We start from the raw sequence: 57,671 nt of genomic DNA on the forward strand, positions 1-57,671 counted from the left end.
GCGCTCGACCCGAACTATGCTCATGCTCACGCCTGGAAGGCATGCGTACTGGGCCAGACCTGGGTTCATGATTGGTGCGCCGATCGCGATGCTACTCTCCAGCACGTGGCCGCGGAGTTGGAGACCACGCTGGGGCTCGATGACAATGACAGCGATGTGCACCGGATTCTCGCTGCGCTGAACCTGACGCGCGACGATCATGACAAGGCCGCGTATCATCAGGAGCGGGCGCTCGCGCTCAACCCAAATAGCGACCTCGTTGTGGTGCAGCAGGGCGAGCTTCTGACCTGGCTGGGGCGGCCGGAGGAGGGCATCGACTGGATCAAGAAGGCGATGCGTCTCAATCCGTACCACCCGGAGCGCTTCTGGAGCCATCTCGGGCGTGCCTGCTATTGCGCCGAGAAATATGCCGAAGCTGCTGGGGCCTTCTCCCGGATCACTCGGCCTGACTACACGCATCATGCCTTCCTTGCAGCTACGTTCGCGCAGATGGGCAACACGGTCGCGGCCGCCGCGCACGCGGCAGAGGTGCTCAAGCGCGAGCCGAAGTTCTCCGTGGCCCTCTCCCTCGCCACCCAGCACTACAAGCGCGAAGTCGACCGCCAGCGCCACGAGGCTGGCCTCCTCAAGGCAGGCCTGCCGGCCTGACCTGCCGCGGAGCGGAAACGCGCCTGGAAAACGACATGCAAGCGCTGGGAATGTGGTGAGGCGCTAATTCAGAGCCAAATCTTACGTCGTCGCGGCGTTCGCCGAGACCATAACCACCGAAGTTCAAGAAAATCCGTGGAGCCGTCTTCAAATCTCGCCAGCGGTTCTGGGTCCGCGCGTTTGCGAGGGCGGCGCTAATATTGTCGAAGCGATTTGCGATTTCGACGAAGCGCTCAGCGCAGCGCGGCGGTGCGCATCACGAAGGATGTGGTCGCCAGCGTCGCGGTTGCCGACCCGGTAAAGCGCTCGCAGACCATTCCCATCTGCGGATCGTCCGCGAAGCTCATCATGATCGCTGCTTGCGGCTTGACGAAATGCGCGCGCATCAGCGTCATGTCGGAATCGCCCAAGACGGTGGCGGACATCGACGTGCTCGCGCTCGGCGCCAGGATCATCATCCGCATCCAAACATCGTTGCTCCTGGCAGCCGCGATCCGCGTCGACATCGCGACCACGCTGCCTCGATCCTGCGGTCCCTTGGGGACCACCGTATCGATCGTGCTGGCCGCCGCCGGATTGCGCGGGGCGGATGCCGGCCGGATGCTGCGGGGGTTAGGTGCGCTGGCCGCAATGACATTCGAGCGGTCAACCTGGGTGGAGGCTGCCGGCGCGTAGGCCAGCGCCTGCAACGCGTTCGAAACACTTGCGGTCGATTGCGGATCGGCAGAGGCGAGTGCCCGGCGGGCGTTGAGGGCAGCGACCTGCGCCGGCGTTGCCTGCTTCGGCGTGGTGGCGGCGTCGTCCCAAAAGCCGCGGGCATTGATGATATCGGCCGGTGTTTGCGGTTTCGCATCGGCCTTTTCAGCCGATGTCGAGGATACCTGCTTCGATTTTGCGGGCGGGACGATCTGTGCGTCGGCCGAGGCCAGCTGGAAGGTCGCGGCCGCCGGCTTTGCACGCGGCATCGGCACGGGGTCTGCGGATCTGGCGGGAACGGCGGCGGCCGTCACACCGACCGGAGCGGTCTTTTCGCTTGCAGCGGGAGCGGTGGCGCCCTCGTCATCCTCTTCGTTCGATTTGCCTTTGAACAAGGCAGCCAACAGGTTCGGCAGGCTCTTGGTCGGGGCGTAATCGCCATTGCCGCGTTTTTCGATGTCGGCGCGGGCAAGCTCATATCCCTTCAGCGGATTGCCGTCGGAGGGAATATGCACGGTGCGTCCGTCGGGGAATACGCGGGCCAGCTGATCGTGGGTCATTCGCGGCCAGTGCCGAACGCTGCCCGTATCGAGATGGACGAAAGGCGATCCCGAACTCGGATAGAACCCGACGCCGCCGCGCTGCAGGCGAAGCCCGGCAGAGCGGATTTGCTCAAGCTGCACGTCCGGAATGAAAAAATCCATGGCGTGGCCGCGCATGTGCTGGCTGAAGCGGGCTACGCCCGAAGAACGGCGGCGGAGCATGGAATTGGTAGCGGGGGAACGATAGGAGGAAATGACATGGATCGGCTTCTTGGCGTCAACGTCGCGGTAGACTTCCCAGAGGATGTCGAACAGATGACGATCCATCGTGGTCTGTTCCTGGCTGCGCCAGTCGCGGAGAAAGTGATTGAGCTGCTTCAGCGCCGCTTCGTCATAGCGCCCGTCACGCTTGAAGGTGACGGTGAGATCTTCATCCGAATGGGTGTGGTGGAAGGAGAGGGTGCGGGTTTCGTTCAGCGCGGTCGCATCGTGGACTGATCGGGCTCCCATCAGGAGCAACAAGCATGTCAGGCCGAGATGATATCCGGCCCTTGGTAACGACAGCGTTTTGAATTGGCGCGCGAAACCAGTCAGCACAAATGAGCCCACCCAAAGGACGACCGATCAACGAACTCTTCCGCTACCCCATGCGGCGAAAGAGAGTAAACGCAGCCTTAACGCGGGTGGGTTAATCGAGATTTAAGTCCCACCCCCCAAGTCAGCTTTTAGCTAACCTCCCGAGTGTGGCGAAAACTAGCCCACTGGTTAACCCGGTGGACAATGGTTAATCGCACGGCCTCGCCGAATCGGCGAGACCTCTGATTTTGCTTCGGGATTTTATCGCAGACCGCTGAAGATGGCGAACATCAGCGGGTGATCACCCCCCGCGGCTGCGGTGGCAGCCGGCGGCCCGGAATCGGGGCGGGAGGAATCGGCGGTCCGAACAGGCGTTCGAAGAACGAGGGTCCCGAAGAATAGCTGGAATAGGTGTTGTCGCTGGCAAAGTTGACGCCAGCCGGCAGAGGGCCGGTCGGACGGGCGTAGCTCGGCTGGGAATGTGCGACCACGTTTTCCAGATCCTTTCTGGAGTTGCGCAGCAACGCCAGCACGGTGGCGTCGCGGCCATAAAGGTCTTTGCGCAGTTGCAGCTTGCCGGCGTCGTCCACAAAGGCCGTTTGGTAGGTAATGTTGACCGGGATCGGCGTCGGGAATTTGATATCGATTTCGCTGCGGCCGTACATGCTGCGGATCTTTTCCGGGGTGTAGTGCTCGTTCGGCAACGTGATGTTGAGCAGCGTCGCGGCGTATTGATCGGGATTCTGCACCCGCATGCAGCCGTGGCTGAACGCGCGTTCTTCCCTGGCGAACAAATGCTTGTCCGGGGTGTCGTGCTGATACACCAGGAACTTGTTCGGGAAATTGAAGCGGATGCGGCCGAGCGCGTTGGCTTCGCCAGGCGGCTGCGAAATGCGGATGCTGCCGTCGCGGGCACGCTCGAGCCTCAGTCCCATGCGATCCAGGACCGTCGGATCCTGCTGCAGCGCCGGCAGATATTCATTGTAGATGATCGACGGCGGCACGTTCCAGGTCGGATTGACCGTGATGAACTTCATCGTCTCCGTCAAAAGCGGAGTCGCATGAATCCCGGGCTTTCCGGTGACCACCTTAGTGGTCCAGACCGGCGCGCCGTTCTGCATCACCCTGAGCGTAAAGTCGGGGATGTTGAGAATGACATAGGCGTTCCCGAGCGACGGTGCGCCGAGCTGGCGCGGCAGCCAGCGCAAACGCTCCATGTTGACGATCACGGTGTCGATCTGGCGGTCGCGCTTGGGGCTGTTCAAGGCTTTCACGGTGCGGTCGTCCAGAATGCCGGTGGGCTTGAGTTCGGCGCCCTCCTGGAATTTACGCACGGCCTCGGCGACTTTGGCGTCGTAGCGGGAGTCGTTGGCGTTCTCAGTGATGCCGAACTTGGCGCGCAGTTGCGGCACGCGCGCATCTTCCATCTCGACCGCCGGCTGCTTCTTGCGAGCCGGCGTGAATTTAAGCGCCGGCCCTTCCGCGATCTGAATGACCGGTCCATTGCCCTGGCCACGCAATTCGGCAAGCTTCGCCTTCAGGTCGCGATAGAGCTTATGCGGCGGGTTGTAGCCGTCAAGCGCGGCCGAGGCATCCTTGGCGCTCGTGACATTCGCCAGCACTTCGGTGGGATCGGTCGGATGCTCGGGATACTGGATGTCGCCGCTGACCTGCGACCAGTGCATCCGGCCGCTCTGCGCCTGGCGCGCGTAATCAAGCATGCTGGCGGTCAGTTTCAACTCGGCTTCGGCAAGGGAATCCGGCGTAGTCGCCGCGGCGAAATCCGGCAGCGGATAATCCGACGCGTTCAAACCTTCGGATGCGGCATCCTTAAGACGTGCGATGACGCCTTTGCCGCTCGCGCTCAAAGTGCCGCCTTGGGTCCATACCGGCGCAAATTCACGCGCGGTGTAGAATTTTTCTACCGCCGTTCGTTCGGCCTTGCGGTCGAAATAGCGCAACGACTTCGCGGCAAGCGTTTCGCGCAGTTTGTCTGCGACCGGCTGATCCGCCGCCGGGACATTGCTTGCAGCCTTGGTCGGTTCCTTGGCGGGCTCGGCAGCCGGCGTCGCGGTCGCCGCGGCCGGAGGCGGCGCGGCTGTGGTGGTCGCGCTGTCGTTTTTGCCGGCGTCGTTCTGGGTGGTTTCCGCAGCCGGAGTGGTGACGACCTCGGATGGTTTACTCTCCGGCGCATTCTCCGTCGTCTTCGGCTCCGTTGGATTTGGCGCGTCGCCCTTGGCCGCGTCTGGCACCGAGGCGGTCGTCTCCAGTTTGAAATCGTTGATGGTTGGAGGCGGGACGTTTGCAGGCTGCGGGCGCGGGATCGCCGCGTCGATCGCGAGTTCCGCGGCGCTGTTACGGGCCGGATCGGCTTGCGCCAGTGCTGAAGTCGCAGACACCGTGAGGAAGGTCGCCGCGATGCTCATCAGCACGCGGTCAAAGCCAGCACGGTTCTTCAAACGGTCACGCATCGTCACACCCCTTGGGCGAAGCTGCCCCGGCATGGCACAGCTTTAGAATCGTCCGTCACAGCTTTCGCTAAAGCGCCGGCCTTATCCGTTATTAAGCGCATTAAACGTCATTGGTTCGGGTCTGGATGCGCTTTCTTTAGAGTTGTCACGCCTGCACGCAACGATTCATACGCAGACGATACACGCGCCCCACTCGTGCAGCCAGCACCACGCGGGGCAACTCACGACAACCTGACTGCAAAAAAAACTCCTTTGCAACGGATTGCGCGCTTTTGCCACGCCGTTTTCCCTTTGTCTGTCACCGGCAAGCAACGGTTCAAATGTTCCGGATTGGCTGATCCCTTAAGCCTCCCCGTTGCAGACACCGCGGCGCCACAATCGATCGCGCGATCGGTCTCAGTTTGCCTGATCCACGCCGCCGGCCGCCGGACCGTCGGCAGCAGCTTCATCGAGCTTGCGATAGAGCGTCGAGCGGCCGATTTTCAATCGCCGCGCGACCTCTGACATCTGTCCGCGATAATGGGAAATCGCGAAGCGGATAATCTCGGTCTCCATCTCCTCGAGCGGCCGCACTTCGCCGGCGCTGGTCAGCATCGCCAGCGTTCCGCCTGACGGCAGCGGCACGATAGGTATCTCAATACCTGGAATCATGGCCGGTGGGGTCGATTGAAACGCGGGGCCAACCACTAGCGGCTCGCTGTGCTCGCCGTGCGCTTCTGAATTGGCCGATGACTGCCCGGCGGCCTGCGGAAAATCTGCAAGGGTGAGTTGATCGCTGTCGCTCATGACCACCGCGCGATACATGGCGTTCTCGAGCTGGCGGATATTGCCGGGCCATTCCAGCTGCGACAGTTGCGCCATCGCCTCGCCGCTGATGCCGGTAATCGGGCGATTTTCTTCGGCGCAGAATCTCGCCAGAAAATGCCGCAGCAGATGCGGGATGTCTTCCCGGCGCAGGCGCAACGGAGGGATCGTCAGCGGCAGCACGTGCAGGCGATAGAACAGGTCCTCGCGAAATTGCCCGTTCTTGACGTGGTCCAGCAGCTTGCGATTGGTCGCGGAAATGATGCGGACATCGACTTTCACCGGCTTGCGCCCGCCGACCGCCTCCACGGCGCCTTCCTGCAGCGCGCGAAGCAGTTTCACCTGGGCTGCCAGCGGCAATTCGCCGACTTCGTCGAGGAACAGGGTGCCGCCGGAAGCTTCGACGAATTTGCCGGTGTGACGTTCGGTGGCGCCGGTAAAGGCGCCCTTCTCGTGGCCGAACAGGATCGACTCCACGAGATTGTCGGGGATCGCGCCGCAATTGACGGCAACGAACGGCTTCGATTTGCGTTCGCCGCTGCCGTGAATGGCGCGCGCGAACAATTCCTTGCCGACGCCGGATTCGCCTTCGATCAGCACCGGGATTGTGGAGGCGGCGGCCTTTTGCGCGGTGCGCAGCACGCCGGCCATGGTCTCGCTGCGCGTGATGATGTCGGCAAAGGTCAACCGGCCTTCACGGCTGTGCTTGATGCGCTGCAGTTCACCTTTCAAAGCGCTGGCATTGAGCGCATTGCGAAGCGACACCTGCAGCCGCTCCATGCCGACCGGCTTCACCACGAAATCCTGCGCGCCGGCGCGCATCGCGGATACCACATTGTCGATGCCGCCGTGGGCGGTCTGCACGATGACGGGGACGTTGAGCCCTGCTTCGCGGATTTTTGCTAGCACGCCCATGCCGTCAAGGCCGGGCATCACAAGATCGAGCACCACGGCATCGATCGCCGGTGCGTCCGGCGCGGTCAGCATGGCAATGGCGGCATCGCCTGAATCGACGACGAGAGCCTCATAGCCGCATTTCTGCACCATGTTTTCGACCAGGCGGCGCTGCACCGCGTCGTCATCGACAATCAAAATGCTGGCAGCCATGGCGTTCCCCGCGCGTTACAAACATCTGTCTCGAATCGGGGCACTCTCGCCGATGCCGATTAACGCCCTCTTAAACGTTGACGTTCGGCCATATCTCCAGCGCGCCGCGGTAGCACATGTCGACCGCCACATAGAGGATGATCACAAGGCCGACATAGGCGATCCAGCGATGCTTTTGCAGCAAGCTCGCGATGAAGTTAGCGGCGAAGCCCATCAGGGCAATGGATAGGCCCAAACCGAATATCAGGATAAGCGGATGTTCGCGAGCGGCACCCGCGACGGCCAGTACGTTGTCGAGTGACATCGACACGTCGGCGATCATAATCTGCCATACGGCCTGGCCGAGCGTCTTGCGAGGCCCGCAGGTCGTGCCGTCCAACGCCTCTTCAGCATCTTTGTGATGTGCGTGCGATGTGCGCAACTCCCGCCACATCTTCCAGCATACCCAGAGCAGGAGAATGCCGCCGGCCAGCAGCAGTCCGATGATCTGCAACAGTTGCACCGTGATGCTGGCGAAACCGATCCGCAGGATGGTGGCGGCCAAGATGCCGACCAGAATCGCCTTGTTGCGCTGGCTCTTGGGCAAACCGGCGGCTGCTAGTCCGATGACGATCGCGTTGTCGCCGGCAAGCACCAGATCGATCATCACGACCTGGAAAAACGCTGTTAGTTCCGGGGAAAACATCTTGGGCCCTCCGTTATACGTCCAGTCCGACATCACAGTTCGCTTGAACTGCCAGAGGGGCCCGGGCTTGGACGTGCATGCTTAGAAACGACGCAGTAAAATTGCCGAATATCGATCCGGTTAGTCGGGTTGATCTGAAAGGGTGATAAGCCTGACCATCTGGTCCGGCTCGATCAGAATGGAGATGGCGACGCCGACAAAAGTCAGGACCCCGGCGATGTCGAGCCACACCGTGCGGGTCTGATTGCGTCGGCAAAGCAGCGCGAATCCGGCCGTCGCCGCGCCAAACGTAAACAGCAGCGTCGCGATCGCGGGCGCCAACGCATCGATAGACAATACGGCGCGCAATCCCAAGGTCACGATCAGCGCCCCTAGCAGGACGCCGGCAAACAATTCCTTGGTCCGATCAGTCGATCCCTGACCGTGCTTCCGAATAATCGGGCTGCGGTCTGTGAAGGCCATTGCTTTCTCTCATCGCCGCGTTGAAGCTCACGGAACCACAAAATGTGGCGCGGAAAGTCACGTTGTCTATCAATTCATACTAGATAGTTTAGTAATCATGAAACGTGGAAAATATCAAGAGGCTTTCGCCGAAAAGCTTCAGCGCAAGGTTGCGCCCGAAGCCCGGCAACTGCGCAAGCAGGCGGGGGATTGGCTGAAGCAGCGCAGGGCGGATGCCGGCCTGTCACAGGTCGACCTCGCCGCACGGCTCGGTCTCAAATATTACACGTTCATCTCGCAGGTTGAGAACGGGTTTAGCCGGGTTCCAACTGAAACCATGGCCGCGTGGGCCACCGCACTGGGTCTTGAACCCGCGGCGTTCGCTAAGCATCTTTTGTTGTACTATGAGCCGGAATTGTACCGGCTGCTATTCGGAACAGAAAAATGAGTGTGGTTGCGTTCGAGCGCGAACACAGCGCAGGTTTATGGGGCGAATCGGAGCTCAACACCATCGTGGCGGCACTGAACGTCGCGCTGGCGTCGGGCAACGGCCGGGAATGGGAAACCGGCATGACGGAAAGAGGCGATCCGCAGCTGTATCTGCTGGGTCCGCTTCCGGATCAGGTCTGCGAGTTGTGCGTGTCGCGGATCGGCGGGCGTTACATCCTGGAGGACGGGTCGGGCCGGCTATTGTTCGAGCATCGAAGCCTCGCCCTTGTCGCGCTGCACGCGAAAGCCGCAGTCCGATCCACGCGTTGGCCGCTTGTCGCGCGGGTGTTGCTGTTGTGGTGTACGGTTCGGCAGATAATTCACGACGAGGTCGAACCCGTGTTCGCCGAGAGCGAAGAGCTGCTTATCGAACTGGCACCGCAGCTTGTAGCTTTCGCCTGATCGCCACGCCAATTTGCACACCAATTTGAAAGTGTTCATGACGACCAGATCTGCGATCTCCCGCGCCAACCAGACATCCCGCAAACCTGCATCGAGCAGGGGAGCCGCCACCCGCAAGGCGAACCGCAAATCATCCGGCAAATCGCGATCAGCCAAATTACCGGAGTGGAATTTGGCCGACCTCTATTCCGGTATCGGCGCGCCGGAAGTCGCGCGCGACCTGGAAAAAATGGACGCGGAATGCGTCGCGTTTGAGACGGACTACAAGGGCAAGCTCGCGGAACAAACCGCAAGGCAGGAAGGCGGCAAGTGGCTCGCCGAGGCGGTGAGGCGATACGAGGCGATCGACGATCTCGCCGGGCGTCTCGCCTCGTATGCCGGTTTGGTTCATGCCGGCGACAGCGTCGATCCCGCGATCTCCAAATTCTACGGCGACGTGTCCGAGCGGCTGACGAATGCCTCGGTGCATCTGTTGTTCTTCGCGCTGGAACTCAACCGCATCGACGATGCCGTGATCGAACGCGCGATGCAGGCGCCCGAACTTGCCCACTACCGCCCGTGGATCGAAGATCTCCGCAAGGACAAGCCGTATCAACTGGAGGATCGCGTCGAGCAGCTGTTTCATGAAAAATCCCAGAGCGGCTATGCCGCCTGGAATAGGCTGTTCGACCAAACCATCTCGGGCCTGCGCTTCAAGATCGGTGGCCGCGAACTCGCGATCGAGCCGACGCTGAGCCTGCTGCAGGATCGCGCGCCGGCAAGGCGCAAGGCGGCGGGACAGGCGCTGGCAAAGACTTTTAAGGCCAACGAGCGGACCTTCGCGCTGATCACCAATACGCTCGCCAAGGACAAGGAGATTTCCGATCGCTGGCGCGGCTTCCAGGACGTTGCGGATTCGCGGCATTTGAATAACCGCGTCGAGCGCGAGGTCGTCGATGCGCTGGTGGGCTCGGTTCGCGCAGCTTATCCGCAGTTGTCGCATCGCTATTACGCGTTAAAGGCTGGCTGGTTCAAAAAGAAGAAACTTGCCCATTGGGATCGCAATGCGCCGCTGCCGTTTGCCGCCACCGGCAGCATCGCCTGGCCGGACGCCAGGAACATGGTGCTGACCGCCTACCGCGGATTCTCGCCAGAGATGGCTGATATAGCCGAGCGTTTTTTCACCGATCGCTGGATCGACGCGCCGGTGCGACCCGGAAAAGCGCCGGGTGCCTTCTCGCATCCCACCACGCCCTCGGCGCACCCTTACGTGCTGATGAACTATCAGGGCAAGCCGCGCGACGTGATGACGCTCGCGCATGAACTCGGCCACGGCGTGCACCAGGTGCTGGCGGCGAAGAACGGCGCGCTGATGGCGCCGACGCCGCTGACCCTCGCCGAGACCGCCAGCGTGTTCGGCGAGATGCTGACCTTCAAGCGGCTGCTGGCGCAGACCAAAAGTGCCAAGCAGCGCCAGGCCCTGCTCGCCGGCAAGGTCGAGGATATGATCAATACCGTGGTGCGGCAGATCGCGTTCTATTCGTTCGAGCGCGCCATTCATACGGAGCGGCGCAACGGCGAATTGACCGCGGAGCGTATCGGCGAAATCTGGCTCAGCGTGCAAGGCGAGAGTCTTGGGCCCGCGATCGACATCAGGCCGGGTTATGAGAATTTCTGGATGTACATCCCGCATTTCATCCATTCGCCGTTCTACGTCTACGCTTACGCGTTCGGCGATTGCCTGGTGAACTCGCTCTACGCGGTCTACGAAAATGCCCAGGCAGGTTTTGCTGAGCGCTATCTGACAATGCTCGCGGCCGGCGGCACCAAGCATTATTCCGAACTGCTCAAGCCGTTTGGCCTCGATGCCAAGGATCCGAAATTCTGGAACGGCGGGCTGTCCGTGATCGCAGGCATGATCGACGAGCTGGAGGGAATGTCCTGACCGGGGCGGGGCCAAACCCTGCGCAGGCCACAGCCCTGATCCTTCCCTCGCGGTTGGCGAGGTCAGCGACGAGAGCCGGACGCGCTGGATCAGGGATAATTGGCCCGAGCCCCGCAAGTTAAGGATACGGCCACCGGACAAGCCGTCCGCCGCCGTTGCCCTCCAAACGGGATTGCGGTAATTGCACGCAAAGTACCGAACACTGACGGGGAAGACCGATGGCAGAGCATAGCGAAGTGGCCTACACGACCGCGGACGGCAACGATTATGCGGCCCATGAGCAGACCTATGAAGGCTTCATCATGCTGGTGAAATACGGCACCGGCGCCGTCATCCTTATCCTTGCCCTGATGGCGATTTTCCTGACCTGACCCCGCGCGGTCGCGCCGCCCCTCGGCGGCGCAACCGAGAAAATTGCACCCATTCCGGTCGCAAAAGCGGTATCCATCCTTGCGAATTAAGCGCTAATTCTCGCGCGCGTGCATTTCGCGCCGCCGGAGGCCCCATGAAGATTGCCGTCGCCAAGGAAATCGATCCGTCCGAGCCGCGGGTCGCGGCTTCGCCGGACACGGTGAAAAAGTTCAAGGCGCTGGGCGTCGATATTGCCGTCGAGCCGGGCGCGGGCATCAAGTCGGGCCTGCCGGATTCGGAATTCACCGCGGCCGGCGCCAGCGTCAGCGCGGACGCGCTGAAAGACGCCGACATTATCATCAAGGTGAAGCGGCCCGAGGCGAGCGAGCTTGCAAATTACAAGCGCGGCGCACTGGTCATCGCCATCATGGACCCCTACGGCAACGACGCCGCGCTAAAGGCGATGGCGGACGCGGGGGTGTCGGCATTTGCGATGGAATTGATGCCGCGTATTACCCGCGCCCAGGCGATGGACGTGCTGTCGAGCCAGGCCAATCTCGCCGGCTACCGGGCGGTGATTGAGGCGGCGGAAGCCTTCGGCCGCGCCTTTCCGATGATGATGACCGCGGCGGGCACCGTGCCGGCCGCAAAAGTGTTCGTGATGGGCGTCGGCGTTGCCGGCCTGCAGGCGATCGCCACCGCGCGGCGGCTCGGCGCCGTCGTCACCGCGACCGACGTGCGGCCTGCGGTAAAGGAACAGGTCGAAAGTCTTGGCGCTAAATTCCTCGCGGTCGAGGATGAAGAGTTCAAGCAGGCTGAAACCGCCGGCGGCTACGCCAAGGAAATGTCGAAAGAGTATCAGGCCAAGCAGGCGGCGCTGACCGCCGAGCACATCAAGAAGCAGGACATCATCATCACGACGGCGCTGATCCCGGGCCGGCCCGCGCCGCGCCTTGTCACCTCGGAGATGGTGAAGTCGATGAAGCCCGGCTCGGTGCTGGTCGACCTTGCGGTCGAGCGCGGCGGCAATGTCGAGGGCGTAAAGAGCGGCGAAACCGTGGACCTGGATGGCGTGAAGATCGTCGGCGTTCCCAATCTTGCCGGACGCGTCGCGGCGTCGGCGTCGAGCCTCTATGCGCGCAACCTGTTTTCCTTCATCGAGACGCTGGTCGACAAATCGACCAAGGCGTTGGCGGTGAAGTGGGACGACGAATTGGTCAAGGCCACCGCGCTGACCAGGGACGGCGCCGTCATTCATCCGAATTTCCAGCCGAAGAGCGCGTGAATGATGATGCGCGAACAATTCTTTCGCCGTTCCGGGCGCTCGCGTCAGCGGGCGAACCCGGAATCTCCATTGCAAACCAATCCCCGGGATTTCGGGTCCGGCGCGCCGCGCCGTCCCGGAATGACGGGCTAACAGGAGAGCCGCCATGGATCATATCGCACAGGCCGTCGATCCCTTCGTCTTTCGGCTGTCGATTTTCGTGCTCGCCGTGTTCGTCGGCTATTTCGTGGTGTGGTCGGTGACGCCCGCGCTGCATACGCCGCTGATGTCGGTGACCAATGCGATCTCCTCGGTGATCGTGGTCGGTGCGCTGCTCGCGGTCGGCGTCGCAATGGTCGGCAGCGGCGGGGTATGGGCGCGCGGCTTCGGCTTCGTCGCGCTGGTTTTCGCGTCCGTGAATATTTTCGGCGGCTTCCTGGTCACCCAGCGCATGCTCGCGATGTACAAGAAGAGAATCAAGTGAGCGGCGGGGCAATGTCTGGTCGCGCATTGTTGTCGTTCGTCATGGCCGGGCTTGACCCGGCCATCCACGAATTTCCTGAGCAAGTAAAGCAAGACGTGGATGCCCGGCATCGCAGACAAGTCTACGTAGTCTGCGCAAAGCAGACTACTATGGCCGGGCATGACGAAGTTGCTGGGGGAGCGCGCCAATCATGAACGCCAATCTCGCCGCACTGCTGTATCTCGTCGCCGGCGTCCTGTTCATTCTGTCGCTGCGCGGCCTGTCGAGTCCGGCGTCATCGCGTCAGGGCAATTTCCTAGGCATGACCGGCATGGCGATCGCGGTCGCGACCACGCTGGCCGCGCATCCGCCGGCCGACGGCATCGGCTGGGTGCTGGTGGTGCTCGGCGTCGCCATCGGCGGCTCGATCGGCGCGGTGATCGCCCGTCGGGTGCCGATGACGTCGATGCCCGAGCTGGTCGCGGCGTTTCACTCGTTGGTCGGCATGGCCGCGGTATTGGTCGCGGCCGGAGCGTTCTACGCGCCGGAGGCCTTCGACATCGGCACACCCGGCCACATCCACGGCGTGAGCCTGGTTGAAATGTCGCTCGGCGTCGCGATCGGCGCGCTGACATTTACGGGCTCGGTGATCGCGTTCCTGAAACTGTCGGGGCGCATGAGCGGCGCGCCGATCATCCTGCCGGCACGCCACATCATCAACATTGCGCTCGGCGTAGCACTGGTGGTGTTCATCGTCAGGCTCGTGATGTTCGGCAGCGCGCTCGACTTCTGGCTGATCACCATCATTGCGCTGGCGCTCGGTGCGCTCCTGATCATTCCGATCGGCGGCGCCGATATGCCGGTCGTGATCTCGATGCTGAATTCCTATTCGGGCTGGGCCGCCGCCGGCATCGGCTTCACGCTCGGCAATTCGGCGCTGATCATCACCGGCGCGCTGGTGGGTTCATCCGGCGCGATCCTGTCCTACATCATGTGCCACGCGATGAACCGCTCCTTCATCTCGGTCATCCTCGGCGGCTTCGGCGGCGAGACCGCGGCCGTGGGCGGAGCGGCGGCCGAAGCGCGTCCGGTAAAACTCGGCTCCGCTGATGACGCCGCCTTCATCATGAAGAACGCGCAGAAGGTCATCATCGTGCCCGGCTACGGCATGGCGGTGGCGCAGGCGCAGCACGCGTTGCGCGAGATGGCGGACAATCTCAAGAAAGAGGGCGTCGAGGTGAAATACGCCATTCACCCCGTCGCCGGCCGCATGCCCGGCCACATGAACGTGCTGCTGGCCGAAGCCAACGTGCCCTATGACGAGGTGTTCGAACTCGAGGACATCAATTCCGAATTCGCCCAGGCCGACGTTGCCTTCGTGATCGGCGCCAACGACGTCACCAATCCCGCCGCCGAGGACGATTCCAAATCGCCGATCTACGGCATGCCGGTGCTGCAGGTCTGGAAGGCCGGCACCGTGATGTTCATCAAGCGCTCGCTCGCCTCCGGCTACGCCGGCATCGACAATCCGCTGTTCTATCGCGACAACACCATGATGCTGCTCGGCGACGCCAAGAAGATGACCGAGAACATCGTCAAGGGGATGTGAAGCTATTTGCGAGACATCATGGCCCTCCTGAAATGGCTCGTCGTTCTCGTATCGATCGGCTATCTCGTTGGTCTTGTCGTGCTGTTCTTCGTGCAGCGGACGTTCATCTTTCCGATACCGCAAACGACACGCACCGCCCCTGAGGCTGCCGGCTTTCCGGAAGCTGAAGAGCACATTCTGACCACGGCGGATGGCGAGAAGGTCATCGTCTGGCACGTCCCGGCAAAGCCGGGCCACGCCGTCGTGATTTACTTTCCCGGCAACGGGGATTTTCTGGCCGGGCGCGTGAGCCGCCTGCGAGCCATCACCTCAGACGGCACCGGGCTCGTCGCCTTGTCATATCGAGGCTATGCCGGCTCCAGTGGAAAGCCGAGCGAGCAGGGACTGCTCCAAGATGCTGCCGCGGCCTATGCCTTCACAACCGCGCGATACAGCGCCGACCGTATTGTCGTCTGGGGCTTTTCCCTGGGCAGTGGTGTCGCGGTGGCGTTGGCGGCCGACCATCCGGTCGGAAGACTCATCCTGGAAGCGCCCTACACGTCGATCGCGGATATTGCCGCCACCGTTTTTCGATTCGTGCCGGTACGCTGGCTGGTGAGGGATCAGTTTCATTCCGACGAGCGTATTGTGCGCGTCACCGCTCCGCTTCTGATCATTCATGGCGCACGCGATTCCGTCATTCCGTTAGGTTTTGGCGAGCGATTGTTTGCGCTCGCCCGCGAGCCGAAACAATTCGTGCGGTTTCCCGAGGGCGGCCACGACGATCTCGATCATCATGGTGCGATGGAAACGGCTCGACATTTCATCGGGGCGTCGAAAGGTTGACGAAAAGGGCTGCAGGCTCTGCGCATGCTCTGGCTCCATGACATCTGTCGTGCGCGCGAGGTCTGGCGTTAGCACCTTGGATTTTCGTCATGCTGTCACATGAGTCGCCGGCTGCGACCATGCTCGACGACGCGGCAATGACGTGGCCATTTGCGCCGAGCTTGTTCGGCTATCTGCTGTGGCCTGTTGTGATTTTGGTACCCCTGTTTCTACTGCTTACCTTCCTCCCCATTGCTCCTGTTCTCAGCTTGCATTGAGGTGTTGCACATTCTCTTATGTTCGTGTCCTCTTGTTCGTCTCCCGAGAGCTTAGCTCAAAAGTCATGCAGCAGAATCAGGCTTTATTGAGCGCATACGGCCCTATGCCGCGATCGGCGTGGATTTTCCCTGCGCTGGCCGTTTTGTTTTTTGCCGCCGCGACTGCTCTCGGTATCACGTTCAAGCCATCGGCCTCGGGGCTTGTATTCGCGGTCCTGCTGCTGGTCATCCTGTTCGGCACGGTTTTCGCAGCCGTGCATCACGCCGAAACCATCGCACAGAGGATCGGCGAGCCCTACGGCACGCTGCTGCTTACCCTGGCGGTCACCATCATTGAGGTTGCGCTGATCGCGACCATCATGCTCGGCGACAAGGCCGTGCCGACGCTGGCGCGCGATACTGTGTTCGCGGTGGTGATGATCGTTTGCAACGGCCTCGTCGGCGCCTGTATTCTCCTCGGCGGCCTGCGCTATCGCGAGCAAGACTTCCAGATCTCGGGAGCCAATCTCTATCTGTCGGTGCTGGTCGTGCTCGCGACCATTACGCTGATACTGCCGAATTACACGCTGACGACGCCGGGACCGCTATATTCGACCGCGCAACTCATCTTTGTCAGCCTGGTCACGATCATTCTTTACAGCGTGTTTCTCTATACCCAGACGATTCGGCATCGCGACTATTTTGTCAGCGGAGCTGACGGTTCCGATCACGCTGCGCAGATCTCGAATCGTACGTTGATGCTCAGCATCGGATTGCTGATGGTCTCGCTGTTGGCCGTGGTACTGCTGGCGAAAAAGTTCTCGCTCGTGGTCGACGCCGGTGCGGCGCTGATCGGCGCACCTTCGGCTTTCGCCGGCATTGTTGTCGCGCTGTTGATCTTGCTGCCGGAAAGCGTCGCCGCCATTGCCGCCGCGCGCAACAACGATTTGCAGAAAAGCATCAACCTGGCGCTAGGCTCGTCACTCGCCACCATCGGACTGACCGTTCCGGCCGTCGCGGTGGCGGCTTATGCCCTGGACAAGACCCTGGTTCTCGGTCTCGACCAGCGGGAAATGGTGCTGCTGGCGATGACGCTGCTTTTGAGTATGCTGACGTTCGGCACCGGCCGGACCAATATGCTGTTCGGGTTGATTCACGCGCTGGTGTTTGCGGTATTCATTTTCATGGTGCTTGTGCCGTGACATCTATCGTGACATCTATGGAGAACGAGCGACGATGATCAGCGCCAAGTCAGATGTTCAGGTCGATACGCCGGAAGTCCGCGTCACCGAGTGGCGGCTGGCGCCGGGCAGCGCCACCGGTCATCACATTCACGAGATGGATTACGTCATCGTTCCCGTGACCTCGGGCGAAATGACTATCGTGGCGCCCAATGGAGAACGCTCCAAGGCGCAGCTTGGCCTCGGCAAATCCTATTTCCGCAAGGCCGGGGTCGAGCATGACGTGCTCAACGAAACCACAGCCGAAATCGTGTTCCTGGAAGTCGAGCTGAAACGGCCGATCTGATCGAGGTTCCGCGACCCTGAAAGCCACGTCACGCTGTTGGTGCGTGCCGGTTGAAACCGCCAAGACCTGAACGGCGCTGCCGTCGGCCGAATTGCCATCGATCTGTCGCACTTGATCCCTTAATGCGCCTCAAAGTTCCCGCATCAAAATGGCGCGGGGAGTGTCGGCATGCTGAAGAAATACATTTCGAAATTTACGATGGACATATTGCCGTCGGTGGCCGCGACCATCATCGGGGCCTATATCGTCAATCATTACATCGTCGCCAAGCCGGCAGCCAATGCTCCGGCCACTGCGGCGATATCGTCGGATGACCTGAAAAAGCCCGACACCAAGAGCGATGCGAATCCGCCCGAGACTGTCGCCAACGCCCCCGAGGCCGGCGTCAAGGCGAAGGGCATCTCTGAAAGGGCCATTCTCGAGAAATCGGCGGCCGAAAAGCCTGCTGAGAAACCGGCTGCCAACAAGCCGATTGCCGACAAGCCGGCCGAGACCGCGAGCGTCCCCGTGGAAACGCGGCGGCATCAGGCTGCGCCGCGCGAAAAGCCGGTCGCCAAAGCTGTTGCGGCGCCGGTGCAGCCTGCAGCGTCGGCCACTGCGCCGGCTGCCGCCGCGCCAACTACCGTCCCGCCGGTCGAGGCTGCAAGCCCGCCGGAAGAGCGTCGCGACGCCAACGATCTCGCGCGCGCGGCCATCGAGCGCCTGCGCGGCGCGAACGACGGCTCGCCCCGTGCCCAGGAAGCCGCGCGTATCCCGGAAGCGCCTCGCGTCCCGGACCAGCCTCGCGTCGTGTCAGCCCCGCCCGTGCCGGCGCCATCGGCTCGGCCGCTTCCGCCCCCGATCATGGTTTCAACGCCCGCGACTGAGAACTTGGATTCTTCTGCCGGGTCATCACAGATGAGGCCGCCTTACGCAGGCGCCGCGCGGATCGACGACCCACGTCGCCCGACGCCGCCAGCCGATATCCCGGCAGCCGCGCCGTCGCGGCCGCTCGATCTGCATGCCGAGGCGGCGGAGCCGACGTCAACGCGTGAGCACACAACGGTCGCCGATGACATGCTGTCGGCCGCGAAATCGGTGTTTCACGCAGTATTGCCGAAATAGCTCCGTACCCTTAGCTCAGGACCTTCAGCACGTATCGCTCGCCTTGCCGCCGACGCGCGCAAGGCCGCTTCGCGCGCCTTCATCCTTGGGCGGAGGTTGCCGGACAATGCTCTGCTCGAAACAACTCTGCCCGAAACAACAACGCGGACCCAAGGGCCCGCGTCATCGGATTCAGATAGGCAAGATCTTGATCAGCGCGGTCCACGTGGACCGGCGCCAGGACCGCCACGGCCACCGGGACCACCACGTTCTGCGCCAGGGCCGGCGCCGAACACCGGCTTCGGCTTCATCGGCAGCAGGCCTTCGCGTTGCAGCTTCTTGCGGGCCAGCTTGCGTGCGCGGCGCACGGCTTCGGCCTTTTCGCGGGCCTTCTTCTCGGAGGGCTTTTCATAATGGCCGCGGAGCTTCATCTCGCGGAAGATACCCTCGCGCTGCATCTTCTTCTTCAGCGCCTTGAGGGCTTGATCGACGTTGTTATCGCGGACGAGAACCTGCACGCGGCATCCTCTTTCAATTAATCGGATTGGAATTCTGGTAAAGCAAAGGGCTAGCGAAAACGCCGAGCCCTTAAACCTTGAACGGGCGGATGTATCAGACAAAGGCGGGAATGTCCACCAGCGGGAACGCAATTCGTATCACCAAATCGGGTGTTTTGGTCGCGATCACGAGGTTTTTTGCGGCGTTGCTCCGACCTGCGTCACATGTCCCATCTTCCGGCCCGGCCGCGCCGGACCCTTGCCGTAAAGATGCACGGTCGCGCCCGGGACGGTCAGCCATTGCTCGTAACTGTTGATATCGTCCCCGATCAGGTTGGTCATGGTGACCGGGCCATGACGAACCGGTTTGCCGAGCGGCCAGCCGGCAATGGCGCGGATGTGCTGCTCGAACTGCGAGATCGACGCGCCGTCGAGCGTCCAGTGCCCGGAATTGTGCACCCGTGGCGCGATCTCATTGACCAACAATGTCGGTCCGCCGTCGCCGGCCAAAACAAACATCTCGACGGCGAGCACGCCGACATAATCGAGTGCGTTGGCGATCGTTTCCGCGATGGTGCGCGCCTGTGCAGCGAGCGCTTCCGAGATCGCCGCCGGCGCGCGCGAGGTCTTCAGGATGTGGTCGCGATGTTCGTTTTCGGTGACGTCAAAGCATTCGACATGACCGTCGGCGCTGCGCGCGGCGATCATTGAGACCTCGCAGTCGAAAGGAACGAAGGCCTCGAGGATGGCGGATTTGGTGCCGAGGTCTTCCCAGATCAGTTCCACGTCGTCGCCGTCGCGGATGATCGCCTGGCCCTTGCCGTCATAGCCGAAGCGCCGGGTCTTGATCACGGCGGGCAGGCCGATGCGCGAGATCGCGGCACGCAGCGCCGCGGCCGACGAGACATCGGCGTAATCGGCAGTGCCGATGCCCAACCGTTTGACGAAGTTCTTCTCGGCTAACCGATCCTGCGTGGTTTCGAGGATTTTGCGGTCGGGCAGCACCGGACGGCGCGCTCCGAGGATCATCGCGGCGGCGGCAGGTATATTCTCGAATTCGTAAGTGATGACGTCGACGTCGTTGGCGAACAACTCCAGCGCCTCGACGTCGGCATATTCCGCACAGGTCGCATTCAGCACGACATCGAATGCCGGTGAGTCCGGGTCCGGTGAAAACACCTGGCATCGCAAGCCGAGCCGCGCCGCTGCCATCGCCAGCATCCGGCCCAACTGTCCGCCGCCAAGAATTCCGATGGTGTCGCCGGGCTTCAGCTTCACCTGCTTTTTGGCCGTCACGCAGATTCCTCCGGGCGCTCGCCGATAGCCTCGGTCTGCTTCTTGCGCCAGGCCGCAAGCCTGCCGGCTAGCTCCGGGTCGTTGAGCGCGAGCACGCTTGCTGCAAGCAGCGCGGCGTTGATGGCGCCGGGCTTGCCGATGGCCAGCGTCCCGACCGGGACCCCCGCGGGCATCTGCACGATGGAATAAAGCGAATCGACGCCGGACAGCGCCTTGGATTCCATGGGAACGCCGAATACCGGAAGTTCCGTCAGCGAGGCGGTCATCCCCGGCAGATGTGCCGCGCCGCCGGCGCCCGCGATAATGATCCTGAAACCGGCGGACTTGGCGGCCTTGGCAAAGGCGAACAACCGGTCGGGGGTGCGGTGCGCGGAGACGATGTGTTTCTCGCAGGCAATGCCGAGCGCGGCGAGCGTTTCGGCGGCATGGCGCATGGTGTCCCAGTCCGACTGGCTTCCCATGATGATGGCGACGGGGACGGTCATACGGTTAATTCTTTTCGGGAATCCAAAAGCATAGGCCGCAAGTATAAGATCGGCCCGGGCTTCGGCAAGGCGTGGCAAGGGGTCTGGAATGGACTATCCTTTCTTGGTGAATCCCGGCAAGCCTCCTGCTCAGGAATGCCCATGAAAAAGAAAGCCAGGGCGACCGCCCCGAGGGGCGCGAAACGCCGCAAAACCGTCATGGCGGAGCGCAATCCGGTGCCGCAGCGGGCCACGCCTGCCACCCGGCCTCGCCCGTCAGTCGCGCCCAATGAAGCCAGACTGACAATTCGCCGGCTCAGGGCCCAACTGGCGGAGGCGCTGGCGCGAATAGAAGAACTGCAGGCGTCAGCCGATACCGACTTCCTGCTGGATATTCCGAACCGGCGCGGCTTTGAGCGAGAACTCCATCGCTCGGTCGCCTACATCAAACGCTACCATGCGAGCGGCGCGCTGATCGTGCTCGACGTCGATCGCCTAAAGCCGATCAACGACGCCTTCGGGCACGCCGCGGGCGATCAGGTGCTGAAGGCTGTGGTGGCGGCGCTTTCGCGCCAGATACGTTCATCCGACGTGATCGGGCGGCTGGGCGGCGATGAATTCGCGGTGTTATTGTGGAACCTGAGCGAAACCGATGCCAGGGCCAAGGCGGCGTCGCTGGAAGAAGCCGTCGATGGCTTAAAGTTCGTATTCCGCGGCCGCACCGTCACAGCGGGCGCATCCGCCGGCGTCGCTATTCTCGGTCCCCACGCGGAAGCCGGTCGAGCACTGGAGGAAGCCGATAGCGCGATGTATGTGCGCAAGGCGCAACGGCGGCATGCGGCGGATGGGAGCTAAGGTTTCGGATCGGTAGAACCGTAGAGGTGGCAAAGCGACAGCGTGCCCACCAATCCGAAGCGGATTTGACCGGTGGTGGCACGGCGCGAGAAGCGGCGTTGCGCACCCTGCCATCACTGATGCTTACAACCCGCTCAGATCATCCGGTACGTTGCCGAATTTCTTAAGCAATTGAGCGTCGCCGAATTCGCCGATCATGGGATCGCCGGTGCGACTGAAGGCGACCGCACCGATGCTGCCGGCGGCCCTCGACAAGACTTCCGCGCGTCGTAACGCACCCGAGGAACTCTGGCATTCCTCCGCTGCGCCCGCGACCGGCGAGCCGGTATCATCCTGCAGAAACGGTAGCGCGACGTAATAGGTGACATCGGCCATGGTGTCGCTCCGGGTTTGATCGATCAGGCGGCGTCGCTGTTGGCTCGCGGTCGTCGTTCCGGAGCGCAGCCGTTCGAGCCAGCTGCCTGCAGCTCCTGCAACTCAATTTCCAGATACTCGTTGGCCATGATGAGCGCCTTGATCGTGCTGCGCATGTTTCCGTCGCACATCGCGATCGCTTGGTCGCAGGCCCGCTCGTACCGATTGGGATCAGATAGCCAAGACTGGCCGGATGAGGACTGGCCGGACGAAGACTGGCCGGACGAAGACTGGCCGGATGAAGATCGGTCGGACGAAGATCGGTCGGACATGGCGAAGCTCCGGATATGACCAGAAGGTTGAGTAATGTTCCTATTTTGTTCTTATGGAGTCAAGAGGCGTCGGTCGATGAACCGGGCGGTCGTCGCCGATTTGCACAGCACCGCACAACGAAAGGTCAGCACAGGCTACCGAGGCTGAACCAAAGGCGGTCCGAAGGCCGGGCACGGAACGAAAACAATTTCGGGAGCTTAATGCCTATTCTCAGGGAGTACGATGCATGGGTCTTGCTGAGTCCAAAAGACCCGTGGTGCTGATCGTCGAGGATGAATTTCTGTTGAGAATGGACGCGGTCGATATGATCGCCGCCGCTGGGTTCGAGGTGGTGGAAGCAGCCAACGCGGACGAAGCCATAGAAATTCTGGAAGCTCGTCGGGACATCACCGTGGTTTTCACCGATATCCAGATGCCGGGCTCGATGGACGGATTGAAGCTCGCACGGGCGGTCAGCGGACGCTGGCCACCGATCAAGATTATCGCGACCTCCGGCCAAGCCGAATTGAGAGAAACGGATTTGCCCGAGGGCGGACGGTTTTTGCCGAAGCCCTACAGTCCGCTACAGATTGCAGGCGTATTGCATGAGTTGATCAATGGCCGGTGAACCCTGTGTCATTTCGCAGCGCAACGGGCCGTCATTCCGGCGCGCGGATGACGCGCGGATGAAATGAGCGAACCTGGAATCTCGAAATTCACCGACGTGCAATTGCCTATCTGAGGTTTACGTCGGAGCCTCTCGTCGGGCCGCGCTTTGGCCCGACCTGGTGGAGCGCCGGACGACAAACTACGCAATAATATCCGGCGTGATCTGGTCTTCGATGAAGGCGATGCGGTCGCGCAACTGCAGCTTGCGCTTCTTTAGCCGTTGCAGCCGCAACAAATCTGGCGCGGGCGATTGATGCAGCGCATCGATCGCAGCGTCGAGATCGCGGTGCTCCTGCTGCAGCCGTGCGAGCTCGGTTTCGAGTTCGCGCTCATCTTCGTCGGTCATGGTGTACGTTAACTGAAAAACGCGGACGAGATCGCGAAAGATTGGGAAACCAGTGGGAACCAATATCGTGCCTGCCGATCCCGTCTGCAAGCTCGTCCCGATCCTTACTCACGATTTCCTTACAGCTGATTGCGCTTTTCAATACCCATCGACAGATTCGGCGGCTCGTGTACACTCACTTGTCCGGATCAAATCTGAGGTCTGATCCCCCCGAGGAGGCTCCATATGGCAATTCAGGCGCATCTCGTTGAACTGGAACGAAAACATAAGACTCTCGAAAACGAACTGCACGAAGCGCTCGTGCACCTTTCAACAGACGACCTGCAAATTGTTGAGTTGAAGCGCCGGAAGTTGATGGTTAAGGACGAGATCGAGCGGTTGAAGCATACCGCCGCCGAGATGGTGCACTAGCCAGCTCGTCCGACCCCGCAAAAATACTGCCTTCATTCTGAGGTGCGCGCTGCGCGCCTCGAAGCATGCTCACACCCGCCATTCGAGACTTGCCGAAATTGGTCGGCACCTCCAGCGATGAGTGCAATTGCGCTGACGCGGGTGGTGATGACGTTGCGACGCGAAAAGCTCACGCCGCTGCAAGTTCGGCGACATGATCGGCAAGCGCCAGGGACGATGTCAGCCCTGGCGATTCTATTCCGAACAAATTGATCAGCCCGTCGACGCCATGATCACGCGGTCCCTGGACCAGGAAATCCTGTACGGCGACCGCCGGCGGTACGATCTTCGGCCGAATTCCCGAATAGCTGGGCATCAGCGCGCCGTCTGGTAGCGTCGGCCAGTATCGCCGGATGGCCGGATAAAACCTCTCCGCCCGCGCCGGATCGACCGCGTAGTCGATGGCATCGACCCATTCCACGTCGGGACCGAATCGGGCCTGTCCCGCCATGTCGAGGGTAAGGTGCACGCCCAGCCCGCCGGGCTCGGGCACCGGATAGATCAGGCGCGAGAATGGCGCCCGCGCGCTGCAACTGAAATAATTTCCCTTGGCGAGATAGGCCCGCGGTATCAACTCGATCGGCATGCCATCGATACCGCGCGCGACCGCTGGCGCACCAAGCCCCGCGGCGTTGACGAGAAGCCTGCATTCGAGGCTCATCGGCGCAGTGCCGCCGACGTCGAGTACGATTCCATCAGCGGCGGCCTTGGCGCGCAGCAACGGCGTATGAAAAGCAAAGGCCGCGCCGGCAATTTCGGCGTCGCCGCGCAGCGCCAGCATAAAGGCGTGGCTGTCGATGATCCCTGTGGAGGGCGAGAGCAGGGCGGCGTCGCAGTTCAGCGCCGGCTCCAACGCGCGCGCCACGTCGCCAGAGAGGGTTTCCAGGTCGAGCACGCCGTTGGCTTCGGCATGAGCCCTGATCGACTGCAGTTTTGCGGTTTCCTTCGGCGTGGTTGCGACGATCAGCTTGCCGCAATTGCGATGCGGGATGCCGTGGTCGCTGCAATATTCATACAGCGCACGCTTGCCGCTGACGCACATCCGCGCCATCAGGCTTCCCGCGGGATAATAGATGCCGGCGTGGATCACTTCGCTGTTGCGCGACGAGGTGACCGTGCCGATACCCTCGGCCGCCTCCAGGACGATGACCTCGCGGCCGGCCTGCGCCAGCCGCCGCGCAACCGCAAGGCCGATCACCCCCGCACCGATGACGACGCACTCGACTTTGTCCATTCGCGGGTTCAGATCCGGGATTGAGGGTTGTTCGATCCGGCGCGCACAACCAAGAGTTGGCCCTCCCTCGTCCCAGGGTCGCTTGGCGTCCTCTATCACTCTGTTGAGGATGACCTTTTCAATGAAGGCGTCAAATTTCTTCCGCGTGATTTCCAGACCGGATTCGCGTTAGTGACGCATTAAGCATGTCAGGGCAATTGCGGTTATTTAAGTCGCATTTTTGGATTGCATGGGTACGTGTTTACCCGATCCAAACCCGCGAAGCCAGACACTCCGCCGCAGAAATCCGCGGGTGAGCGATGGCTGACAAGAATTGGCAGGCGGGCGGCAAGAATCTGATTTCTGCGCGGGCCGTCGTTTGCCTGATCGCCACCATTGCGCTGTTCGGCGCCGCCGCCTGGGGCGTGTCCAATAACTTTGCGCCCACGAGCTCTGTCGGCGGAGCCGACCCCCATATGGTCTGGGAAATACTGATCGGCGGCATTGTTGTCAGCTCTTTTCTCGCCGCCGTGGCGCTGTGGGTCCACTCGGCATTGCGCCGGGTCAAGCGCTTGCAGTTGCATAGAATTGCATTCGTCCGTTCCGCCCTGAACATCCTCAGCCACGGCGTGGTGATGACGGATCAGCGGAAGCGGGTGGTGTTCTGCAACGCCCGTTATCTCGAGATCTACGGCTTGGCGCGTTCGGATATTCCTCGAAACATGACCGGACCGGAATTGCTGGAGATGCGGCGCAAACGCGGCTTGCTCGACGTCAGCGTCGAGGACTTCTACGCTCAAGCTGGCGCTCCGGAAGGCCTGATTACCGAACTGCCGGGCGGGCGTTCGATTCTGGTCAAAAGTTTTGCGCTGCCAAACGGCGGCTCGGTGGCAACGCATGAAGATTGCAGCGAGCAGCGCAAGCTTTCCAGAGAGCTCGCGTCCACCAAGCATTTTCTGGAATCGGTGCTCGAGAATGTGCCGGTATGCGTGGCCGCCAAGAGCATCGAGGATGGCCGCTACATTTTTGCCAACCGCGCCTTCGAACGCTTCTCGCGCTTCTCCCGCGCCAATATTCTTGGCAGGCGTGCCGACGAGCTATTCAAGGCCGATACCGCGGCAAGGATCGAAGCGGCGGATCAGGCCGCGCTCAAGTCGCCCGAGGGCCAGTTCCGCAACGAATTCGCGGTCGAGCGCGGTTCGGAAAAGCGGGTTCTCGCCTCGAATCGCGTGATCGCGCGCGACGAAAAGAACCAGCCGCAATTCCTGATCGCGCTGTTCGACGACGTCACCGACCGCAAATCGCTTTCCCATGAGCTGGAAAACACCAAGAAATTTCTTGAACTGGTGGTCGACAACATTCCGGTTTCGCTGATCGTCGAGCGGGTCAGCGATGGACGATACCTTCTCGCCAATCGCAGCGCCGAGACCATCCTCAACCGCCGGCGCGAGGACGCCACAGGGCTAACGGCTGCGGATATTTTCAATCCGAGAGAAGCCAAGCTGATCATTGCGCGAGACGAGGCGGCGATCAAAAAGCGCGGCCTGCTCACCGAGGAACACCCGATCAGCACGAAGGACGGCTTGCGCCTGTTCCTGACGCGCCGCATGACGGTGCTCGACGACGCCGGCGAGCCGCAATATCTGATCAAGACCCACGAGGACGTTACCGACCGCCGCCAGACCGAATCGCGCATGGCCCATATGGCGTATCATGACGGTTTGACGGACCTGCCGAACCGTGCGGCGTTCCTGCAGGCGCTCGCGCAGATGATCGAGGCCTGCGAAGGCACCAGTGAGGAGTTTGCGGTGCTGTCCCTCGACCTCGATGGTCTGAAGGAAGTCAACGACGTGTTCGGCCACGCGACCGGCGACAAATTGCTGATCGAAGTGGCGCGCCGCATCCAGGCCTCGGCGCGCGGCGGCGTGGTCGCCCGGCTCAGCGGCGACGAGTTCGGACTGATCATCGATGGAAAGCAACCGGGCGCCGGCACCGCGCTGGCAGAGCAGCTTGCCGAAGTGCTGGCGAACGAGTTCCAGATTGACGGCAAATCGGTTCGCACCGGGGTAACCACCGGCATCTCGATATTCCCGCACAATGGCGCTGACGCCGCGTCGCTGCTTGCCAATGCCGGCGCGGCGTTGTTCCGCGCCAAGGCAAAATCGCGCGGCTCGATCAGCGTCTATGAACCGGAGATGGACCAGCAGATCCGCGACCGCCGCGTGCTGCACCAGGAACTTTCGCTCGCGATCAGGAACGGCGAACTCTCGCTGTACTATCAGCCGCAAGCGGCGTCGCGCCGTACCCTCCCCGGCATCGAAGTCATCGGGTTCGAGGCCTTGGCGCGATGGCTCCATCCGGTGCGCGGCTTCGTGCCCCCCGGCGATTTCATTCCGCTCGCGGAAGAAAGCGGGCTGATCGTCGAAATGGGCGAATGGATTCTGCGCGAAGCCTGCCGGGAGGCCGCGTCGTGGCCGATGCCGCTGCAGATCGCGGTCAATCTGTCGCCGGCGCAGTTCATGCACGGCGATCTGGTCGGCCTCGTGCATTCCATACTTCTCGAGACCGGCCTCGCGCCCGGCCGGCTCGAGCTGGAAATCACCGAGGGCGTGCTGATCGAGGATTTCGAGCGCGGCCTGGCGCTCTTGCGGCGGCTGAAGGCGCTTGGCGTGCGCATTTCCATGGATGACTTCGGCAGTGGTTATTCGTCGCTGAGCTATCTTCAGGCGTTTCCGTTCGACAAGATCAAGATCGACCGCGCTTTCGTCATCAATCTCGGACGCAACCCGCAATCGGCGGCGATCGTTCGGGCGGTGATCGGTCTTTGCCACGGCTTGGACATGTCGATCGTCGCCGAGGGCGTGGAAACCCAGGAGCAGCTCGCTTTCCTTTCGGACGAGGGCTGCGACGCGGTGCAGGGCTATCTTATCGGCAAGCCCCTGCCGATCGGACAGTACGCCGCGCTGGTCGGCCGCGGTGGCAATACGATGGAGCCTGCCCGCAAGACCGGCTAAGTCTCCGTGCATGGCGGACTACGATCTCGCGATCATCGGCGGCGGACTAAACGGCGTTAGCCTTGCGCGCGACGCCGCCGGTCGCGGCCTGCGGGTAATCCTGCTGGAGCAGGGCGACCTCGGCGCAGGCGCATCGCAGGCTTCGCCGCGGCTGATCCACGGTGATCTTTCGGTGCTGGAGCGGAGAGCCTTTCTGCGCGTCCGCGCGGCTTTGGCCGAACGCGATATCTGGCTGCGGATCGCACCGCATCTGGTGCGCCCGATGCGCTTCGTGATCCCTGCCCATTCCGACGAGCGTCCGTCGTGGTTGCTGCGCTCGGGGCTGTTGCTCTACGACCGGCTTGCCTCGCGCACGCATCTGCCGGCCTCGGCAACGATCGACGTCACGCATCATCCGATCGGCAACGCACTGAAGCGGCCATTCGGCACCGCGTTTGAATACTCCGACTGCGTGGTCGACGATTCGCGGCTGGTGATCCTCAACGCCGTCGACGCCGCAGAGCGCGGCGCGTCGATTCGCACCGGCGCGCGGTGCGTCCGCGCCGACCGGCTCGACACCTGGCGGCTGTCGGCAATCGATCGCGGCCACCGGCAGGTGATCACGGCGAGGGCGTTGGCCAACGCCACCGGCGCCTGGACGGCGTCGGTGGCGGAAACCGTATTGCGGATGCCGCCGCCAAACCTCGCCACCGTGCAGATGAGCCAGATTGTCGTGCGGCGTCTGTTCGATACCGACAGCGTCTACGTTTTCCAGAACAGCGATCGGCGGCTGATTTTCGCCAGTCCGTATGAGCGCGATTTCACCCTGATCGGCACCGTGGGGCACGCGTTCAAAGGAGATCCCGCCATCGTGTCGATGCAGGCTGCCGACGTCGCCTATCTCTGCGACGCGGCGAACCGGTATTTTCGCGAACGCATTGAACCGGTCGATGTCGTCAGGACGGTTTCCGGCGCCAACGCGGTGATGGACCCGCAAGGCAGGCGCGCCGCGCGGGATGGCGTGGCGACGTTCGATGCCGGGCGCGGCAAGGCGCCGCTGCTGACGATGTTCGGTGGCGATGTCACGACGTCGCGGCGGCGCGCGGAGTGGGCCGTCTCCAGGCTTACGCCTTTCTATCCGATGTCGGCGCGCTGGACCGCGAAGGCGCCGCTGCCGGGCGGCGATTTTGCGTGGTCGCGGTTCGACGCGCAGCTCGATGTCGTGCGTGAGCGCTGGCGGTTTCTGACCGAGGCTCAGGCCCAGCGTCTGGTCGCGGCCTATGGCTCGCGCATCGAGGCTGTCCTCGGCGACGCAAAAAGCCGAACCGATCTCGGTCCGGCGTTCGGGCCGGAACTGACCGGCGCTGAGGTGCGCTATCTCATGGCCAGGGAATGGGCGCGTTTCCCGGATGACATTCTCTGGCGCCGCTCGAAACTAGGTCTGACCATGCCCCCGCAGGATCGCGACGCGCTGGCAGCGTTCATGGCGACGGCTCCTTGAGTGCCGATAATATTGTGGCCGCGCCCCGCGCCCACGGTTGAGCCGATGCCGATCCGCCGCTAGCGTGCAGCCACGATTGGGCCGGCGAGGAACATGGCTGAGGAATTATCGAAACCCGAACCGCAGGCGGTTTCGGCCGACCTTCCGCTCTTGCGTATCGACGCGGTGGTGAAAACGTTCGGCGGCTTCAGGGCGGTGGATCGGCTGTCACTCGACATCGGGGCGGGTGAGTTTTTTGCCCTGCTCGGTCCGAGCGGCTGCGGCAAGACCACGCTGTTGCGGATGCTCGCCGGTTTCGAGACGCTGGACGAGGGCCGCATCCTGCTGAATGGGACAGACATAGGCCCGGTGCTGCCGCACCAGCGTCCGGTGAACATGATGTTTCAGAATTATGCGCTGTTTCCCCATCTCACCGTGCGGGACAACATCGCGTTTGGATTAAGGCGCGCGCGTATGCCGCGCTCCCAGATCGATACGCGCGTGGCTGAGATGATAGCGCTGGTCAAGCTCGAGGGCCTCGAGACGCGAAAGCCCGATCAGCTCTCCGGCGGTCAGAAACAGCGCGTGGCGTTGGCGCGCTCGCTGGCGCGCCGGCCGAAAGTGTTGCTGCTCGACGAGCCCCTGGCCGCGCTCGACAAGAAGCTGCGCGAAAGCACGCAACTTGAATTGATGGAGGTGCAGCGGCGCCTCGGCATGACCTTCATCATCGTCACCCACGATCAGGAAGAGGCGATGACGGTAGCCGACCGGATCGGCGTGATGGCTGCTGGCCGGCTCGAACAGGTCGCGACGCCGCGCGAACTCTACGAGGCGCCGGGTTCGCGCTGGATCGCCGAATTCGTCGGCGACATCAACCTGTTCGAGGGTCAAGTTGCGTCACGCGAAGCCAATCGCCTGGCGGTTTCGACAAACGCCGGAATGCTTTTGGCCGCGCAGCCGCGCCAGCCGATCACGAACACCATCGTCGCCGTCGCGATCCGCCCGGAAAAAGTAAAACTGTCGCGGCGCGGCCCGATGCCGGATCCGCTCAATGCGCAGGCGGTCAACCGGCTGGAAGGTGTCGTGACCGATGTCGGCTATCTCGGCGGTCTCACGACCTACAAGCTGAAGCTCGACAGCGGCGCGGTCTTGCGCTCGTCGATGGCGAACACGGCGCGCATCGATATCGACGCCTACAGCGCCGGCCAGCGGGTGGTGGCGTGGTTCACGCCCGACGATTGTGTGGTGCTGGAGCAATGAGCGCGCGCCGCATCTTCACTGGTCCGGCGCGCCTTGCCGCGATCGCGCCCTATCTCTGGATGGTGTTGTTTTTCCTGGTGCCGTTCGGCTTCGTGCTGAAAATCAGCCTGTCGCAGACCGCGATCGCACAGCCGCCCTATCTGCCGGTATTCGATCCGACCCAGGGGTTTGAGGCGATCAAGGCGGCGTTTGCGGCGCTGTCGCTGGATAATTTCAAGCTGCTGGTCTCCGATCATCTCTATGTTCTGTCGTATTTGCGCAGCCTCGTCGTCGCGGTGGTTTCGACCTCGATCCTCCTGCTCATCGGCTATCCCATCGCCTACGGCATGGCGCGGCTGCCGCAGCGCTGGCAGAGCGTGGCAATGATGCTGGTAATCGTTCCGTTCTGGACCTCGTTTCTGATCCGCATCTATGCCTGGATCAACATCCTGCAGCACGACGGCTTGCTCAACCAAATCCTGCTCGCGCTGCATCTGGTATCGGCGCCCGTGGTGTGGCTGTCGACCGACAGCGCGATGTATATCGGCCTCGTCTATTCCTATCTGCCGTTCATGATTCTGCCGCTCTATGCGACGCTTGCCAAAATGGATCCTTCGTTGCTGGAGGCCGCCAATGATCTCGGCGCTTCGCCGCTCAGGGCGTTCTGGCTGCTGACGTTTCCGCTGTCGCTGCCGGGCGTCGGCGCGGGGGTCTTGTTGTGCTTCATTCCCATCGTCGGCGAGTTCGTGATCCCCGATCTTTTGGCCGGCTCCCATTCGCTGATGATCGGTCAGATCCTGTGGCTGGAATTCTTCACCAACAAGGACTGGCCGGTGGCCTCCGCTGCCGCGGTCGCGCTCTTGATCCTGCTGGTGCCGCCGCTCCTGCTCTATGACCGGCTGCAGCGCCGCCAATTGGAGGGCGCACGCTGATGGCGCGCACGGTGAACCGGATCACGCGTTTCAACATATCGGCGCTGGCGCTCGGGCTCGCGTTTCTGTACCTGCCGATCGTGATTCTCGTGATCTATTCGTTCAACGCCTCGCGGCTGGTCACGGTGTGGGGCGGCTGGTCGCTGCGCTGGTACACCGAATTTTTCAATGACCGCGCCATGCTGGAGGCGGCCTGGATGAGCTTGCGCGTCGCGGCGGCCTCGGCCACGATCGCGACGCTGCTCGGCACGCTCGCCGCGGTCGCGCTTTCGCGCGGCGACCGCTTCAAGGGCCGCACGCTGTTTTCCGGCATGCTCTATGCGCCGCTGGTGATGCCCGAGATCATCACCGGGCTATCGCTGCTGTTGCTGTTCGTGGCGCTGAACGCCGAGCGCGGGTTCTGGACCGTGACCATCGCGCACACCACGCTGACCATGTGCTTCGTGGCCGTCGTGGTGCAGTCGCGGCTGACCTCGCTCGATCGCAGCCTGGAAGAAGCGGCGATGGACCTCGGCTGCAACCCGGTGCAGGCGTTTCTATCCGTGACGCTGCCGCTGATCATGCCGGCGATCGCCGCGGGCTGGATGCTGGCGTTCATCCTGTCGCTTGACGACGTGGTGATCGCGACTTTCACGACCGGTCCCGGTTCGGCGACGCTGCCGATCCGGATCTATTCCGAGGTGCGGTTAGGAGTGAAGCCCGAGATCAACGCCATCTGCACGCTGTTCATCGCTTTGATCGCGGTGGTGATCGTGGCGGCGTCGTTCGTGTCCAAACTGACGAGAACGCGGGGCGAGAGCGCGGCGCCGTTGTAGCCTGCGGTTCGATCGCAAGTTCCGATTCAATTTTCAAACAGCCGTCATTGCGAGGAGCCAACGGGTCTCGCCTTCGGCGAGCCCGATGACGGGCTCCGCGACGAAGCAATCCATTCTTCCTTTGCGTTGCGAGATGGATTGCTTCGCAGAGCCTGTCATCGGGCGCGCATTCGCGCGACCCGTTGGCTCGCAATGACGTCGCTCCAATTTCAAATACGCGTTCGCGATCCCGCGGCGGGATGCGCCCGAGGTTTGCGTTTCGTCGTCCCTCGAAAGAAGAGGGAGCAGGGAATGCCGGATGCGCGCTGCACCCGCGGTCCCGTGTGCAAAAGGGTAGAAAAAAGCGCACACGAGCATACAGGTTCAGCGGAGGCAATCCGGCATTCCCTGCGCAATGGCTTTACGGCTTATGCCGCGCTCTCCCCGGCGACGAATTCGTCTTGTCACCGTCGCTGCCGGCTTGATGGCGGATCGTCTCCGGTCGGATCGATTTCGCCACCGACAGCTTGGCACCAGCAACGGGTGTCGGGACCACACGGTTTTGCCGTACGCAACAACGCCGGTCGTCTGCGCGCTGTGGACCGCTCACGGATCAAGGATCCGCCCTGCGATCACCTTGCGCGCCGACGCTGCCGCGTCCACCGCATCCCATCCCGCGTTTCGTGACGATCGCGATACGCCCCTCTTCCCGGGTGAGACGGGCGAACTGATAAAACTGATTTGCCCGACGTGTTAAGCGAAGTTTTGCCCGTCGGGTTGTTTTGCCGCAGCCCCGGCTCCCGTAGTGCGGGCAGGCAAGCGTAGGGAAAAGCGTAGCGTGAATGATGGCGGTACGGCTCAATCTATCAACGTCATTGCGAGCCAACGGGTTGCGCCAATGCGCGCCCGATGACAGCTTCCGCGAAGCAATCCATTCTTTCCTTGCTGTGTGGGATGGATTGCTTCGCTGCGCTCGCAATGACGTTGGTGATAGGTCGCCACATAAGAACTGGCGGCTGTATCGCTCAGGACTTCACCGCGCCCGCTGTCAGGCCGCCGACCATATAGCGCCTGAACGCGTAATAGATCGCGGCCGGCGGCAGCGCGTAGATGAACCCCGTCGTCATCAGCAATTCCCACGGCGAATCGTCGGCGGCGAGGAAGTTGCCGAGAGCGACCGGCAGGGTGATATCGGTATCCCTGGACAGCAGCAGGAACGCGTAGAGATATTCGTTCCAGGCCAGCAGCAGCGCGTAACAGCCGATCGCCACCAGCGACGGCATCATCAGCGGCAGATAGACCAGCCGGAATATTTGCGGGATGGTGGCGCCGTCCATGATCGCGGCCTCGTCAAGCTCCACCGGCAACTTGTCGGAGGCCTGCTTGAGCACCCAGATCGCGTAGGGCGAGGCGATCGTCACCATCGCGAGAATCAGCGACCAGTGATTGTTGAGCAGTCCGTAATTGCCCATGGTCCGATACATCGGAACCGCAAGAAACGCTGCCGGGATGAAGTAGGTGAATAGCGCCAGATTCATCACCCAGCGGCCGCCGGGGACTTTCAACCGCGAGATCGCGAACGCGGTTGCGGTCGCAATCAGCAGCGTCAGCACGCCGACCGAAACCGCGATGACGGTCGAATTCCAGAACTGGATCCAGAAATCCCGCAGGAAATAGTGCTGCTGGTGAAACACGATATGGAAGTTATGCAATGTCGGATGATCGGGCCAGAACTTGCCCGCGAACGCATCTTCCTTCGGCGAGATCGCAAACAGCATCATGTGATAGATCGGCAGCATGGTCCAGATGAAGACGGGAATGCCGATCAACAGCAGGCGCGCTTCGGTGCTGGCTTCGCGCAAGGACGGCAGCTTGAAGGAGGGGAGCTTCATCGCGACAGCCGTTTCATCATGAAATACATCAGCGGAAGCACGAACGGCAGCGCGCAGACGATCGAGGCCATCGCAAGCGAGAGTTGGTCGAGCCGGAGATAGCGGATGCCGAGCGTCGACAGCACATGGGTGAGGTCGGCCGGGCCGCCGCCGGTCAACAGATACACGCTGTTGAAGTCGCCGAGCGTCCAGATCATCGAAAGCAGCGTGCAGGTCAGATACAGCGTCCGCACCGACGGCCAGGTGATGTAGCGGAATTTCTGCCACCAGGTCGCGCCGTCGACGTCCGCCGCTTCAAATAGATCGCCCGGGATCGCCAGCCGTCCGGTCATCAGGATCAAGGTCCAGAACGGCAGCGACTTCCAGATATGCATCATGATCGCCATCGTCAGCGCGACGGTCGGATCGTTGAGCCAGTTCGGACCGTCTTCGCCGGTGAACTTGAAGATGAGGTGGTTGACCATGCCCCATTCGGGATTGAACATGAATCGGACCGACAGGATGGTCGGTATTGAAGGCACCGCCCAAGGCAGGATGAATAAAACCGACAGCCATCTGATCCACGAGCGCTCCTGAATGAAGAAGCCCGACAGGAACAGCGCCACCAGCATCTTGAAGTTGATGCCGATCACCAGGAACACCAGCGTGTTGATGGCGGCCCGGGCAAAAATCGGATCGTTGTAAAGTGCGACGTAGCTCGACGGATGGCGCGCCAGCCATAGCCCGTAACCAACCGGATAAATCACGAAGGCGAGGAACACGAGCGCATATGGTGCCAGCAGCACGATGCCCCAGACCTGCGGGGTCGACAGACGTCCCGCCAACGGTGCGCCTGGTATCGCCTGATCCGAGGTCGAAAGCGTGATCGCCATTATTCCCTACTCTACTCCCAGCCAATGTCGGCGGCAGCTTTCATTTCACGTCGTCCCTGCGGAAGCAGGGACCCATACGCCGCAGCCCTAATTTTGAGCGACGCTGTTCGACGGCTGTCGCGCAACGACTGAAGGCTGTGGTTATGGGTCCCCGCGTTCGCGGGGACGACGGTAATGCATTGGCGGCGGCCGGCATCCTTTACGCTAGCCGGCGATTTCCTTGAGGCGGGCGATCAGTTCATCGACGGCCTTTTCGACCGGCACCTTCTCGCTGACCACGCGGTTCATCGCCTTGGCCCAGACATTCTCATTGTTCAGGATGGTGAACTTGTAGTTCCGGGTGAAGTCGAACGGCTGGGTGCCGCCGGTGAACTGGGTATAGACCGCCTTGCGATGGCGGTCAGCTTGCCAGAACGGACTCTGCTGGCTCGCCGTCGTGACCGGGAACCAGCGGCCGAGCGCACCCTCGACATAGGGCCGAAGATTTTCCTCCTGCATCAGGAATTTGACGAATTCCTTGCCTTCCGCCTTGTTCTTGGCGTTCGCGAAGATCAGCCCGGTCTTGACGTCGGAACGGTATTTGATCGGCGTGCCGTCCGGCTTGTTGGGAAAGGACGCGGTGATGATGGTTTCGTCATACGCCTTCTTGCCGGCGGCGCGTTGCTCGGGCGTCAGCGCGGGATTGTTGGCATCGTCGAGCCACTTCGCCGCGATCGAGATCGTGAAATTGTGCGTCATCACGATCGTCTTGTTGTGGAAGGCGACGTTGTTGTCCGGGTCCTTCCAGGTGGTGGACGACGGCGGCGTGCAGCCCCTGACATAGGTGTCGGTGTAGTCCTTCAGCGCGCCGATCAGGCCCTGCCGGACCTTGGGATCGTCGACCAGAAGCTTGCCGTTCTCGTCGACGAGGTTGACGTTATAGGCGTCCATGAAGGTGTAGAACGACTGGAACGAGTCGGTGGATTCTACGCCCATCGGCTGGCCGACGGCGAAGATGCGCTGGCCGGTGGCCTTGCGGATGGCGGGCTGCACCTTGTCGCACCAGAACGACCAGTAATCCGCCCATTTGGTCGGGATGTCGCTCTGCTTGAAGCCGGCCTGCTCCAGCATGTCGCCCCAGATCTGCACGTGCATGCTCTGCTGCTTCAGCGGGAAGCCGTAATAGCCTCGCTTCTTGGTGACATCGTTGAGCAGAAAGGCGGTTTCCAGCGTGTTCGGCGCGAACGCCGATTTCATCGGCAGCAGGATGTCCGAGAGATCCTCGAGCTTGCCCTCGAACGCCCATTTGCCCTGCGCCTGCACGTCGTAAGTATCGGAATAGGCGACATCGGGCACCGTGCCGGAATCCAGCGCCGCCACCGTCTTCGGAATCATGTCCTGAATGGCGTATTGCGACAGCTCGACCTTGATCCCGGTCTTGGCCTCGAACTTCTTGATCGTCTCCAGCAGCGCGTCGTCTTCGGACTTGTAGAAGCCCTTGCCGAACCAGACCGTGATCTTCTTCTCCTGCGCCACAGCTGGCGTGGCCGCGTAAGCAAGGCCGATGGCGGCGGAGACCGCCAACGCAAGTGCGCGTATTCCCCTGGGTTTCACGTCGTTCTCCCTGTTTGTTTCTTGCCGGATCTTCTTAACCGGTTGGATAAAAGACTAACGCATTGCCGCGGGCTGATCCAGATGATCAATCTGCATCTTCCGTGAATGTTGCCGGCGCCGGAGGTCAGCCGAACTCGTCGTCGAAGCGTTAGGGCAAACCCTGGACGAGCGATTTCATGAAGCCAATCGGTTCAACCACTCCGGACCTCACCTGAGGAGCCGGCGAAGCGTAGCGCAACCGGGCGTATCGAAGGATAGCAGGTTGCATGGCCATCGCCGGCGGCCATCCTTCGAGGCGCATCGCCTGGGCGATGCTCCTCAGAGCCTGACCGAAAAGCGGCCAATAGAATAGGCCACTTCTCGTCATTGCGAGGAGCGAAGCGACGAAGCAATCCACTAACAGCCATATTAAATCCTTTGGATTGCTCCGCTACGCTCGCAATGACGGTCTCAAAATCCGTTATTTTGTTGCATGCATTTCCGGTCATACTCTCAGGATGAGGTCCGGACAGAATGCCGATAGGAAATGCTGAGCTAGTTTGCCTTCGGCGCTTCCGCTGGCGCGCCGGCAGGCGCTGCCGCTTCGGGCACAGTGGCAGGCTTCAGTCCGCCGCCGGTGAAGCGTTCCAGCACCGAGCGCACCGCGTCGCGGGTCTTGCGATCCTTGACCGCATCCAGCAGCGGAGCGGAGGCCGGCGAACGCCGGATCAGGCTTTCGGGATCCGGGAAGATCAGCGGATCGTCCCACGGGCCTTGCACCACGAACGGCAGAACGAAGCCGGGTGCGGCATTCGCTGCCGAGGTCAGGCTGGCAACGCCCTTCATGTCGTATTCGCGCGACGGGACCGAGGCGGTCCCGGTCAGGGTGATACGCGCGGCGGGTCCTTCCACGCGAATATCCTCTGCAGTCGCGATACCGTCGCTGAATTTCACAGCGATGGTCAGGCTCTCGTAGGGCGTCGAGCCACTGCGGAAATTTCCGCCGCCGGACAGCGGCCGCCGTTCCAGCCGCTTCAGCAACTGCTCGACATTGAAGCCGGCGATCGCGCCGTCATGACCGCTCAACGTGGCGGTGCCGTCGAGCGACTGCGCCAGGCCGAACGGGCTCGAGCCCGACGCGACCAGTGACATGTTGAGATCGCCTCGGCCGGACAGTTTGGTGACGCCGAACAATTCGCTGGCGCAGGCTTGCAGATCGACGTCGGTGAACTGGAGCTGCGCCTTTATGTCGGCGACAGCATCGGAGCGCGCGACCCCGAACGAGCCCTTGGCGATGCCGCCATACACCTGCGCCTCGCCCACGCTCAGCGCCAGCGCGCCGCCACGCAAATTGGCGCCGAACGCGGTGCGGCCGAGTTTGGTCGAGCCGACCGTCACCCTCGCCGCCGACAGGCGCATGTCGAGGTCGGTTGTAGACAGCGAATTCAAATCGAACAGTTGCCGGTTCCAGTCGCGCGCGCCGCTGGCGAGCAGGCGGAAGGTCGGGATATAGGGAGTGAAGTCGAGCGCGTCGGCGGCGAGTGTCGCCTGCAGCGTCTGGCGGCCGTTGTTGGCGTAGGTCATGACGCCTTCGGCGACGTTGCCGTCGAGTTCGACATTGACGTTGGTCAATGCGATCGACGGACCGACGATATTGGCGCGCGCCTTCAGCGCGAAGCGGCCGAACCCGCCGCGGCCCGGCGGCGGCTGGCCGGTCCAGCGCAAGGCGTTGCGCAACGACGCGCTGTCGATGGTTAGCGTGCCTTCCATCATCATGCTGGTGCGATTGGCGACGGTGCCGTCGAAAGCCAGTTTCAACGGGGCGCCTGCGAGCCGTGCCTTCAGCCCGGACCGCTCGCCCGACAGCGCCGCAACGAAATCGCTGGTGCTGATCGAGCCGTCGACACGCTCGCCGCGCCAGTCGAATTGCCCGGTCGCGGCAAAGGAACGCGAGATCGACGGCCAGGCCAGCGAAAGGTCGATATCGTCGAGCGTTTCGGAGACGCGATTGGCGGCATCTTCATAGCTTAGCAGGCCGTCCTGGATCCTGATTTCGGAGAACGACAGCGGGTTGTCGGCGCCGGGTTTCATGGTATGGGCAATGGTGTCGATGAACGGCGTCCAGTTGCTTTCGCCGTCGGCTTCGCGGACGACGCGGATATGCGGCCGCAACATCATGACATCGGCGATCTCGAATCGCTGCAGCAACAGCGGCAGCAAATGCAAATTCGCGGTCAGGACGTCGACGGCTAGGGCGGGGTCGGCGCTGCCGCCGCCCTTCAGCCCGACATCATGAAACGAGACGTAGCTTGTGGGAAAAACCGAAACGTCGATGCTGCCATTGACCACCAGTTCGAGGCCGGTCACGGCGCGGATTTGTGCCTCCACCGCCTGGCGCAGGGCGTCGCGGTCGAGGAACCAGGAGGTCGCGATCAGGCCGATCAGCGCCGCGCCGAGAACGGCCGCAATCGGCATCCCCAGGCGCTTCATTCCTTGGCCCATCGTCAATGACATATTCAGGTCGGTTGGTGTCGGTCGCTGTTGAACTAAAGGGCGGGCGGTGCACCGACCGAACTCGGGTTTACCCGAACTCGGCAAATATGTCCTTATCCAAATCGGCAACGGGCGACTTGAATGGCGCCCCTGCCAACGCCGGCAACTTGATGGGTTTTCTTGACGCTTTCAAGGCCGGTTTCCGGGCGGTTCCATAGCAAGGTGGCCGTCCGGATAGCATGGAAGAGCTGTTCATAGGGCTGTCCGTTGCGCTTCCCGGTCCGGAAGCTCGACCGCTGATGGGAGTCCAGACGAAGAAATTCGTGCCTGCCCGGTCGAAAATTGCTAGCGTAGCCATATTGCGCAGCGTTGATGTTGATTAAGGCCATTTTCATGTCTCCGATTTCAACCGCTACTTTGAGATGCCTAACATCGGCAGCCTTGCTCGCGACATCCGCGCCCGCGGCATTCGCACTCACCCAGGAAGCCGCGCTCGAAAGCTGCAGGATGAGCGTCGGAAAGCCGATCGTTCAGAGCTGCATGAGAGCCGCGGGCGGCCCGGCAAATCTCGAAGCATGTCGCGCCAAGGCCAAGCCGCAGGTCCGCGCCTGCGTGATGGCCGCGCTCAACGCCGCCAATGGACGCGCCAACGTCGCCGTTGCGATTCCTACCGAGGCTGCGCCAAAAACGCCCGGGGCCAGTGCGCTGCCGGCTGGATTTGTCGCCCCGCCGCGGACGATTACCGACATCACTGCGATTTTGGACAGCGAGAAGCCCGACCTCAAGACAATCGAAGAGCTGAAGGCCGAGGCGGATGCCAATCCGACGGGCAAAGAATCGCGAGAGGATCTTGCGCAGTTCTATTTCGATCGCGGCAACGCCCGGGCCCAGCTTGGCCGGCTAGCCGACAGCCTCGCCGATGCCAACAAGGCAATCGAAGTCGGCCGCGGCGCTGTCACCGCTAACATGATGGGACGGCTGATCCAGCTTGCCGCAAATCAGTATTCGGCCGCTGGCGATCCGAAGAAGGCGTTCGATCTGTTCCAGCGCCAGCTTCGCGAAGTCGCCACTCAGAAGGGCGCCAAGGGATACCTGTTCGGCGCCAACCGTCAGATCGCTGGCATGCTGATACAGATGGGCGATATCGCCCAGGCGGAGGCCTATCTTCGCCGTAGCCAACCGCTGATTCAGGAATCCCGGACCAGCGGGCATCCGGCATGGCGATCGTCCTACAACACCAACGGCCAGAACTGGGAGGCGGAAATCGAACTCGGCCGCGCCATGATTTTCGAAGCGCGCGGCCAATTCCGCGATGCGGAGGCATCCTACAGGCTGGGCGAACAGCGCAAGCGGGCAGGAATCAAGGGGCTGTTGGGTTCCGAGAATCCACCCTCCGAATCCAGCCTGCTGCAGGGCGTCGATTTTACGATAGTGAGTCAGGCCCGGATGAAGGCACGGCAGGGGCGGCTTGCGGAAGCCGAAGTCGATGCGCGCCGCGCGCTGTTGTCGCGGCTGAAGGATCAGGGCAAGTACAATCCTACTACCCCGCGCTTCATCATGGGACTGGCTGATATCCTGGTGGAGCAGGGCCGTTACGCGGAAGCCGAACAGCTCGCGCGAGTGTGCCTCGAGATCAACCGCACGGTCGGCGTACCCGACGATTCGCTGTCCACGGTTCAGTTGTTGTCGCAACTCGGCGGCATCCTGAATTTGCAGCGCAAGGGCCCCGAGGCCATCACGGTCTACGCGCAGATCGACAAGGCGATCGCAAATTGGGAGCCGGCGCGGCGTCAGTCTTTCGAACTCAATGGCTCGCGCATTTTCTCGCTCTACGCGTCCGGTCAGGTCGAAGCCGGCATTGCGGCGGCAGAACAGCTTGTGAAGAAGCAACTCGCACGGGTCGGCGAAAGTCATTTCGATACCGCCTCGGCGCGCGGCACGCTCGCCATCGGGCTGATGCGGGCCGGCCGCGATGCCGATGCGATTCGCGAATTCAAGGCGGCGATCCCGGTCCTGATGTCATCGTCGCGCGAGAACGCCGACGACGAAAATACCACGGGGGTCGCCGCGCGCAGCCAGCGGCTTCAGGGCATCGTCGAGGCTTACTTCACGATGCTGGCGCGGGACAAGAATTCGGACAGCGACATTGGCGCCGAAACATTCAGCCTCGCGGATTCAATTCGCGGGCGCTCGGTACAGCAGGCGCTGGCGGCCTCCAGCGCGCGCGCGGCCGCCGCCGATCCCGCGCTCGCGGAATTGGTGCGCAAAGAGCAGGATCTTGCCAAGCAGGTGAACGCACATCGGAACGCTGAACAATGTGCTGTCGCTGTCATCGGCGGAGCGCGATGAGAAGGGCGTTCAGGCCATCAACGCCTCGATCAACACGTTGCGTGCCGAACGCAACAAGGCGAGGCAGGAGATCAGCCAGCGATTTCCCGCCTATGCCGATCTGGTCTCGCCCAAGCCTCCGTCGGTTGATCAGATAAGGGCAACGCTTGCCGATGGCGAGGCAATGCTCTCTTTCTATTTCGGGCAAACCGGCAGTTTCGTCTGGGCTGTTCCGAAGAATGGCCGGGTGGCGTTCGCCACGATCAAGGCAACCAGCGGAGAAATCGAAAGCAAGGTGCGCAAGCTGCGCGAAGCTTTGGAGCCGCAAGCCGCGATGATTTCCGACATCCCAGCATTCGATCTCAAGCTGGCTTATGAGCTTTACTCGCTCCTTTTGCAGCCGGTGGAAAGCGGCTGGAAGCCGGCAAAGAATCTGATCGTGGTCACCAACGGCGCGCTGGGCCTGTTGCCGCTGTCGCTGTTGCCGACCGCGCCGGCCGAAGTCCGCAGCGATGACGATCCGCTGTTTTCCGGCTACCGCAGCGTACCGTGGCTGGCGCGCACCCATGCCGTGACCACGGTCCCTTCCGCGGCGGCATTGCGCACGCTCCGGCAATTGCCCCCCGGCAAGCCGAACCGCGGCGAACTGATCGCATTCGGCGATCCGTATTTTAGCCAGGAACAGGAAGCCGACGCCGCCGGCGAAAAGGTCAAGCTCGCGGACGCCGGCGGCAACCTCACGCGAGGGCTGCCGTTGAAGCGGCGCAACGCGGTGAAACTCGAAGGTGTCGACAGCGCGGAACTGGCAATGTTGCCGCGTCTTCCCGATACGGCCGATGAACTGACATCGATCGCGCTGGCGTTGCAGGCCGATCCGTCCAAGGTCTTGAACCTCGGCAAGCAGGCCAGCGAACAGTCGGTCAAGACCATGAACCTTTCAGGGTTCAAAGTTCTGGCATTCGCAACGCACGGCCTCGTTCCCGGCGAGTTGAATGGCTTGACGCAGCCGGCGCTGGCGCTGTCCGCGCCTGCCGTGACCGGCGGCGAGGGCGATGGCCTCCTGACCATGGAGGAAATCCTGGGGCTCAAGCTCGACGCCGATTGGGTGGTGCTGTCGGCGTGCAACACGGGCGCGGGAGCCGGCGCCGGCGCCGAAGCCGCATCGGGACTTGGTCGGGCGTTCTTCTACGCGGGCACCCGCGCTCTGCTCGTGACCAACTGGTCGGTTCACTCGCAGTCGGCGCGTGAACTGGTCACCGATCTTTTCAAGCGGCAGGCGGACGATACCAAACTGACGCGCGGCGAGGCCATGCGCCAGGCCATGATGGCGCTCGTCGACGGCCCCGGCTACGCCGGCGCCGACGGCAAGACCGAGTTCGCCTATGCCCATCCGTTGTTCTGGGCGCCCTATTCCATCATCGGGGATGGCGGCGTCCGTTAAGTCTTTGAGTTTTGAGACGGGGAAAATAATGATTATGCGAATTTTCTGCACATTGCAGCCGTGTTCACTCCGCCGGACTGCGCTTATGCGGCACAGGTTCTAATCACCGACGAAGAAGCCAAGCTGCCACCGCCGAAGGGCGCCATCGCGACCGACCGACGAGGGATTCTGCGAGGACCAAAGGTCGATTTCGTGACCGCCGCCGAACCGGTCCGATCGCCGATGCGTTTTCAAATCAGGTTCGAGTCCTATGGCGGCGCCAAGGTCGATCCGGATTCGGTCAAGGTCACCTATCTCAGGACCCCGAACGTCGACCTTACTCCGCGCGTAAAGGCCTTTGTGCAGCCGACCGGTATCGATATTCCGGATGTGCAGTTACCCGCGGGCGATCATATGGTTCGGGTCGATATCAAGGATTCGGACGGGCGCGTCGGCAGCACAAGCTTTGTCCTGAAGATTGCCCCCTAGGACGACGTCGATGATGTGTCCGTTCTGCCGAGAAGAAAACGATGCCGGGGCGCTGGCCTGCGTTTCCTGTTCGCGCGATATCGCCATTCCGGGATCCTTGAAGGCCGAACGTGACGACCTCATTCGCAAGTGCGACCTTCTGCGAGACGAATTGATGCAGGCCAAGGGTGAGCTCGAGAGAGCGAGGCGCGACAAGAAGCGTCGATCAGCCTGATGGAGTGCCCATTCTGCGCCGAGACCATCAAGGATGAAGCCATTGTATGCAAGCATTGCTCGCGCGACCTCCGCGTCGTCCGTCCGGTCATCCATGAGGTGCAAGAAATTGTCGCGGAGATGGACAGGCTGCGCCGGGAGCTTGGCCGGATAAACGCAAGGCTTGAGCGGATCAAATATCCGGTCCACTACTTCGTCGCACACACGATCGGGTATGTGCTTGTCCCGATCGTCCTGCTCTTAGCGGCTCATATCCTGGTCACGATCGTATTCGACGCGAATCCGCTCTATCTGCGGCTGGCATCCGTCATCATTCCGGTTCCCTTTGGACTGGTGCTTTATGCCCGTCAAAACGCCGGATTCCGCGGCGCTATTCTTCTCGGAGCGCTGATCGCGATCCTCGCCGTGATCAGCATGCTGACGGTGACCGGTTTCAATGACAACGTTCCGATCGTTCCGGGTCCGTGGATCGAATGGCGCGAAGTCATCGAGTATTCGGCCAGCATTACACTCGCACTCGTCACCGGTAACATTATCGGCTTTCTGATTTTGGACGTCTTGCCGAAGACGATGGCTCAGGGCGGCAAGCCCAATGCGCTGGCTTATTCGATCGCAAGGCTGCTCGGGCAGCATGTCGGCGAGGAACAGCTGCGCCGGCGCGCACGCATCATTCAGGACCTGCTTGTCACGGTCGGGCCGGTGGCAGGCGTTGCGGCGACGGCAGCCGGCTCTGTCTATGCCGGCCTCAAAGGCGTTTTTGGCTGGTGAGAACATTGACGCACTGCGAAGATTTCGCCTAATAATCCCCCGATACGCGGGCCGTCAGCGCCTCCCTCCCATCAGGTCGCATTTCATGAAAAAGGTCTACCCCGACGCCAAATCGGCACTCGACGGCATTCTCAGGGACGGCATGATGATCATGTCCGGCGGCTTCGGCCTGTGCGGCATCGCCGAGATCTTGTCGGACGCGATCCGCGAATCCGGCGTCAAAAACCTGACCGTGGTCTCCAACAATGCCGGCGTCGACGGAATCGGATTGAGCCGGTTGCTCGAGACGCGGCAGATCAAGAAGATGATCTCGTCCTATGTCGGCGAGAACAAGCTGTTCGCCCAGCAGTTCCTCGCCGGCGAACTGGAGCTTGAATTCGCGCCGCAGGGCACGCTGGCCGAGCGCATCCGCGCCGGCGGCGCGGGCATCCCGGCGTTCTACACCAAGACCGGCGTCGGCACCCTGATCGCCGAAGGCAAGGAAGTGAAGGAATTCGACGGCGAGAAGTACCTCATGGAGCGCGGCCTGTTCGGCGATCTCGCCATCGTCCACGCCTGGAAGGGCGATACCGCCGGCAATCTCGTCTACCGCAAGACCGCGCGCAATTTTAACCCGATGATGGCGACGGCGGCGAAAATCACCATCGCCGAAGTCGAGCACCTGGTGCCGGCCGGCGAAATCGATCCCGATCACATCCACACGCCGGGGGTCTTCGTGAAGCGCATCATCGAGGTCGGCACGGCGAACAAGCGGATCGAGCAACGTACCACGCGCAAGCGCCCCGAAGCGGCCGCCGCGGCAGCAACCGGAGTAGAAGTCTGATGGCCTGGACCCGCGAACAAATGGCTGCCCGCGCCGCGAAGGAATTGCGCGACGGATATTACGTCAATCTCGGCATCGGCATTCCGACGCTGGTATCGAACTACATCCCCGAGGGCATGGATGTTGTGCTGCAGAGCGAGAACGGCATGCTCGGCATGGGGCCTTTTCCCTATGAAGGGGAGGAAGACCCCGACCTGATCAACGCCGGCAAGCAGACCGTCACCGAATTGCCGAGCACCAGCTATTTCTCCAGCGCCGATTCGTTCGCCATGGTGCGCGGCGGCCATATCGACCTGTCGATCCTCGGCGCGATGCAGGTGGCGCAGAACGGCGATCTCGCCAACTGGATGATCCCAGGCAAAATGGTGAAAGGCATGGGCGGCGCGATGGATCTGGTCGCGGGCGTCAAGCGCGTCGTCGTGGTGATGGAGCATTCCGCCAAGGACGGCCCGAAGCTTTTGAAGAAATGCGGCCTGCCGCTGACCGGCGAGCGGGTGGTCGACATGGTGGTGACCGATCTTGCGGTATTCACCATCGACAAGCACGGCAAGGATGGCATGGCGCTGGTCGAGCTCGCCGACGGCGTCACGCTCGACGAAGTGAAGGCGAAGACCGAAGCCGAGTTCCGCGTCGCGCTGAAAAACGCTTGAACGACACGCGGTTGATCGTCGGGACGGCAGTTGCGGCGTGAAGCTACGCCGGGCCTTTCGGAATATCTGAAAACCGCGTCAACCATGCCACCGGGCCGATGCTTGCGGCAACGATCAGCAATGCCGCGAGCGCACCTTCCTCGAAGCTGCCGCGGCTTGCGAACTGGTAGATCGAGGTCGCCAGCGTTTCGACATTCAGCGGCCGCAGCAGCAGCGTCGCCGGCAGTTCCTTCAGGCAATCCACGAACACGATGATTACCGCGCCGAGCATCGCCGGCCGCAGCAGCGGCAGATGTATCAGCCGCATCGTCATCCCCTGGCCGGCGCCGGCGGCGCGCGCGCTGTCGTCGTAATCGTGCGGAATCCGTTCGAACCCGGCCTTGATGAGCCCGGTCGGCACCGCCAGAAACCGGATCACATAGGCGATCACCACCGCAGCGCCCGAGCCGACCACGATCAGTCCCGGCAGCGGACCTCCCATCCATCGGGCGAGCGTGTTCAGCCCATTGTCGATGGCCAGAACCGGCGCGAGCAGGCCAAGCGCCAGCACCAAACCGGGCAGCGCGTAACCGGTTTGCGAAATGTTCATCGCGATCGATCGCAAGGCATTCGGCCGCCAGCGACAGGCGAGAACGGTCGCGAAGCCGAGCAGCAGTGCGATCGCCGTGGCAAGGGTCGCAAATGCGACCGAGTTGAACGCGTCGCGCCACAGCGACATGTCGAAATTGGTCAACAGCCCGCGCTTGAAACTCTGCTGCACCAGAAAAAGCAGCGGCACGAAAAACCCGATCAGCACCGGCAGCAGGCACACCGCGAATGCCCACCAGCCCTTGATGCCGCTCAACAGGGTTCGCTGCGTCAGTCGCGGGCTTTCGGCGGAAAATTCCGTCGCAGCGTTGCGGCGGCCGTAACGTTCGATTGCGATCAGGCCGGCAACGATCGCCAGCATGAAGCACGAAAGCTGGGCGGCGCCAGCCAGGCTTCCGCGATTGAGCCAGGTCGTGAAGACCGATACCGTGAGCGTACGGACGCCAAGATATTCGCTGGCGCCGATATCGTTCAGCGTTTCCAGCGATACCAGCGCGACGCCCACCGCCAGTGCCGGCCGGGCCATTGGCAGCGAGACCCGCCAGAACACGCTCCAGCTGTTGGCGCCGAGAGTCCTCGCGGCCTCGCTGAATTCCGCGCTTTGAAACTGAAACATCGATCGCGCCGACAGGTAGACATAAGGATACAGCACGAAGCCGATCACAACGATCGCGCCCGGCATCGAGCGCAGATTGGGAAGCGCCAGCACCACATCGCGCATCGGAAACCAGACCGCGAGGGTGCGGTGGACCAGGCCCAGCGGCTCGAACAGGTCGGCGTAGACGTAGGCGGCCATATAGGTGGGGATCGCCAGCGGTAACGGCATCAGCCATACCATCATCCGGCGGCCGCGAAAATCGTACAGCGAGATCAGCCACGCGGTGCCGGCGCCGATCAAGAGCGCGAGTGCGCTGACCCCGCCCAGCAGCAGCGCGGTCTCGAGGATCGCAAGCGGCAGCACGTAGTCAATGAGATGCCGCCAGACATCTGCCGCGGGCTGCATCGCGAGTGAGATGGTCGAGATGACGGGAGCGGCGACAAGGATCGCGGTCGCGACCGCGATTGCCGCCACGACCCGTCCAGCGCGCGTGGCGCGGCTCACGCGAGGACGCGTTTTCATGAAGTTGGAAAGCCACGCGACCTCTTTCCACTCCCACGAGAGGGAGCGGGAAGCAGGCAAGCGCCGGGAACGATCAATTGTCAAAACCGACCTTGTCCACCAGCGTCGACGCCGCCTTGCGGTTTGCGGAAATCTTCGAGATCGGCAGCGGATCGGCGTTGAGCTTGCCGTACCCCGCGATGGTTGGATTGATGGCGACGCCGGCGCGAACCGGATATTCATAGTTGGTGTCGGCATACATCTGCTGGGCCCGTTCACCGGCGAGCCATTCGATCAGTTTCACGGCATTGGCTTTGTTGGGTGCATGCTTCGCCAGCAACACGCCCGAAAGATTGACATGGGTGCCGCCGCCTTCGAATGTCGGCAGGATGACGCGCGTCGCTTCGGCCCACGCCTTCTTGTCGGGGTCGTTGTTCATCATCAGCGCCCAATAATAGGTGTTGCCGATGCCGATGTCGCATTTGCCGGCGGCGACGTCGCGCGCGGTCTCGCGATCGCCGCCCGAAGGTTTTTGCGCGAGATTGGCTTTGACGCCGCGCAGCCATTCCTCCGTCTTGGCTTCGCCGTACCTCGCCGCATAGGCCGCGAACAACCCGTTGTTATAGATATGCTGGCCGGAGCGGATGCATATTTTGCCCTTCCATTTGGGATCGGCGAGTTCTTCGTAGGTGATGGCATCCTGCTTGACGCGATCCTTTGAGGCATAGATCACGCGCGCGCGCATGGATATTCCGGCCCAATGTCCGTCCGGATCGCGATACTGAGCCGGCACGATCTTGTCGATGACTTCCGACTTGATCGGCTGCGTCACGCCGACCTGCACGGCTTCGTCGATGCGGCCGATATCGACCGTCAGCAGCACGTCGGCCGGGCTGTTGGCGCCTTCAGCCTTGATGCGCTGCTCAAGCCCCGAACTCGCCGAGACGACATTGACCTTGATGCCGGTGTCCTTGGTGAAGGCATCAAACAACGGCTGGATGAGCTTGGTTTCGCGATAGGTATAGACGTTGACTTCGCCGTTCTCAGCGGACGCCGTCGAGATCGGCGAAGTCAGACACAGCAATGCCGCAGCGGCGGCAAGAGCGCGAAAATGGATCATGAGAGCTGCTCCGGCGGAGATGGTGACGATGCCGGTCTCAGTAGCGCAGCAGGTACCGCGCTGTCCGCGACGCGATGCCGCGAACGGGTCGTTTTAGAGAGATTCCACGCTGTGATTTAGAAGCGTTCCAAAACTCATCGAGCGCATGCTGGCCGTCCGAGGCTACGGCTCTCGCCGTAGCCTCGGACGCTTTTTCTACGAAACTTCCTTCAGCAACGCAGGTGCGGTCTCGTTGCGCTTGAGTTCTTCCAGGCTGCGATGCCGCGGCTCGATGCCGAGCGCCCAGACCGTGATGATCTGCACAACCAGCAGCCCGATCATCAGCGACATCACGCCGGCGACGCCGCGCGCCTCGAACAGCATCACCACCAGGAACGGCGTGACGATGATGGCGCCACGGCCCAGCGTGTTGACGATGCCGGAGGCGCGCAAGCGTACTTCGGTCGGGAACAGTTCGGGAATGTAGATGCCGAACAGCAGCGCCACCAGCACGTAGATCGGGACCGTAAGCGCGAAGCCGACCGCGGGCAGCAGCACCGGATCCGAGATCATGGGATAGATGATGCCGAGGATCACGCTGATCAGCGACGCGCCGATGATGGTCGGCTTGCGGCCCCAATGGTCCGCCGTCAACGCGCCGATGGCGGAGCCGATCGGCGCCCCCAGCGCCATCAGCAGCGAATATCCAAACGACGTCGCAACGCTCAGCCCCTGCTTGATGAAGAACACCGGCAACCAGGTTACAAAACCGTAGAGCAGGGTGTTGATGGTGATCAGGCAAACCGAGCCTACGATCATGCGTGACAGCAGCGGTGCGGTGAACAGCGTCGCAAGATCACTGGAGACGACGACGGTCGAAGCAGCTGCAGGCGCCGGCAGCGGCTTGCCCTGCGCGGCTTCGCGCTCGATCGACTGCATCAGCGCTTCGGCCTCCTCGGTGCGGCCGACGGCTTCCAGCCAGCGCGGCGATTCCGGCAGGCTCTTGCGGAGATACCAGACGATCAGCGCGCCGACGCCGCCGATTACGAACATCGCGCGCCAGCCGAATTCGGGCACCACCAAGGAGGCGACCAGCAGCGAGATCGGCAGGCCGGTGACGACGCACACCGCCATCAAGCCGAGCCATTTGCCGCGGGTTTTTGCCGGCACGAATTCCGTCATGGTCGAATAGCCGACCACGTTCTCGGCGCCGAGCCCAAAACCCATCACGAAGCGGCAGGCGATCAGGATCGTCATGTTGGGCGCCAAGGCGGCGGCCAGCGAGGCGAGACCGAATACCAAGAGGTTGAACTGGTAGGTAAAGCGTCGTCCGTAACGATCGCCCAGAAATCCGGTGGCGAACGAGCCCAGCATCATTCCGACGAAGGTCGCCGAAATGAACATGGCGTTCTGGGGCAGCGTCGAGAAGCCGGTCTTCAAGGTGACGCCGAGTACGGTGCCGGCGAGATAAATATCAAAACCGTCGAAGAACATCCCGATGCCGATCAACATCATGATGCGGCGGTGGAATGGGCCGATCGGAAGCCGATCGAGACGGCTGCCGGTGTTGACTGACGTAGCCATGTGTTTTCTCCCCTTAAATTGATTTTGTTGGTCGAGGCGGCTGCCGGTCTTCTATGGATGCCGTGCAGCCGCTCGTTATTGCATCAGTTCAGTCGTCGTTGGGTCGCCGTGTCGCGGTACCAGTCGAACGGCTGGTCATGGGTCGCGACCATCACGCTCTTGGTGTTGAAATGATCGTCGAAACTTTCGGTGCCGAACTCGCGCCCGATGCCCGAATCGCCGACGCCGCCCCAGGGCGAGGCCGGATCGAGCCGGTGATGATCGTTGATCCAGACAATGCCGGCCTTGACGCCGGAGGCCACGCGGTGGGCGCGGCCGATGTCGCGGGTGCGGATCGCTGCCGCCAGCCCGAACGGCCAGTCATTGGCGAGCCGCAATGCGTCGGCTTCGTCCTTGAAGGGCGTGACCGAAGTGAAGGGCCCGAACACTTCTTCCTGGAAGATGCGCATGTCGGACTTCACGTCGGCGAACACCGTCGGCTCGACGAAGAAGCCGCCTTCATGGCCGGGCACTTTGGCGGCGACACCACCGGTGACCAGCCGCGCGCCGTCGTCGCGGCCGTATTGGGAATAGGCCAGCACGCGATCGCGCTGCCGCGCCGAGATCACCGGCCCAAGCTGGGTTGCGGGATCGAAGGGATCGCCGATGCGAATGCTTTGCGTCTTCGCCTTCAGCTTCGCGACGAATTCGTCGTAGATCGAGGTCTGCACGATATGGCGCGAGGCGCAGACGCAGGTTTGCCCGGCGCCGATGAAGGCGCCGAACGCGGCATAGTTGACGGCTTGATCGATGTCGTAATCGTCGAACACCATCACAGGCGTCTTGCCGCCGAGCTCCATGGTCTGGTGCGCGAACACTTTCGCGGCGGCCCCGCCGGCAATGCGGCCGGCTTCGGTGCCGCCGGTTAGCACCAGCTTGTTGATATCGGGGTGTTCGGCGAGCATCCTGCCGGCGCTTTGGCCGAGGCCGAGCACGACATTGAACACGCCGGGCGGCAGCCCCGCCTCGGTGAAGATCTGCGCCAGCTTCAGGGTGGTCAGCGGGGTGTATTCCGACGGCTTGACGACGGTGACACATCCGGTCGCGATACCGCGGCCAGCGACTTGCACATGATCATCAGCGGATGATTGAACGGCGTGCAGTTGGCGACGACGCCGATCGGCGTGCGCAGCGTGTAATTCAGGTACGAGCCTTCGACCGGAATCACCGAATCGCGCCGCGCCAGTGCCAGTCCGGTAAAATACCGGAAAAAGTCCGGCAGCCGCGACAGCTGCGCGCGGGTCTCGTTGACCGGACGGCCATTGTTGAGGGTTTCGAGCCGGTACAGCGTGTCGAGATTGGCCTCGAAGGCATCCGCCAGACGATTGACCAGCCGTGCGCGGGCGCGAATGTCCATGCCGCCCCAGGCGCGCCCTTCGAAAGCAGCGCGTGCGCTTTTCATTGCGCGGTCGATATCATCGGCCGTCGAATTCGGAATCCGCGCGATCACGTCGCCGGTGGCGGGATTGCGGACGTCCAGCATCTCGCCGGAGCCGGCCTCGATCTCGCGGCCATCGACGAAATTGCCGTGCGTTTCGACCGCTGGTTTGGCGGAAATATTCATGCGTCTCTTCCTTCGACGATGACGGCGTTGCGCTTCAGCGCCGGCAGCACGCGTTTTTCGGTCTGCGCGATGTGCGCCTTGATGATGCGGGCGGCGGTTCGCGCGTCGCGCCGCTGCATCGCCTCGATCAGGGCGACGTGCTCGGCCACCAACTGCGTCGGGTCGTGGCCCCTGACGTTGGCGACGCTGACGCGCACCAGGCGGTCGGCCTGTCCGATCAGGTCGCACAGCGCCGCGGCCATGCGGCGGTTGCCGGAGGCATGGGCCAGCGCGGAGTGAAAGGCGCGGTTGTAGGCGATGAAGTCCTCGTGGTTGCCCGAGAACAATCTGAATTCGTCGAGTGCCTTCAGCACGTCGGCCGTGGCGTTCTCGATCGCCTCGGCGACGCAGGCCGGCTCCAGCGCCAGCCGGAACCGCAACAGATCGCGCGCGTCCGAAAGCGAAATCGGATTGACCCGGTAGCCCTGGCGCGGCTGCACGGTGACCAGGTGCTCGCGTTCCAGCCGCAGCAAGGCCTCGCGCACCGGCTGGCGACTGACGGCATAGCGTTCGGCCAGCTCCTGCTCGCGCATATCATCACCCGGCGCCAAACGGCAGGTCAGAATATCAGAGCGCAGGTTCTCGTAGACATTGTCACGCAAAAGCATCGAAATTCCCTTAGCTCGACCTTCAATCTGCCATTCGTGAAATATCACGTCAAGTGACGAAGGCTTGAAAAGCCTGAAATTTGATTTATCAATCAATGGCGCTGGCAAGCACCCGCCTTCGAAAGGGGGTGTCGCCTGGCCTTGAAAGAGAGACTGGTATGGATCGGCTTTTCGCCAACGGCACGGTCAATGCGGCGCAGTCCGGCAAAGGACCGCCGCTTTTCCTGTTTCATTCCTTGCTGTCGGACCGGGCGAGTTTCGATGCCATCGCTCCCATTCTGTCGCAATCGTTTCGGGTGATCGTTCCTGAATTACCCGGCTTCGGCCAATCCGACGCGGTCAGCGGAGGTCTCGCCGCTGTCGCCGACCGCATGGCAGAGTTGGTGAAGGATGGCGCCGGCGGCGACGCCGCCATCGTGCTCGGCAATGGCTATGGCGGGTTCGTGGCGCTGCAGATGGCCATCCGCCATCCTGATATCGCGACCCGACTCATTCTCGCCGATTGCGGTGCCGCGTTCTCGGAAGAAGGCCGCCAGGCCTTTCGCAATATGGCGGCGGCTTCCCGGGCGAAGGGACTATCCGTGATCACGGACGTCGCGATGCGCCGGCTGTTCGCGCCGGAATTCCAGGCGCAGCATCCCGATCTGATGGCGGATCGCCGCGAGGCGTTTCTGCGCACCGATGGCGAAGTGTTCCGCGCCGCCTGCAACGAACTGGCGGAACTCGACCTGCGGCCCGAACTCGGCAAGGTAAGGATACCGGTCCTGGTGCTGGTCGGCGAGCACGACGAGGCGACGCCGCCGCCGATGTCGATCGAATTGGCTGCTGGCCTGCCAAACGCGCATCTCGAGATCATCCCGGGCTGCGCGCATGTCCCGCAACTTCAGGCGCCCGATATGTTTCTGGATGCGATGGGCGATTTCCTGCCGGCGTCCAGGCTGCATATTGCAGCAAGCCCATCTGTATAGCTTTTATCGTTGCCGACAATTTGAGCGGGCCGGACGCATTATCAGTTCGTCGACGGTTTTCGGATTCGCCGTAGCGATGATGGGGCTCTTAAGCCCGCGCCATCGCGCGCAAGAACACTACTTCGATCAGCGTGCCCGAATGCGCCCCGGTCTTGATGTGGAATCGCGCGCGGTTGGCTTCGACCAGCGCTTTGATCAGCGACAGGCTGACGCCGGAGCTGTCGGAGGCCTGGTCCGAGGGGGCTTGCGTCCGGAATGGCTCCAGCGCGGCGGCGACCTCGTTGTCGTTGAGACCGTGACCGGTATCGCGGACGCGCAGCACCACTTCTCCGAAATCCGACAGCGCGGTGGAGACGATGACCTGGCCGCCGGCATTGGCGAGGTGGATGGAGTTTCCGATCAGGTTCAGCGCGATCTGACGCAGCGCGCGGCCGTCGGCGAGCACCGGCGGCAAAGCATGCGCCAGCGAGGTCCGGATGATGATGCGTTCGCGATTGGCCTGCGGCTGCATCACTGCGACGCATTGCTCGACCACCTCGTTGAGGTTCTGGCTGGCGAAGGCGAGCTCCAGTTTGCCGGTCTCGATGCGAGACAGATCGAGCAGGTCGTTGATGATGGCGATCACGCGTTCGCCGGATGCACGGATGTCCTTCATGTATTCGACATGCCGTTCGTTGCCGAGCGCGCCGAACCGCTCGTCGATCATCACTTCGGCGAAACCGATGATGGCGTTGAGCGGCGTGCGCACCTCATGGCTGATCCGCGCCAGCATGTCGGCTTTGCCATTCGCCGCGCGATCGGCCAGCCGCCGCGCCTGCTGCAGTTCGCTCTCGCTCTTTTTGGTTTGCGAAAGATCGCGGAACACCGCGAAGAAATTCGGACCATCGGGCCGGGTGCGTCCCATGGTCACCGACAGCGGAATAAGGCCGCCCCGGCTCGCACGGCCCAGCACCTCGCGGCCGTGGTCGAGCAGGCTGGCGACGCCACTGCCCTTGATGCTTTCCAGATAGTCCAGCACTGCCGGCTGGCTTTCCGGCGCGAACAGCTCGGTGAGATTGCGTTGCACGAGTTCGTCGCCGTCGTAGCCGAACAGCGCCTCCGCGCTGCGGTTGCACGAATTGAGGTTGCCCTCGGCGTCGAACATCACGATGCCTTCGACCGCGGTATCGAGAATGGCGCCAAGTTCTTCGGCATTGGCGTGGCCGACCGCCGACGGTTCCGGCGCCGGGGCGGGTTCGGCAATCGCGGCGGCGAGATCGGCGCTTTTCGTGCCGGTGTCGGAAAAAATCAAAGCCAGCGCGGAATCGTCGTCCCAGGAAATCGTGAACAGGTGCGCATCGATGCCCGGCGACGGCGTATCTTCTGGCGAAGCTTGGCTGGCGGAAATCGTCACCGGCGTGCCGGTGCCCGATGTGCTGCTGGCGGTCGAGACACCGGGCTCGACATAGAGCGCGTCGAGACCGCCGGCCTCCTCCAATGCATGAAGGCTCGGATAACCCATCCGCGCCAGAAACGCCGGGTTGGCGTAGAGCAGCCGATCGAGCCGATAAATCAGTACGCCGACCGGGAGCAGATCGAGCAGCGTCTTGTCGCGCCGGGTTTCGCCGCGCGCGGGCGGCTCGGGCTGCGCCAGCCATTCTGGCGTTGCGCTCGCCGATCCCGGCGTTTCCGGCGCAGCCGGGTGCTCGAGAACGGCCTCGGGCGCGTCCCCCGGCGTCGCGACAGCAGTGCCGTTGTGGCCCTCGAGGCGCGCCGACAATTGCCGGGCGAGCTCGTTGAAGGCGGTGTTTTCAACCGGCGTCAGGACCGGCGATTTCGTATCGCCGGGCGACCGAAATGGCACGACGTTCTTGGGGGGTTCCACGGATGTTTCCAGATCGGTTTGTGGTGAAGTCTCGCAGGCAATCGACGCCGGCCATTCAGGGGTGCTGGACGATGCAGCATCGGGCTCAGCGGGCAGCTCTGCGGCGGCCGCGCCGTTAGCAGGATCTGCCCGAACGATGTCGGCCGAAAGCGTCTGCGGGGTCGGCGGATCGCTGACAAACTCATAGCGGCGCAACGCGGCGAGCCGCGCCAGGCCGTCGAAATCGCGGCAAACCCCAAACCCTCGGTAGCCGGCGAAATTCCGCAGCCGATCGTAGATCGGCAATCCCGACAATTCCACCGGCAGTCGGCCGCCGCCATCGACGGGCCAATGCAAGGTGATGCCGCCCCAGGTATCGCGCGTGGCGACCGCGTTGGCGACGCGGCCGTGCGGATCGAGCCCGAACACTTCGGCGATTTCGCTCCACAATCGGCCGAAGCTTGTGGCCGTGCGTGCGCCGATCAGGCGGGTGAATTCGTCGGAGCCGAGCGAGAAGCGGCCTTCGACATCCATCTGCCACGCGAACCGCAGCGGGTGGCGGCGCATAGCCGGCGAGAGCTGGTCGAGCCATGGCGGCATTTCGGCACGCTGAGGCGCGCCTGATGGTGGCGCGGAATCGATCGCCGGCGGCGGCTCCGTGGCAAGCGGCGCCGGCTCGTCGGCAACGGCTTCGACGTAAGGAGACGGCTCGTCCTGATGAACGTCGATCTCGGGCGTCGTTGTCTCCGGCGGTGCTTCGGTCTGCGAAGCCAAATCGACCGGCGTCTCTGCGGGTGGCGATTCCACGAACTCGTCGATCAAAGCGAATTCGGCCGGCGCTTCGCCTGAGCTCGCTGGCTGTTCGTAATCGGGAATCGGCTGCTCCGCCGCGGGCGCGATCGGCTGCTGCGCGGCTTCAGGCGGTGCAGCTTCAGCCGTCTCTGCGGGCGGCGATTCCGCGAACTCGTCGATCAATGCGAATTCGGCCGGTGCTTCGCCTGAACTCGCCGGCTGTTCGTAATCGGGAATCGGCTGCTCCGCCGCGGGGGCAACCCGCTGAGGCGCGCGCTCGCAATCGGTCGCGCCGGGCGCGATCAGCGCAACCAGGCCGACATCCGCACCGCTACCGACGCGCTGCAGCACCATGTGGTGGACACCGATCCGCGCCTCGACGCGGCCCTGCTTCAGCGCGTCGCTCCGCGCATCGTCAAGCCCGGCCTCGGCGAGACTGCGAAAACCAAGCAGCGGACGCGCGGCGTCGCTGGCGCCGACGAACTCGCCGTCGCGGGCGAATGCCGCGATCGGCGGCTCGATGCCTTCGACCAGACGTTGCAGCCGTTCGATCAGTGGCATCGAGCGGCCCACCATCTCGGCGGCCGCCAGCAGGATGCCTTGGCTGCCATCGGCGAATTCGAGCCGCGCGCAGCCGCAGGTGACGAGCATGCCGAGCGGCGCGCCGAAGCCGCGCAGCCGCTGCAGCCGGATCGCGTCGTTCGAGGGCAGCCTTCCTGCAAGTTGCGCCACCTGGCGGCGGTGCGCATCCGCCGGGCCGAAGATCCTCTTGGCCAGTGCGGCGCCATTGTCCGCGCCGAGCAGCCTGGCGCCGACCGGGTTGGCCCACAGAACCCGCGTGCCGTCGATCGACCAGAGCCATGCCGGGAGGGCGCTTGTCGCATGTACCGCCAGTCGCGGATCGCCCACGCCTCGCAACTGGAATTCAGCATTGTTCATTACAGTGACATGACAGACTGGTTCGGCTGTTGCTCGACGATGGCGCGAGATATCGACCGCCAAAGGATGACAGCCTTAATGAACAGTTAGTATCGCCCGCTGAAGACGACAGGTCCACGGCTTGACAGTCGGCGAGATGTCCAAAGCCGCCAATAACCTTAATTCGGCTCGCTCTGGCGAATTCGCCCGAACCCTTGCCCGGGCTCCCGCGTTGGAATGTTGCAAGACGCGATCGGAGGTCCACGATGGGACCGATGGACGCCGCGTCATACGGGCGAGATACCGGCGAAATCTTTTGTCGGTAGAATTGAGGTGAACGAACCGGGAGGCGGGGCTTTGGATGGCCCCTTGCAAAACCCAAAGGAGTGGGATCATGAGCGAAGTTGGACGTGACCGTTTCGAGATTCCAAAGGAAATGCGATCGATGGCTGAAGCGAGCTTGGATCAGGCCCGCAAGGCGTTCGAGAAATTCCTTGCCAGCGCGCAGCAGACCGCCGGATCGATCGAGGAGCGCGGTGCGACGGTGCGCGCCGGGGCCAAGGACATCACCGGCACGGCGATTTCCTATGCCGAAAAGAACGTGCAGGCCTCGCTGGATTTTGCGCAGTCGCTGCTACACGCCAAGGATCTGAGTGATGTCATGCGGCTGCACAGCGAGTATGTGCAGGCGCAGATGCGGGCGCTGGCCGAGCAGGCGAGCGAGATGGGCCAGATTGTCAGCCGGGTCGCGATCGATGCAACCAAGCCGAAAAGCTGAGATATCTCAGGAGCTTTCCCTGGCAACGGCGAGGGCTGCGGCCTGAGCGATCCTCGCCCCTGCCGGACCACACCTGGTGATTGCGGGAGGCGCATTTTATATGGCATTGCACCTTAAATTGCGTTGCAATGCACAAAATTGACATGATATGGCTACAGGATGCCGCGTGCCCGACGAAGGGCATTCCTACTGCGT

At 62.4% G+C, this 57,671-nt stretch carries 50 protein-coding genes and 2 pseudogenes (1 of these 52 only partly in view); 29 read left to right on the forward strand and 23 right to left on the reverse strand.

The window, feature by feature from the left end; all coding sequences use genetic code 11:
* Positions 1-648, forward strand: partial view of an adenylate/guanylate cyclase domain-containing protein gene (locus tag N554_RS0101125; protein ID WP_029581786.1) — the final stretch only. 1,122 nt of this gene lie to the left of the window's left edge; only the last 648 of its 1,770 coding nucleotides appear in the window; the start codon falls outside the window, past its left edge; it ends in the stop codon at positions 646-648.
* A 233-nt stretch (positions 649-881) separates the two neighbouring features.
* On the opposite strand, the gene N554_RS0101130 is transcribed toward N554_RS0101125, so the two are convergent.
* From N554_RS0101130 to N554_RS0101150, 5 genes are all read right to left on the reverse strand, one after another.
* On the reverse strand, positions 882-2,483 hold the full coding sequence (locus tag N554_RS0101130) for a peptidoglycan L,D-endopeptidase MepK (RefSeq protein WP_081851065.1): 1,602 nt from the start codon (positions 2,481-2,483) through the stop codon (positions 882-884).
* Between the two features lie 269 nt (positions 2,484-2,752).
* Entirely contained in the window at positions 2,753-4,933 is a 2,181-nt protein-coding gene (locus N554_RS0101135; RefSeq protein WP_029581788.1) for a L,D-transpeptidase family protein, read from the reverse strand.
* Positions 4,934-5,329: 396 nt separating this feature from the next.
* Complete coding sequence (locus N554_RS0101140; protein ID WP_029581789.1) at positions 5,330-6,844, reverse strand: sigma-54-dependent transcriptional regulator; 1,515 nt, start codon at positions 6,842-6,844, stop codon at positions 5,330-5,332.
* Between the two features lie 70 nt (positions 6,845-6,914).
* Positions 6,915-7,529, reverse strand: a complete 615-nt coding sequence (locus N554_RS0101145) for a TerC family protein (RefSeq protein WP_156041711.1) — start codon at positions 7,527-7,529, stop codon at positions 6,915-6,917.
* Positions 7,530-7,649: 120 nt separating this feature from the next.
* On the reverse strand, positions 7,650-7,991 hold the full coding sequence (locus N554_RS0101150) for a hypothetical protein (protein WP_029581791.1): 342 nt from the start codon (positions 7,989-7,991) through the stop codon (positions 7,650-7,652).
* Here N554_RS0101150 and N554_RS0101155 point away from each other — a divergent pair.
* The 12 genes from N554_RS0101155 (at position 7,981) to N554_RS0101220 (ending at position 18,164) form a co-directional block, all read left to right on the forward strand.
* The gene (locus tag N554_RS0101155; protein WP_245283488.1) at positions 7,981-8,418 is read left to right on the forward strand and encodes a helix-turn-helix domain-containing protein; all 438 of its coding nucleotides are present in this window, start codon (positions 7,981-7,983) and stop codon (positions 8,416-8,418) included. The genes N554_RS0101150 and N554_RS0101155 overlap by 11 nt on opposite strands.
* Complete coding sequence (locus N554_RS0101160; RefSeq protein ID WP_029581793.1) at positions 8,415-8,861, forward strand: hypothetical protein; 447 nt, start codon at positions 8,415-8,417, stop codon at positions 8,859-8,861. Before N554_RS0101155 ends, N554_RS0101160 begins: the two co-directional genes overlap by 4 nt.
* 37 nt (positions 8,862-8,898) lie before the next feature.
* A complete protein-coding gene (locus tag N554_RS0101165; protein WP_029581794.1) occupies positions 8,899-10,785 on the forward strand; it encodes a M3 family oligoendopeptidase in 1,887 nt (628 codons plus the stop codon).
* A gap of 218 nt (positions 10,786-11,003) precedes the next feature.
* Positions 11,004-11,156, forward strand: coding sequence for an aa3-type cytochrome c oxidase subunit IV (locus tag N554_RS0101170; RefSeq protein WP_029581795.1), 153 nt, complete (start codon positions 11,004-11,006; stop codon positions 11,154-11,156).
* A 134-nt stretch (positions 11,157-11,290) separates the two neighbouring features.
* Positions 11,291-12,421, forward strand: coding sequence for a Re/Si-specific NAD(P)(+) transhydrogenase subunit alpha (locus tag N554_RS0101175; RefSeq protein WP_029581796.1), 1,131 nt, complete (start codon positions 11,291-11,293; stop codon positions 12,419-12,421).
* 145 nt (positions 12,422-12,566) lie between these two features.
* Entirely contained in the window at positions 12,567-12,884 is a 318-nt protein-coding gene (locus N554_RS0101185) for a proton-translocating transhydrogenase family protein (protein WP_029581797.1), read from the forward strand.
* 190 nt (positions 12,885-13,074) lie between these two features.
* Positions 13,075-14,472 carry an NAD(P)(+) transhydrogenase (Re/Si-specific) subunit beta gene (locus N554_RS0101195; RefSeq protein ID WP_029581799.1) on the forward strand — a complete coding sequence of 466 codons (1,398 nt, stop codon included), beginning with the start codon at positions 13,075-13,077 and terminating at the stop codon, positions 14,470-14,472.
* A gap of 18 nt (positions 14,473-14,490) precedes the next feature.
* Complete coding sequence (locus tag N554_RS0101200) at positions 14,491-15,297, forward strand: alpha/beta hydrolase (RefSeq protein WP_029581800.1); 807 nt, start codon at positions 14,491-14,493, stop codon at positions 15,295-15,297.
* A gap of 89 nt (positions 15,298-15,386) precedes the next feature.
* The gene (locus N554_RS39445) at positions 15,387-15,554 is read left to right on the forward strand and encodes a hypothetical protein (protein ID WP_156041712.1); all 168 of its coding nucleotides are present in this window, start codon (positions 15,387-15,389) and stop codon (positions 15,552-15,554) included.
* Positions 15,555-15,640: 86 nt separating this feature from the next.
* Positions 15,641-16,735, forward strand: coding sequence for a calcium:cation antiporter (locus tag N554_RS0101210; protein ID WP_029581801.1), 1,095 nt, complete (start codon positions 15,641-15,643; stop codon positions 16,733-16,735).
* Positions 16,736-16,769: 34 nt separating this feature from the next.
* Complete coding sequence (locus tag N554_RS0101215) at positions 16,770-17,060, forward strand: cupin domain-containing protein (RefSeq protein WP_029581802.1); 291 nt, start codon at positions 16,770-16,772, stop codon at positions 17,058-17,060.
* A gap of 168 nt (positions 17,061-17,228) precedes the next feature.
* Positions 17,229-18,164, forward strand: a complete 936-nt coding sequence (locus N554_RS0101220; protein WP_371259444.1) for a hypothetical protein — start codon at positions 17,229-17,231, stop codon at positions 18,162-18,164.
* A 191-nt stretch (positions 18,165-18,355) separates the two neighbouring features.
* Here N554_RS0101220 and rpsU read toward each other — a convergent pair whose 3' ends face one another.
* The 3 genes from rpsU to purE all read right to left on the reverse strand — a co-directional run bounded on the left by rpsU (position 18,356) and on the right by purE (position 20,421).
* Positions 18,356-18,661, reverse strand: coding sequence for a 30S ribosomal protein S21 (rpsU, locus tag N554_RS0101225; protein WP_029581804.1), 306 nt, complete (start codon positions 18,659-18,661; stop codon positions 18,356-18,358).
* Positions 18,662-18,826: 165 nt separating this feature from the next.
* Positions 18,827-19,936, reverse strand: a complete 1,110-nt coding sequence (locus N554_RS0101230) for a 5-(carboxyamino)imidazole ribonucleotide synthase (RefSeq protein WP_029581805.1) — start codon at positions 19,934-19,936, stop codon at positions 18,827-18,829.
* A complete protein-coding gene (gene purE / locus N554_RS0101235; protein ID WP_029581806.1) occupies positions 19,933-20,421 on the reverse strand; it encodes a 5-(carboxyamino)imidazole ribonucleotide mutase in 489 nt (162 codons plus the stop codon). The genes N554_RS0101230 and purE overlap by 4 nt, the downstream gene beginning before the upstream one ends.
* A 141-nt stretch (positions 20,422-20,562) precedes the next feature.
* Between purE and N554_RS0101240 the strand changes: the two genes are divergently transcribed.
* Positions 20,563-21,255: a GGDEF domain-containing protein gene (locus tag N554_RS0101240; RefSeq protein ID WP_156041713.1), complete on the forward strand. Its 693-nt coding sequence runs from the start codon at positions 20,563-20,565 to the stop codon at positions 21,253-21,255.
* Positions 21,256-21,378: 123 nt separating this feature from the next.
* On the opposite strand, the gene N554_RS0101245 is transcribed toward N554_RS0101240, so the two are convergent.
* Both N554_RS0101245 and N554_RS42605 read right to left on the reverse strand, forming a co-directional pair.
* Positions 21,379-21,630, reverse strand: coding sequence for a hypothetical protein (locus tag N554_RS0101245; protein ID WP_029581808.1), 252 nt, complete (start codon positions 21,628-21,630; stop codon positions 21,379-21,381).
* Between the two features lie 23 nt (positions 21,631-21,653).
* Positions 21,654-21,848: pseudogene (locus N554_RS42605) on the reverse strand (hypothetical protein); the annotation flags it as partial.
* Positions 21,849-22,168: 320 nt separating this feature from the next.
* On the opposite strand from N554_RS42605, the gene N554_RS0101255 reads away from it, so the two are divergent.
* The gene (locus tag N554_RS0101255) at positions 22,169-22,549 is read left to right on the forward strand and encodes a response regulator (RefSeq protein WP_029581810.1); all 381 of its coding nucleotides are present in this window, start codon (positions 22,169-22,171) and stop codon (positions 22,547-22,549) included.
* A gap of 180 nt (positions 22,550-22,729) precedes the next feature.
* On the opposite strand, the gene N554_RS0101260 is transcribed toward N554_RS0101255, so the two are convergent.
* On the reverse strand, positions 22,730-22,936 hold the full coding sequence (locus tag N554_RS0101260; RefSeq protein WP_029581811.1) for a YdcH family protein: 207 nt from the start codon (positions 22,934-22,936) through the stop codon (positions 22,730-22,732).
* Positions 22,937-23,161: 225 nt separating this feature from the next.
* Here N554_RS0101260 and N554_RS0101265 point away from each other — a divergent pair, with 225 nt between their 5' ends.
* Positions 23,162-23,347 carry a YdcH family protein gene (locus tag N554_RS0101265; protein WP_029581812.1) on the forward strand — a complete coding sequence of 62 codons (186 nt, stop codon included), beginning with the start codon at positions 23,162-23,164 and terminating at the stop codon, positions 23,345-23,347.
* Between the two features lie 169 nt (positions 23,348-23,516).
* Here N554_RS0101265 and N554_RS0101270 read toward each other — a convergent pair whose 3' ends face one another.
* Positions 23,517-24,656 (reverse strand): NAD(P)/FAD-dependent oxidoreductase, encoded by a 1,140-nt coding sequence (locus N554_RS0101270; RefSeq protein ID WP_371259446.1) that lies wholly within the window; start codon positions 24,654-24,656, stop codon positions 23,517-23,519.
* A 263-nt stretch (positions 24,657-24,919) separates the two neighbouring features.
* Between N554_RS0101270 and N554_RS0101280 the strand changes: the two genes are divergently transcribed.
* The 5 genes from N554_RS0101280 to N554_RS0101300 all read left to right on the forward strand — a co-directional run bounded on the left by N554_RS0101280 (position 24,920) and on the right by N554_RS0101300 (position 32,058).
* Positions 24,920-27,613: a sensor domain-containing protein gene (locus tag N554_RS0101280; protein WP_029581814.1), complete on the forward strand. Its 2,694-nt coding sequence runs from the start codon at positions 24,920-24,922 to the stop codon at positions 27,611-27,613.
* 10 nt (positions 27,614-27,623) lie between these two features.
* Complete coding sequence (locus N554_RS0101285) at positions 27,624-29,093, forward strand: glycerol-3-phosphate dehydrogenase (protein ID WP_029581815.1); 1,470 nt, start codon at positions 27,624-27,626, stop codon at positions 29,091-29,093.
* A gap of 93 nt (positions 29,094-29,186) precedes the next feature.
* Positions 29,187-30,332 (forward strand): ABC transporter ATP-binding protein, encoded by a 1,146-nt coding sequence (locus tag N554_RS0101290; protein ID WP_029581816.1) that lies wholly within the window; start codon positions 29,187-29,189, stop codon positions 30,330-30,332.
* Positions 30,329-31,243, forward strand: a complete 915-nt coding sequence (locus N554_RS0101295; protein ID WP_029581817.1) for an ABC transporter permease — start codon at positions 30,329-30,331, stop codon at positions 31,241-31,243. The genes N554_RS0101290 and N554_RS0101295 overlap by 4 nt, the downstream gene beginning before the upstream one ends.
* A complete protein-coding gene (locus N554_RS0101300; RefSeq protein WP_029581818.1) occupies positions 31,243-32,058 on the forward strand; it encodes an ABC transporter permease in 816 nt (271 codons plus the stop codon). The genes N554_RS0101295 and N554_RS0101300 overlap by 1 nt, the downstream gene beginning before the upstream one ends.
* A gap of 1,004 nt (positions 32,059-33,062) precedes the next feature.
* Here the strand turns inward: N554_RS0101300 and N554_RS0101310 are convergent.
* The 5 genes from N554_RS0101310 to N554_RS39450 all read right to left on the reverse strand — a co-directional run bounded on the left by N554_RS0101310 (position 33,063) and on the right by N554_RS39450 (position 39,345).
* A complete protein-coding gene (locus N554_RS0101310; protein WP_029581820.1) occupies positions 33,063-33,929 on the reverse strand; it encodes a carbohydrate ABC transporter permease in 867 nt (288 codons plus the stop codon).
* Positions 33,926-34,801: a carbohydrate ABC transporter permease gene (locus N554_RS0101315; protein WP_029581821.1), complete on the reverse strand. Its 876-nt coding sequence runs from the start codon at positions 34,799-34,801 to the stop codon at positions 33,926-33,928. Before N554_RS0101315 ends, N554_RS0101310 begins: the two co-directional genes overlap by 4 nt.
* Before the next feature lie 204 nt (positions 34,802-35,005).
* Positions 35,006-36,394: an ABC transporter substrate-binding protein gene (locus N554_RS0101320; RefSeq protein ID WP_029581822.1), complete on the reverse strand. Its 1,389-nt coding sequence runs from the start codon at positions 36,392-36,394 to the stop codon at positions 35,006-35,008.
* Positions 36,395-36,928: 534 nt separating this feature from the next.
* Positions 36,929-38,875: an AsmA family protein gene (locus tag N554_RS0101330; protein ID WP_036052105.1), complete on the reverse strand. Its 1,947-nt coding sequence runs from the start codon at positions 38,873-38,875 to the stop codon at positions 36,929-36,931.
* A 104-nt stretch (positions 38,876-38,979) separates the two neighbouring features.
* Positions 38,980-39,345, reverse strand: coding sequence for a hypothetical protein (locus tag N554_RS39450; protein ID WP_197033385.1), 366 nt, complete (start codon positions 39,343-39,345; stop codon positions 38,980-38,982).
* Between the two features lie 28 nt (positions 39,346-39,373).
* Here N554_RS39450 and N554_RS41655 point away from each other — a divergent pair, with 28 nt between their 5' ends.
* The 6 genes from N554_RS41655 to N554_RS0101360 all read left to right on the forward strand — a co-directional run bounded on the left by N554_RS41655 (position 39,374) and on the right by N554_RS0101360 (position 45,557).
* Complete coding sequence (locus N554_RS41655; RefSeq protein ID WP_245283489.1) at positions 39,374-41,215, forward strand: tetratricopeptide repeat protein; 1,842 nt, start codon at positions 39,374-39,376, stop codon at positions 41,213-41,215.
* Entirely contained in the window at positions 41,184-42,635 is a 1,452-nt protein-coding gene (locus N554_RS41660; RefSeq protein ID WP_245283490.1) for a CHAT domain-containing protein, read from the forward strand. Before N554_RS41655 ends, N554_RS41660 begins: the two co-directional genes overlap by 32 nt.
* Positions 42,636-42,695: 60 nt before the next feature.
* The gene (locus N554_RS0101340) at positions 42,696-43,103 is read left to right on the forward strand and encodes a hypothetical protein (protein WP_245283491.1); all 408 of its coding nucleotides are present in this window, start codon (positions 42,696-42,698) and stop codon (positions 43,101-43,103) included.
* Between the two features lie 213 nt (positions 43,104-43,316).
* Positions 43,317-44,084: a hypothetical protein gene (locus tag N554_RS0101350; RefSeq protein ID WP_029581827.1), complete on the forward strand. Its 768-nt coding sequence runs from the start codon at positions 43,317-43,319 to the stop codon at positions 44,082-44,084.
* Between the two features lie 85 nt (positions 44,085-44,169).
* Positions 44,170-44,907 carry a CoA transferase subunit A gene (locus N554_RS0101355; protein ID WP_029581828.1) on the forward strand — a complete coding sequence of 246 codons (738 nt, stop codon included), beginning with the start codon at positions 44,170-44,172 and terminating at the stop codon, positions 44,905-44,907.
* On the forward strand, positions 44,907-45,557 hold the full coding sequence (locus N554_RS0101360) for a CoA transferase subunit B (RefSeq protein WP_029581829.1): 651 nt from the start codon (positions 44,907-44,909) through the stop codon (positions 45,555-45,557). Before N554_RS0101355 ends, N554_RS0101360 begins: the two co-directional genes overlap by 1 nt.
* 43 nt (positions 45,558-45,600) lie before the next feature.
* Here N554_RS0101360 and N554_RS0101365 read toward each other — a convergent pair whose 3' ends face one another.
* From N554_RS0101365 to N554_RS0101385, 5 genes and pseudogenes are all read right to left on the reverse strand, one after another.
* Positions 45,601-47,265 carry an ABC transporter permease gene (locus N554_RS0101365; RefSeq protein WP_029581830.1) on the reverse strand — a complete coding sequence of 555 codons (1,665 nt, stop codon included), beginning with the start codon at positions 47,263-47,265 and terminating at the stop codon, positions 45,601-45,603.
* A 73-nt stretch (positions 47,266-47,338) separates the two neighbouring features.
* A complete protein-coding gene (locus tag N554_RS0101370; protein WP_029581831.1) occupies positions 47,339-48,364 on the reverse strand; it encodes a Fe(3+) ABC transporter substrate-binding protein in 1,026 nt (341 codons plus the stop codon).
* Positions 48,365-48,559: 195 nt separating this feature from the next.
* Positions 48,560-49,927 (reverse strand): MFS transporter, encoded by a 1,368-nt coding sequence (locus tag N554_RS0101375; protein ID WP_029581832.1) that lies wholly within the window; start codon positions 49,925-49,927, stop codon positions 48,560-48,562.
* An 83-nt stretch (positions 49,928-50,010) separates the two neighbouring features.
* Positions 50,011-51,530, reverse strand: a pseudogene (locus tag N554_RS35225) (aldehyde dehydrogenase).
* Entirely contained in the window at positions 51,527-52,177 is a 651-nt protein-coding gene (locus N554_RS0101385; protein ID WP_029581833.1) for a GntR family transcriptional regulator, read from the reverse strand. The pseudogene N554_RS35225 and the gene N554_RS0101385 overlap by 4 nt, the downstream one beginning before the upstream one ends.
* A 158-nt stretch (positions 52,178-52,335) precedes the next feature.
* On the opposite strand from N554_RS0101385, the gene N554_RS0101390 reads away from it, so the two are divergent.
* A complete protein-coding gene (locus tag N554_RS0101390; protein ID WP_029581834.1) occupies positions 52,336-53,145 on the forward strand; it encodes an alpha/beta fold hydrolase in 810 nt (269 codons plus the stop codon).
* 88 nt (positions 53,146-53,233) lie between these two features.
* On the opposite strand, the gene N554_RS0101395 is transcribed toward N554_RS0101390, so the two are convergent.
* Positions 53,234-56,719: a PAS domain-containing sensor histidine kinase gene (locus N554_RS0101395; RefSeq protein ID WP_029581835.1), complete on the reverse strand. Its 3,486-nt coding sequence runs from the start codon at positions 56,717-56,719 to the stop codon at positions 53,234-53,236.
* A gap of 373 nt (positions 56,720-57,092) precedes the next feature.
* On the opposite strand from N554_RS0101395, the gene N554_RS0101400 reads away from it, so the two are divergent.
* Complete coding sequence (locus N554_RS0101400; protein ID WP_029581836.1) at positions 57,093-57,476, forward strand: phasin family protein; 384 nt, start codon at positions 57,093-57,095, stop codon at positions 57,474-57,476.
* Positions 57,477-57,671 lie beyond the last annotated feature (195 nt).

Source organism: Bradyrhizobium sp. URHD0069 (assembly GCF_000701345.1).
Classification (GTDB): domain Bacteria; phylum Pseudomonadota; class Alphaproteobacteria; order Rhizobiales; family Xanthobacteraceae; genus Bradyrhizobium.

Excerpts from the sequence above, each read along its gene's own strand:
- N554_RS0101195 (WP_029581799.1), top strand. The coding sequence starts at position 13,075 with ATGAACGCCAATCTCGCCGCACTGCTGTATCTCGTCGCCGGCGTCCTG.
- N554_RS0101175 (WP_029581796.1), top strand. The coding sequence starts at position 11,291 with ATGAAGATTGCCGTCGCCAAGGAAATCGATCCGTCCGAGCCGCGGGTC.
- N554_RS0101255 (WP_029581810.1), top strand. The coding sequence starts at position 22,169 with ATGGGTCTTGCTGAGTCCAAAAGACCCGTGGTGCTGATCGTCGAGGAT.
- N554_RS0101375 (WP_029581832.1), bottom strand. The coding sequence starts at position 49,927 with ATGGCTACGTCAGTCAACACCGGCAGCCGTCTCGATCGGCTTCCGATC.
- N554_RS0101355 (WP_029581828.1), top strand. The coding sequence starts at position 44,170 with ATGAAAAAGGTCTACCCCGACGCCAAATCGGCACTCGACGGCATTCTC.
- purE (WP_029581806.1), bottom strand. The coding sequence starts at position 20,421 with ATGACCGTCCCCGTCGCCATCATCATGGGAAGCCAGTCGGACTGGGAC.
- N554_RS0101400 (WP_029581836.1), top strand. The coding sequence starts at position 57,093 with ATGAGCGAAGTTGGACGTGACCGTTTCGAGATTCCAAAGGAAATGCGA.
- N554_RS0101290 (WP_029581816.1), top strand. The coding sequence starts at position 29,187 with ATGGCTGAGGAATTATCGAAACCCGAACCGCAGGCGGTTTCGGCCGAC.
- N554_RS0101160 (WP_029581793.1), top strand. The coding sequence starts at position 8,415 with ATGAGTGTGGTTGCGTTCGAGCGCGAACACAGCGCAGGTTTATGGGGC.
- N554_RS0101360 (WP_029581829.1), top strand. The coding sequence starts at position 44,907 with ATGGCCTGGACCCGCGAACAAATGGCTGCCCGCGCCGCGAAGGAATTG.
- N554_RS0101145 (WP_156041711.1), bottom strand. The coding sequence starts at position 7,529 with ATGTTTTCCCCGGAACTAACAGCGTTTTTCCAGGTCGTGATGATCGAT.
- N554_RS0101165 (WP_029581794.1), top strand. The coding sequence starts at position 8,899 with ATGACGACCAGATCTGCGATCTCCCGCGCCAACCAGACATCCCGCAAA.
- N554_RS0101370 (WP_029581831.1), bottom strand. The coding sequence starts at position 48,364 with ATGATCCATTTTCGCGCTCTTGCCGCCGCTGCGGCATTGCTGTGTCTG.
- N554_RS0101260 (WP_029581811.1), bottom strand. The coding sequence starts at position 22,936 with ATGACCGACGAAGATGAGCGCGAACTCGAAACCGAGCTCGCACGGCTG.
- N554_RS0101365 (WP_029581830.1), bottom strand. The coding sequence starts at position 47,265 with ATGAAAACGCGTCCTCGCGTGAGCCGCGCCACGCGCGCTGGACGGGTC.
- N554_RS0101310 (WP_029581820.1), bottom strand. The coding sequence starts at position 33,929 with ATGAAGCTCCCCTCCTTCAAGCTGCCGTCCTTGCGCGAAGCCAGCACC.
- N554_RS0101170 (WP_029581795.1), top strand. The coding sequence starts at position 11,004 with ATGGCAGAGCATAGCGAAGTGGCCTACACGACCGCGGACGGCAACGAT.
- N554_RS0101135 (WP_029581788.1), bottom strand. The coding sequence starts at position 4,933 with ATGCGTGACCGTTTGAAGAACCGTGCTGGCTTTGACCGCGTGCTGATG.
- N554_RS0101295 (WP_029581817.1), top strand. The coding sequence starts at position 30,329 with ATGAGCGCGCGCCGCATCTTCACTGGTCCGGCGCGCCTTGCCGCGATC.
- N554_RS0101185 (WP_029581797.1), top strand. The coding sequence starts at position 12,567 with ATGGATCATATCGCACAGGCCGTCGATCCCTTCGTCTTTCGGCTGTCG.
- N554_RS39445 (WP_156041712.1), top strand. The coding sequence starts at position 15,387 with ATGCTGTCACATGAGTCGCCGGCTGCGACCATGCTCGACGACGCGGCA.
- N554_RS0101350 (WP_029581827.1), top strand. The coding sequence starts at position 43,317 with ATGGAGTGCCCATTCTGCGCCGAGACCATCAAGGATGAAGCCATTGTA.
- N554_RS0101300 (WP_029581818.1), top strand. The coding sequence starts at position 31,243 with ATGGCGCGCACGGTGAACCGGATCACGCGTTTCAACATATCGGCGCTG.
- N554_RS0101285 (WP_029581815.1), top strand. The coding sequence starts at position 27,624 with ATGGCGGACTACGATCTCGCGATCATCGGCGGCGGACTAAACGGCGTT.
- N554_RS0101200 (WP_029581800.1), top strand. The coding sequence starts at position 14,491 with ATGGCCCTCCTGAAATGGCTCGTCGTTCTCGTATCGATCGGCTATCTC.
- N554_RS0101140 (WP_029581789.1), bottom strand. The coding sequence starts at position 6,844 with ATGGCTGCCAGCATTTTGATTGTCGATGACGACGCGGTGCAGCGCCGC.
- N554_RS0101385 (WP_029581833.1), bottom strand. The coding sequence starts at position 52,177 with ATGCTTTTGCGTGACAATGTCTACGAGAACCTGCGCTCTGATATTCTG.
- N554_RS0101315 (WP_029581821.1), bottom strand. The coding sequence starts at position 34,801 with ATGGCGATCACGCTTTCGACCTCGGATCAGGCGATACCAGGCGCACCG.
- N554_RS0101390 (WP_029581834.1), top strand. The coding sequence starts at position 52,336 with ATGGATCGGCTTTTCGCCAACGGCACGGTCAATGCGGCGCAGTCCGGC.
- N554_RS0101280 (WP_029581814.1), top strand. The coding sequence starts at position 24,920 with ATGGCTGACAAGAATTGGCAGGCGGGCGGCAAGAATCTGATTTCTGCG.
- N554_RS0101245 (WP_029581808.1), bottom strand. The coding sequence starts at position 21,630 with ATGGCCGATGTCACCTATTACGTCGCGCTACCGTTTCTGCAGGATGAT.
- N554_RS0101220 (WP_371259444.1), top strand. The coding sequence starts at position 17,229 with ATGCTGAAGAAATACATTTCGAAATTTACGATGGACATATTGCCGTCG.
- N554_RS0101395 (WP_029581835.1), bottom strand. The coding sequence starts at position 56,719 with ATGAACAATGCTGAATTCCAGTTGCGAGGCGTGGGCGATCCGCGACTG.
- N554_RS0101215 (WP_029581802.1), top strand. The coding sequence starts at position 16,770 with ATGATCAGCGCCAAGTCAGATGTTCAGGTCGATACGCCGGAAGTCCGC.
- N554_RS0101330 (WP_036052105.1), bottom strand. The coding sequence starts at position 38,875 with ATGGGCCAAGGAATGAAGCGCCTGGGGATGCCGATTGCGGCCGTTCTC.
- N554_RS0101150 (WP_029581791.1), bottom strand. The coding sequence starts at position 7,991 with ATGGCCTTCACAGACCGCAGCCCGATTATTCGGAAGCACGGTCAGGGA.
- N554_RS41655 (WP_245283489.1), top strand. The coding sequence starts at position 39,374 with ATGAGCGTCGGAAAGCCGATCGTTCAGAGCTGCATGAGAGCCGCGGGC.
- N554_RS0101240 (WP_156041713.1), top strand. The coding sequence starts at position 20,563 with ATGAAAAAGAAAGCCAGGGCGACCGCCCCGAGGGGCGCGAAACGCCGC.
- N554_RS0101265 (WP_029581812.1), top strand. The coding sequence starts at position 23,162 with ATGGCAATTCAGGCGCATCTCGTTGAACTGGAACGAAAACATAAGACT.